Here is a 57,671-nt window from a genome sequence, read left to right on the forward strand (position 1 = left end):
GCCAGCCATCAGTGAGGGTTATTCATGAACCTGTTCCAGCTCCGCGCCTTCGACGCCGTGGCCCGGGAGGGCAGCTTCACCCGTGCCGCCGCACGCCTGTTCATCAGCCAGCCCGCGGTCACCGGGCACATCAAGGCGCTGGAGGAGCATTACCAGATCACCCTGTTGCGACGCACGGCGCGCCGGGTCGAGCTGACGGAAGAGGGCACCAAACTGGCAGCGATCACCCGGGCGATGTTCGGTATGGCCGAGGAAGCCCAGGCGTTGCTCGAGGCCAATCGGCAATTGCTGACCGGACGCCTTGAGGTGGCGGCGGATGGCCCGCACATGGTCATGCCGATGCTCGCCAGCCTGCGGGCGCGCTATCCGGGGATCACCGTGAATCTGCGGTTGGGCAATGCCCAGGAAACCTTGGCGGCGTTGTTGTCCGAGCATGCCGATGTGGCGGTCTTGACCGAGGTCGAACCGCGCAAAGGGCTGCATCTGCAAGCGTTGAGTGAATCGCGGATCTGCGCGCTGGTGCCGGCCGCGCATCCGTGGGCGACACGTGCAGGCGAGGTCAGGCTCAAGGAGCTGGATCAGGTGATCATGGTCTTGCGCGAGCCGAGTTCGATTACCCGGCGCACGTTTGATCAGGCCTGTGCCCAGGCATCGGTCAGCCCACGGGTGTTGCTGGAACTGGACAGTCGCGAGGCGGTGACGGAAGCGGTGGCGGCTGAACTGGGGGTAGGGGTGGTGTCATCGGTGGAGGTCAGTCATGACCCCCGTGTCGTCGCGATTCCCATTGCGGGAGAAGGGCTGGTGAACCGGCACATGATCGGCTGCGTGGAGCGGCGGCGGGAGTTGCGCTTGATTCAGGCGTTTTTCGGGTTGGCCCCGGTCTGAACAAGACTCTCGCGAACCATCTCGAGAAACGTCGCCACCACCCGCCGCGAACTTTGCTCGCGCAGGCACACCAGCGTTTCGGTCAACCTCCGGGTGCAATCGGTGATCGGCAACGCGCAAACCCGTGAGTCCGCACCAAACTCCGCCGCCGACACCACACCCACGCCAATCCCCACCACCACGGCCTCCCGCGCGGCTTCCCGGCCTTCGACCTGGATCGCCGGGCGGATGCGGAAGCCGGCGCGGGCCATTTCTTCTTCCAGGGTCTGGCGAGTCACCGAGCCGTGTTCGCGCAGCACCAGCGGCGTGTCGTCCAGATCTTCCAGACAGATCGATTCACGCTCGGCCCACGGATGATGGCGCGAGACGAACGCCACCATCGGGTCGTTGCGCAGCGGCACACACAGCAGGCGTTCATCGCTGACATCGCGACCGAGCAACGCCAGATCGGCCTGATAGTTGAACAGTCGAAACAGCGATTCATCGGTATTGCCGGTCTCGATTTTCACGCTGATCCCCGGGTAGCGTTCGCAGAACCGGGCGATCTGCGGCAGCACATGCACCGGCGCATCCACTGCCAGTATCAGACTGCCAGTCTGCAAGGCCTGGGATTCCTGCAGCAACTCCTGGGCTTCGGCCTCGACCACGAACAGACGCTGGGTGATTGCCAGCAAGCGTTCGCCCAAATCGGTCAGGCGCACCGAGCGTTTGTTGCGATGGAACAGCAACACGCCGAAGCGTTCTTCCAGCTTGCGCACCTGGTCGGAAATCGCCGGTTGCGTCAGATAAAGCCGCTCGGCGGCCTTGGTGAAGCTTCCGTGCACGGCCACGGCGTGAAAGGCTTTGAGCTGGGCGTGTGAAACCGACATGGCTGATTCCTCGTTTACAGGCGAACTTCAGTAACAAGCTGAGCTTATGTGTGAAATACGATAAATCGATTTTATTTATTAAACAGTAATTGCTTTGATCGGCTCACGCCAACGCTGACTGCCCGGTCGGGCAGCGACGCTGGCCATGAGCCTGTGCGTGCAACACCAGGACTCATCTGACCGGTATCGCCGAAGGGACGGGGTGATATCGCAGTGCTCAACAATAAAAAACACAGGCGTTTACTTATCGATTCTGCCGGCACACTCACACCCTGAGGTCAGAACCACAATGAACAAGCACATCGGCACCCTTGCGCGTTGGCGCATGCAGATCTTCGCTGTCACCTGGCTCGCTTACGCCGCGTTCTATTTCACCCGCAAAGCCTTTTCGGTGGCCAAACTGGGCATCGCCGAAGACCCGAGTTTCACCCTCGACAAAATGGCCATGGCCAACCTCGACGCGATTTACCTGGCGGCCTACGCCATCGGCCAGTTCACCTGGGGCATGCTCGCCGACCGCTTCGGCCCACGGATCGTGGTGCTTGGCGGGTTGCTGATTTCCGCTGCGGCAGCGCTGGTGATGGGCAGTTTTGCGACCTTGCCGATCTTCGCCACCTGCATGTTGATTCAGGGCCTGGCGCAGTCCACCGGTTGGTCGGGGTTGTGCAAGAACCTCGGTAGTTTTTTCCCTTCGGAACAGCGCGGGCGAGTGCTCGGGTTGTGGAGTTCCTGCTACGCCTTCGGTGGATTGGTGGCCTCGCCGTTCGCCGGTTGGTGGGCGTACACGCTGGTCGGCACCTGGCACGCGGCGTTCATTTCCAGTGCGGCGGTGGTCGCGGCGGTGGCGGTGTTGTTCTTCATCTTTCAGCGCAACAAACCGGAAGATGTCGGCCTGCCGGCGGTGGAACCGGAACCGGTCATCAGTGCCGAGGAAGCCGAAGCCAACAGCAAACTCAGCGTGTGGGAACCGCTCAAGGAAATCCTGCGTAACCGCACGGTGCTGGTGTTGGGTCTGGCGTATTTCCTGTTGAAACCGGCGCGTTACGCGATTCTGCTGTGGGGCCCGGTGATCGTGTTCGAACAGATGCCTTCGGTCGGCAAGGTTGGCGCGGCGATCATTCCCACGGCGTTTGAACTGGCCGGTCTGCTGGGTCCGATCATGATCGGCCTGGCCTCGGACAAACTGTTCGGTGCCCGACGCATGCCGGCCTGCGTGTTGAGTCTGCTGGCGCTGACCGTGACCCTTGCGCTGTTCATGGGCGCCTTGCACACCGGCAGCGTGATGCTGGTGGTCGCATTGTTGTTCGTGATGGGCCTGACCCTGTACGGCCCGGACTCAATGATCAGCGGCGCGGCCGCGATCGATTTCGGCAAGGCCAAGGCCGGCGCCACGGCGGCGGGATTCGTCAACGGCTGCGGCTCGGTCGGTGCGGTGCTCGGTGGTTTGCTGCCGGGTTACTTCGACTCGGTGACGGTGTTCATCGTGTTCGCCGGTTGTGCGCTGTTCTCGGCGCTGGTGCTGATTCCACACTGGAACAGCCGCCCGGTCGGCGTCATGGAACCGCGCGCCTACGTGCCCAATCGTGCCCTGACCGTCAAACCCCTGCGTAACTGAAACCCCTTGTCTCGCGGCCTGCTGCGGCACTCGCGGCAGGCTGTGTCGTGGCCGACTGACTGGAGAATTTTCATGAGACCGTTTTGGCTGGAGCAGGCTTTGCAGCTCGACACGTCCGAACCTTGCCCGCCGCTGCAAGTCGATGTGCGCACCGATGTGTGCATCGTCGGCGGCGGTTACACCGGGTTGTGGACGGCGATCATGCTCAAGCAGCAGAACCCTGAACTTGATGTGTTGCTGATCGAAGCCGACATTTGCGGTGCCGGCGCCAGTGGGCGCAACGGCGGTTGTGCGCTGTCGTGGTCGGCGAAGTATTTCACCCTGGAGCGGCTGTTCGGTGTCGAGGAAGCGGTGCGACTGGTCAAGGAATCCGAGCGCAGCATCCACGCCATCGGCGAGTTCTGCGAGCAGTACGGCGTCGATGCCGATTACCGGCTCGACGGCACGCTTTACACCGCTACCAACCGGGCGCAATGCGGCTCGACCGATGCGGTAATTGCGGCGCTAGAGCGCAATGGCATCAACTCGTTTACCCAGCGGCCGGTCGCCGATGTACAGCGCATGGCCGGTTCGGAAAAACATTTGGAGGGCTGGTTCTCGCCGGCCGCCGCCAGCGTGCAGCCGGGCAAACTGGTGCGCGGCTTGCGTCGGGTGGCGTTGCAACTGGGCGTGCGGATTCATGAAGGCACGGCGATGACCGGGCTGGAAGAGGGCCGTCCGGCGCGCCTTCACACGGCGAACGGCCGGGTGACCGCCGACCGCGTGGTGCTGGCGATGAATGCGTGGATGGCCCGCGCTTTCCCGCAGTTCGAGCGCAGCGTGGCGATTGTCTCCAGCGACATGCTGATCACCGAACCGCGTCCGGATCTGTTGCAGGAAATCGGTTTGACCAGCGGCGTCACCGTGCTCGACTCGCGGATTTTCGTGCACTACTACCACAACACCCCGGACGGCCGGATCATGCTCGGCAAGGGCGGCAACACCTTCGCTTACGGCGGGCGGATGCTGCCGGTGTTCGACCAGTCATCGCCCTATACCGGATTGCTCAAACGCAGCCTCGACGACTTCTTCCCGGCATTCGCGGATGTGAAAGTCGATGCAACGTGGAACGGCCCTTCGGATCGCTCGGTCACCGGCCTGCCGTTCTTCGGCCAGATGAGTGCCAGCGGCAACGTGTTCTACGGTTTCGGTTATTCCGGCAGCGGCGTCGGGCCGTGCCACATGGGCGGGCAGATTCTCGCCTCGCTGGTGCAGGGCCTCGACAACCCGTGGACGCGTTCGCCGCTGGTCAACGGGCCGCTGGGTTACTTTCCGCCGGAGCCGATCCGCTACCTCGGCTCGCTGATGGTGCGCAACGCCATTCGCCGCAAGGAACGCGCCGAGGATCACGGTCGGCGGCCCCGGCACCTTGACGTGCGTCTGGCGAAATTCGCAGCGGCGGCGGGCAAGGCCGACAAGGCTTGAGCGTCAGCTTGGCGGGGCGGAACGGTTGAGCAGCCAGTCGAGCAGGAGGTCGTCGTCGGGTTCGTTTTCTGTCGGCGGTGCCTGGCGGAGCCGACAAGCGTCGAGGCAGAGGATCGGCCGTTCGGGATCGCTGTCGAGAAAACTGACCCAGACCTCGCTGCCGGCGCAGGGCAGATTTTCCCGAGGCAGGCCACCGCCGGCATGAGGCATGACCACCGGCAACCACAGCCCTTCGCTTGCGTCGGAGTGTGGCTGATCGGGCCATAACCGGACGACGATCCGGCCCTGAGCGTCCACTTGCGCCGGTTGCCCCGGCACGCCGAGCACTTGCGCCGGCTGATACCCCGGGATGCTCGGACGCTCTTGTTTCGGCGGCGGGCGAAACGGGGTCGACCAGGGCAGCGCGCAGAAGTCGTTGTGATAGCGGCGAACCGTGGGGATCGGGTCGAGTATCGAAGGTTGCTGACCCTGATGACGCAAGTCGGTGATCAGCCACTGCTCGTTGAACGCGCTCACCGGGTGCTCCATGACTTGCAACAGACGCCCACTGAGCAGTCGCGGACAATCGCTGCGGCCCTGAATCGAACGCGACCGGCAGCGTTGGCGTTCCAGCAGGCGACGACTGCGTTGGGCCGCGTGACGTTGCGCAGTCGGCAGAAATCCCGGTGGGGCGACGGCACTGCCCAGCGTGTGATTGGCGGCCTCGTGGCCCGTAATCGATTGCCCTCGCTCACGTACGCCGACTGGCATTTGAGGCAGCACCGCCTCATGGCGCTGGAACAGGCTGCTGAGGCCGGTTGCCGGCGCATCGATCTGCGTGTTGAAAGCCATCGCTGTCGGTTGTTGCGGCAGGCTCAGGCTGTCATCGGCGAACACCACCACATGACCGTCCGGCTGATGTTCGAAGTGATAGTGGATGCCTTCCTCTTCGCAAAGCCGTTGCAAAAAGGCCAGGTCGGTTTCTTCGTATTGAATACAGAACGGGCGCGGAGGGTAATGGCCGACAGTCATCTCGATCCGGTAACTGTGGGCAGGCAGGTGATGTTCGCTGAGCAGTTGTTCAAGGATGGCCGGCACGCTCAGTTGTGTGAAAACCCGGCGAACGGGATGTTGCTCCAGCGCTTGCAGATGCGGCATCAGCACCAGTTGGTAGGCGATCCGGTGCGTCGCGCGGTGTTCGCAACTGGCACTTTGAATGATGCCGTGAATTCCGTGATCGTCATCCAGGTGCAAAAATGCTGCCTGATGCAGCAACGTACCGGGTGACCAGGCGGGCGCCAGGCCCATGACTTCGATCTCGAACCGAAAGGGCTGATTCAGCGCTTCGTGGCCACTGAAGTGCAGGACTGGCAGGCTTATCCCACCCTCGGCCAGGGTCAGCGAAAACGGACTTTCCTTGTCATTGAGCATTCGGACGGGCTCTGTTCAGGCAATACGGGCGACAGAGGGTACGAAAACACGACGTCGAATGGACGTGGCAAACCAGTTTTTCAGAATCGCCCTACAAGGCGCGTAGAAGATGTCGATGCGCATCGGAATTTTTGGTCGATTGCCGACTTTAGGCCGTATAAACTTGGCGCCATGCGTCGGCCAATAGATGTCTCGGCGCCACAGATCAAGAGAGTGAGTAATGGGCGCACAGTGGAAGGTTAAACACAAAGAAGCGGCAGCCAACGCCAAGGGCAAGATCTTCGGCAAACTGGTGAAGGAAATCACCATTGCTGCGCGTAACGGTGCCGATACCGCGACCAACGCACACCTGCGTCTGGTGGTCGAACAGGCCAAGAAGGCCTCGATGCCCAAGGAAACCCTGGACCGCGCCATCAAGAAAGGCGCAGGCCTGCTGGGCGAAACCGTTCAGTACCATCGCGTGACTTACGAAGGTTTCGCACCGCATCAGGTGCCGCTGATCGTCGAGTGCGTGACCGACAACATCAACCGCACCGTGGCGGAAATCCGCGTGGCGTTCCGCAAGGGCCAACTGGGTGCTTCCGGTTCCGTTGCCTGGGACTTCAACCATGTCGGCATGATCGAAGCGTCGCCGGACACCCCGGACGCCGATCCGGAAATGGCCGCAATCGAAGCCGGCGCCCAGGATTTCGAGGCTGGCGAAGAGGGCGCGACCCTGTTCCTGACCGATCCGACCGACCTCGATGCCGTGCAGAAAGCCCTGCCGGAACAAGGCTTCACCGTGCTGTCGGCCAAACTGGGCTATCAGCCGAAGAACCCGGTCAGCGGTCTGAGCGACGAGCAGATGGCTGAAGTCGAGGCGTTCCTCGAAGGCCTGGACAACCATGACGACGTGCAGGATATGTTCGTCGGTCTGGCCGGCTGACAAACCGGAAAATCGCAGCCCTCGGGCTGCGATTTTTTTTCAGGCGTGTTGCAACGCCTGGCTGATCTCGCCAAACCCCGGCCGCGCCAGCACATCCGGCTGACAGCAGCGCTGTTCCAGGGCCTCTAGCACCTGACGCTGTTCATCGCTCAACCCCGAGTCGATACGCGTCAGCAGTTCCCCCAGTAAAATCCCGAACGCACGCACTTCGAGGCGTTGCAGCGCGCGGGTTTCAGGCGTGTCCGCCATGGCATGGAACGACGCCGCGCCAAAGTCCCCCAGCAGACAGTCGCCCTGATCGTTCAACAGAATGTTGTGTCCGTAGAGATCGCCATGGGTGATGCCGCGACGGTGCAGATGCCCGGCGACAGAGGCTATGCCGCGAGCGATACGCAGGGCAACGTCGGCACTGAAACGACAATCGTCGGCATATACGTCCCGTGAACAGGACGCCAGGCTCGGCAGCCCGGCCAGGTTGCGATAGCTCGGATCGATCAACTGCATCACCAGACCTTGCTGGCCATCGGGATGCTGGTCGATGCGGCCTTCGACGCGGATCAGGTTCGGGTGCAGCCCGGCGGTGATGCACGCGTTCATTTCATGCAGCGGCGAGCCGTCGCTGGTCATTTCGCCCTTGTACAACTTGACTGCCACGGACGTGGCCGGCTGATTCGCGGGCTGCCACTGCGCCCGGTAAATGACCCCGGAAGCGCCTTCGCCCAGCGGTTGTTCCAATTGCAGCGCCGACCAGTCGATCAGTGGCGCTTTGTCGAGGGCGGCCGCATCGGCTTCGGTTTCCAGCGGATTGCCGGCGTAGGCCAGCCAGGTCAGGCTCGGCAGGGTCAGCAGCCATTGCGGCAACTCGGTCAACTGGTTGGCGGCGATGCGGATCAGCTCCAGTCGATGGCACTGGCTCAGTGACGGCGGCAGGGTGTTCAGACGATTGCCGGCAAGCATGAGTTTTTGCAGCAGCGGACGTTCGCCCAGTTCGGTGGGGAGGGTTTCGATGGCGTTGTCGGTCAGGATCAGCCAGCGCAGATTTGGCGGCAGCGCCGCGCCGGGCACCTGAGTGATGCGGTTGGCCTTGAAGCCGATCATCGTCAGCGCCTGGCACTGGCCCAGGCACGCCGGCAATTGCGTGAACTGATTGTCGGAGCAGAACAGCACGCGCAGGCGCGTCAGACGGTGCAAGTCGTCCGGCAGGCTGCTCAGGGCGTTACCGCTGAGGTTGAGCACTTCCAGCGTGTCGGCCAGGTTGAAAATCTCCGGCGGAAATTCAGTCAGTCCTTCGGCCAGGTCCAGCCGGGTGATGCGCGACAGTTCGCCGGCGCGCAGTTGTGCAAGGGTGTGCATGAAAAAGGATCGCTATCGAGAAGGCGCAGGGCGCCGGAAATGGACCGCATGATAACGGCAAATCAGCCTGGTTCGTGCACTTCGCGCAATTGCCCGAGCCGGCTGCGGGTGCGGGCCAGATCGATCGCCTGGCCACCGAGGCTTTCGCGCAACGGGAGCTGGCCGAGTAGGGTCAGGTGTTTGTCCTGGTCGTAGAGCACGTCGATCAGGTTGATGAACCGCTGCTGGGCGGCGATCGAACATTCGCCCAGTTCCGGCAGTTCATCGATGATCCAGTGGTCGAAGCGCCGGCACAGTTCCAGATAATCCATCACCGCCGTGGGCTGTTCGCAGAGGTCGTTGAAGGTGAAGCCGACGCGCCGGTCTTCGCACAGCCGCGCCTGCAAATGCCGGCTGCCGACCGCCAAGGGCAACGGCGCGGCATCAAGGGGCGGCAGGTTCAAGGCGAGGCGCTGCGCCGGGCTGGCCGGCCAGACGTAATGGCCCTGGGTGAAGACCTGATGCGCGTGCCGACGCGCCTGGCTGCGGTAATCGTGGGGGCCGCCGACTTCCATGACCTGCATGCGCGCATTGATCAGGTCGATTACCGGTTTGAACCGCGCGTGATACAGCGGATTGGGCAACAAGCCTTCGGGCGGGTAGTTGGAGGTCATCAGCAACAGGATCCCGCGCTTGAACAGTGCCTTGAACAGGCGGGTGATGAGCATCGCATCGCCGATGTCATGCACGTGAAATTCATCGAAACACAGCACCCGACAGTCCATCAACAGCGCATCGAGGGTAACGGCGAGCGCGTCATCGCGATCGCGGTGATCGAACATGCCCTGATGCAACTGGGCGAAAAATCCATGGAAGTGCAGACGGCGCTTTTGCTCGATGGGCAATGCCTGGAAAAATCCGTCCAGCAACCAGCTCTTGCCGCGTCCGACCGCTCCGTGCAGATACAGGCTGGGCGGGGTTTGCGCAGGGGTGCCGAACAACAGACCGGCCTGATGGGCCATGCAGTCGATGACCCGCTGCTGGCTGTGGCTGAGGGTGTAGCCCTGGCCGTGGGCCTTTTGCCGGAAATAGTCACGCACCGATTGCGCGCTGGCAGCGCACTGGCCCGCGTTTGTAACGGAGCGTTTGCCGAAGAAATGGCGCAAGGCTGACCAGCGCTGGATAAGACGCGAACGGTCGGGCGGTCGGGCGGGCACTGCAATCACTCCGTCATCATCGGGCCGGCTCCCCGGAGCGCGGCGGGGTAGTTTAACCAGACGGGTAGTTTTGCTTCCACTGCGCTTTATCGTTTTTCCGTAGAGCAATCTGCGGTGTGTACAGGATTTTTCAACACTTTAAATCGGCGTGTTGCCAATCTTTCGAAACAAATCCCGGCGGGCGACTGGATCCAATCGACTGGCGCAATCGGCGTCCGTTGCTAACCTGAAACACTGTAACGACAGAGACGCTGTCGCCATCAAGGAACGGGCGGTGAATGCAGGGATGGTCTGGGCATTGCTGGGCGGGCTCGCGGTACCGGTCCACGCCGCCGACCTTCAGGTCGAGGTGCGGGTCGATGTGCAGCGCGGTTGCCAGTTGATCGGCCAGCAACGCGAGGCCGGTATCGAGCAACTGGGTGTGCTCGACTTCGGCACCACGGCGCGGCTCGGCGAGCGGGACGGGCCACTCGGCGCGGCGCTGCCCAATTCGCGCCTGCCGCGTCTGGAATGCAACCCGGACACCCCGTATCAGTTGCGCGTCGATGGCGGCCTGCACGGCGGCGTCGGCGAGGTGCGTTATATGGCGGGGGAGGCCGGCAGCAAGCCGATTCCCTATCGCCTGTATCAGGACGCCGCGCGGCGGGTGCCGCTGGTGGTGGATGTGCCGGTCAGTGGCCGGGTGCCGGACAGCGGCACGGTGGACTTGCCGTTATACGGGCGGATCGAGCGTATGGCGGAGGTGCCGCGCGTCAGCCGGTATTCGGATCTGGTGAAGGTGACGGTCACCTGGTGATCGCGGAGTTTTTCAGCCATTCGGTGGAACCGGGTGGCGCAGGGAAGGGCGTTCAATGACGAGCGCAATGGTCGAGTGATCCTGAAGGAGTCGGGGCTCAATGATGGGCAGACACGGGCGAGTAATCGCCACAGCCACGTTGCTGTTGTTCACCGAGATCGCGTCGGCGGCGGTCAGTGGGCATATCCTTGCGCGACTGACGCTGATCGCCGGCTGCGAGGTCACCAACGCCTCCAGCCCCGCCAGCCCGGTGGATGGGCTGGGCTCTCTCGATTTCGGCCAGCAGGGCCCGACCTGGAACGCACCGATCAAGGCCAGCCTCAGCGAAGCGGGCAGCGGCCAACTGAATGTCGCCTGCAACCCTTCGGTCACCGGGTTCACCGTGACCATCGACGGCGGCACCCACGGCGACGGCACCACACGCCGGTTGAGCAACGGGCGCCAGACGCTCCCCTATCAGCTGTTTCTCGATGCCTCCGGCAGCCAGAGCTACAGCATCGGTCAACAACACAATTTCGCTGTCACCAGCGGCGCACAGATACCCATCCCGGTATTTGGCTCGGTGGTGGCGAACACCCGAGCGGTACCGGCTGGTGTCTATACCGACACCCTGACGGTGACGCTCGACTGGTAACCCCGTAGAGGACGAACACCATGCGTACGATTGCATCAAGGATAGGTTTGTCGTTGCTCGGCCTGACGCTCGCTTCCAGCGTCAATGCCGCCACCACGGTCACCGGCCAGATCACTTCCAGCCTGATCCTGATCAGCAGTTGCCAGGTCAACGGTTCCGGCGGTTCGACCGGGCTGAACTTCGGTGCGTTGAACTTCGGCACCGCCAACAGCCTGTTCACCACGGCCACCGGGCAGGTGCTGGGCGGCGGGGGCGGGGCGCTGTCGATCCTGTGCTCGGCCGGCACCACCCCAACGGTCAAGGTTCGGGCCGGCGCCCATGACGGGCTCTCGCCGGGTGGTACTCGCGCACTGTACGACGGGGTCGCCAACTACGTGCCGTATGACCTGTACACCGACGCCGGACACTCGCAGTTGCTGGCCATCGACGGGGTGATCAACCTCGCCGCCAGCACCGGTGTGGCGCAGACCGTGAACATCTACGGTCAGGCGGTGGGCAAGGCCGGGCTGCCGGCGGGCACGTATACCGACACGATTTCCGTCGAACTGACGTTCTAGTGCCATGGCCCGGCATGGCGGTGCGGTGCTGTTTCTGTTGTGTGCGGGCAGCTTGCCGCTGCCGTTGGCGGCGGTGACCAGCCAGAGCTTTCAGGTCAGTGCCACAGTGACACCGGGCTGTCTGGTGGTGGGGGGCGTATCGAACTATGGCGGGCTGAATTTCGGTTCGCGTTCGGCGCTGGCCACCGGCACGGTGCAGGTCGCATTGACCGGTGGTGTCACGCTGCAATGCACGCCGGGGGTGGCGCTGAACATGACGGTCGATGGCGGCCAGTACAACAGCGGCGGGCGACGCATGCAGATCAGCGGAGGCAGCGCGAAGGTGGCGTATGCGCTGTTTCGCGATGCGGCATACAGCCAGAGCCTGGGCATCGGTCAGAGTGTGGCGGTGGCCTACAGCGATGCGAACAACATCAGTCTGCCGATCTACGGACAGGTGCAATTGCCGGGTAATCAGCCCGGGGGGACATACAGCGATGTGTTGCAGGTGCAGCTGTCGTGGTGATGTGAAATGACAAGGAGCAGGTTTATGGGGTTTTTCACGTCACGTTATTGGTCCGTGTGTTGCGCCGTGCTGGCGCTGGTCATGTTCGGGACGCTCAAGGCCCAGGCCGCCAGTTCGGTGCTGATCTGGCCAATCGATCCGGTGTTGGAGGCCGATCAACAGGCGAGTGCGCTGTGGCTGGAAAATCGCGGCACGGAAACCGCCAACCTGCAGATCCGCGTGTTCGGCTGGAGCCAGAGCGGTTTCGAAGAGCAATACCGCAATCAACGCGAGGTGATCGGCAGTCCGCCGGTGGCGAAGATCGAGCCGGGTCAGAAGCAACTGGTGCGCCTGACCCGCACCAAGGATGTGCCGCCAGGCCAGGAACTGGCGTACCGGATCATCATCGATGAAATCCCCTCGGCCCAGCCCCCCGTCGCCGAAGACGGCAAGACCGCTGCGGCGATCCGCTTCCAGATGCGCTACTCGGTGCCACTGTTCGCCTATGGCGCGGGCCTGTGGAGCAAGGAAGACAGCGCCCGTCAGCGTGACCCCAAAGGCATCGGCCTGCCGCAACTGAGCTGGCGCACGGTGGCGGTGGAGGGCCGTCCATATGTGGAAGTTCGCAATCAGGGCGCGGTGCATGCGCGATTGACCGATGTGGCCATCAAGCAGGGCAGCCAAAGCAAACCCTTGGCCGAAGGCCTGCTCGGTTACGTGCTGCCCGGCGCAGTGATGCGCTGGCCGGCACCGGGGCCGGTGACGGGAGAGCTGGCGGGGCGGATCAATGGCGCGGCAAAGGTGCAGAGCATTCCGCCGGCGCGATAGCCGTAGCGAGTCATGTCGAAGCCTGGCTTCGGCGCCAGCGGTTTCAGGAGGAATCAGTCCATTGACGGACGTAACACGCTAATGAGTCCGGGATGGGCTCGCCGTATTCAGCGTCCGTTGTGGCTCATGACCGGCGCGTGGTGCCTGATGTTCATTCATCCATCCGGGGCCGGCGAACTGCCGCCGCCTCCCAGCGGCATGGAGGCCGTCAGCGATGCACAGTTGTTTCTGGAACTGGTGGTCAACCAGATGAATACCGGCCGGGTGGTGGCGGTGGAACAGCGCGGCGGGCGCCTGTTCCTGCCAGCCAGCGTATTGCGCGACACCGGCATGAAGCTGCCGGAAGAGGCGGGTGCCGAAGTCGATCTCGACGGCCTGCCGGGCCTGCACAGCGATTACGACAGTGTCGGCCAGCGCCTGCTGCTCGACGTGCCGCCGGACTGGCTGCCGGAGCAGTTCATCGGTAACCGTGAAGTTTATCCACGCACCCCGGCGCTGAGCAGTTTCGGCGCGTTGTTCAACTATGACCTGTATCTCAATGACACCGACGACGCCGGCACCTATCTGGCGGCGTGGAACGAGGTGCGGGTGTTCGACAGTTGGGGCACTTTGTCGAACACCGGGCAATATCGCCGCACGTTGTCGGGGGATGCGGTCAGCACGCTGGACAACGGTTATCTGCGTTACGACACCACCTGGCGTTACTCCGATGACGAACGGATGCTGACCTACGAGGCCGGGGACGTGGTCAGCGGCGCCTTGCCCTGGAGCAGTTCGGTGCGGCTGGGCGGTGTGCAGTTCTCCAGGGATTTTGCGGTACGCCCGGATCTGGTGACCTATCCGCTGCCGCAATTCGCCGGGGAAGCGGCGGTGCCATCTTCGGTGGATCTGTTCATCAACGGCTACAAATCCAGCAGTACCGACCTGCAACCTGGGCCGTACACCCTGACCAACATTCCGTTTATCAACGGTGCGGGCGAGGCGGTGGTGGTGACCACCGATGCGCTGGGCCGGCAGGTGTCGACCACGGTGCCGTTCTACGTCACCAGCAGCCTGTTGCAAAAAGGCCTGAGCGATTTTTCGGTGGCAGCCGGTACGTTGCGCCGGGATTATGGCCTGAAGGATTTTAGCTATGGGCCGGGCGTGACCTCGGGCAGTCTGCGTTACGGCGTCAGCGACACCTTTACTCTGGAGAGTCATGCCGAAGCGGCGGATACCCTGACCCTCGGCGGGCTGGGCGGTAACTTGCGGCTGGGCAATTTCGGGGTGCTCAACAGCGCGATCAGCCAGAGCCGTTTCGATGGCGACGGTGGTCAGCAACTGAGCCTCGGTTATCAATACAGCGGCCAGCGCTACAGCTTTTCCTATCAGCGTCTGCAACCCCGCGATCGCTATGCCGACCTGACCGTGGTCGACAGCCCTTACACCACACTCAGCAAGCGCAGCGAGCAGGCGACCCTGAGCCTCAACCTCGAGCGCTGGGGCAGTCTCGGCGTCGGTTATTTCGATATTCGCGCGGCAGACGAAACCCGCACGCGGTTGCTCAATCTGAGCTGGAGCAAACCGCTGTGGCGCAACAGCAGTTTCTACCTGTCGGCCAACCGCGAAATCGGTGACAGCAACTGGGCAGTGCAGGCGCAACTGGTGATTCCGTTCGACCTGCGCGGCAGCCTGGCCATCAGCAGCGAACGCAGCAAGACCGGACAGACCCAGCAACGGGTCAATTACAGCCGCGCCGTACCGTCCGAGGGCGGGGTGGGCTTCAATCTCGGCTATGCCAAGGGCGACGGCGCCGATTACCGTCAGGCGGACGTGACCTGGCGCCTGCAATCGGTGCAATTGCAGGCGGGCGTCTACGGCACGTCCGACGCCGAAACCCGTTGGGCCGATGCCAGCGGTTCGCTGGTGTGGATGGATGATCAAGTGTTCGCCGCCAACCGCATCGACGATGCGTTCGTGGTGGTCAGCACCGATGGTTATGCGGACATTCCGGTGCGTTACGAGAACCAGCAGGTCGGCCAGACCGACCGCAACGGCCACCTGCTGGTGCCGTGGAGCAGCGCCTATTACCGCGGCAAATACGAAATCGACCCGCTGAACCTGCCGGCCAACGTGCGCAGCCCCAACGTCGAACAGCGTATTGCCGTACGCCGGGGCAGTGGCTATCTGCTGGAATTTCCGCTGAGCCGGGTGATTGCCGCGAGCATCGTGCTGGTGGATGCGCAACAAAAGGAATTGCCGCTGGGCAGTGGCGTGCTGCACGAGCAGAGCGGCACGCGGACGGTGGTCGGCTGGGACGGGCTGGTCTATCTGGAAAATCTCCAGGCGCAGAATTCGCTGCGAGTGACACTTGCGGACGGCAAGACTTGCCAGGCGCAATTCAGTGTCGATCTGCAGCAGGACGAAGTGCCACTGATCGGCCCGTTGGTGTGCCAATGATCCGGGCGCGATTTGTTCTGTGGCTGTTGTTGCTGCTGCCGGGGCTGGCGCAGGCGCTGTGTTCGGTGGTGACCACCACACCGGCCGGGTTCGGGAACATCAGTTCGATCGCCGTGCGCACTACCTCGCAACCCAGTTCTACCTTGAACGGAGGCTTGAGTTGCACCGGTTCGCTGCTGTCGCTGCTGACCAACAATGACCATTTCTGGGCCACCGTCACCTCAACCCAGAGCGGTTTGCTCGGGCCCACCGGTGACGTCATCGGTTACACGATCTACGCCAACAACAGCACCAGTTACCCGCTGACGCGCGGCACCGCCTATGACTTCGCCCGCAATGGCATCATCGATGCCCTCGGTTTGCTCGGCGGTACGGTGCCGAAAACCGTTCCGCTGTACTTCGGTACCACCATCGGCAGCAACGTGGCGGCCGGCGTGTATACCGAGACACTGAGCATTTTCTGGAACTGGAATTATTGTTCGGGCATCGGTGTCGGCGGGCTTTGCCTGGGCCGCGACATCAACAGCGGCACCACGACGCTGACGGTCAACCTGACGGTGTCCAACGACTGCACCATCACCGCGCCGAACATCGCTTTCGGCAGTGCGCCGGTGGTCAGTGCATTCACCCCGGTGACCGGGCAGACGATCAACCTCGCCTGCACCAAGGGCAGTGCCTACACGGTGGGTCTGAACGACGGGCAAAATGCACTGAGTGTCGGCGGACGGCGGCGGATGATTTCCGGCAGCAACTATCTGGCCTACGACATTTTCAAGAGCGCCGGGACCACCCGTTGGGGCAGTGTCGGCGCGGCTCGTCGGGCCAGCAGCGATGCCGAGGTCAATCCCGGCAACGGGCTGGGCACCGGCAGCCAGATCTTCAACTACAACGCGAAAATCTACACCGACCAGACCACACCGCCCGCCGGAACCTACCTGGACAATGTGGTGCTGGATGTGGGGTTCTGAACCGGCTAGAAACTCACGGATTGCTGGAGCATTTTCGCCGCCGGGGTATCGGCCGGGCTGACCATCGCGTAGTTGTAGCCCTTGCCGGACCAGTACTCGGCCTGCAGATCTCCGTCCTGGCGGCTGCCCCGGGGCAGGAAGGTATTTTTCGGTCCTGGTGGGCGCACGTAGAAGCTGACCTTGTGCCCGCTCTGGTCTTCATACATCACCATCGCCGCCGGGCCTTCATCGGTGCTCAGCAGACGGCCGCTGACCGGTGCGAAACCGGCCGACGTCAGGTCCGGCAGGCGATTGGCCTGAGTGAAATAACGGTCGAGCCAGCGCTGGATATCGCCGTCACCATCGACCTTGTAGTCCGCCGGCAGAAGCCCTTGCTGGGCGATCAAACGGTACGCCTGCAAGGCATCCGTCATCGGTGCCGGGGGATGAAACACGGTCATGTCCCGGGCCTTCCAGCCTCCGACACCGCCGAGGCTGACGGCAATCAGCAGCACCGCCGCGCTGGCCCATTGACGGCGCGACTGGCGCTTGAGCCGCTGACGGATCAGCGACGGATCGAGGTCCGGATTGGCCGGTTGTTGCAGGGCACCGCCGAGGGCGGCGCGCAGGTGCTGGGCGTCCTGTTGCCAGGCGCGAACCTGCGCCGCCTCGTCGGGATGGCTGGCGAGCCAGGTTTCCATTACATGTCGGTCGGCCTCGCTGAGCTGGTGGTCGACGTAGGCGTGCAGGTCACGTTCGTTGGGGGGCAGACTGATCATTTGAGTATCCGCAAGGAAGGGCTGCTGATTTCCCCGTCGCTGAGCTGGCGCAGGGCCTGGCGAGCACGGGACAGGCGCGACATCACGGTGCCGGTGGGGACGTCGAGAATCTCGGCGACCTCCTTATAAGTCAGGCCTTCCACCGACACCATCAGCAGCAGGGCGCGCTGTTCGGTGGGCAGTCGGTCGAAGGCCTTCAAAGTCGATTGGGCAATGACGGTGCGTTCCACCGAGGGCTCGGCGTCATCACGGCCGGTGAAGAATTCGAGCATCCGCGCATAACGCCGCGAACGCCGATGCGCATCGAGAAACTGCCGGTACAGGATCGAAAACAACCAGGCGCGCAGATCGCCGTCGGCGCGTTTGTCGCCCCAACCCGACAGCGCGCGCTCCAGACTGGCCTGTACCAGATCGTCGGCGCTGCTGCTGTTGCGAGTCAACGACACGGCAAAACGCCGCAATCTGGGGATTATTTCTCGCAGTTGTTCGTCGAATTCGCTCATGAAGTTGTACTAGTCGCTACGCTGTGGACTAGGAAGACGCCCGGCATTGGAGGTTATTCCACGTTCTGAAAAATAAATACCGGGCCGTGGAATAAATCCCGATGACGTGCGTCTTGCTGATTCTTCCTACTTGTGGCCGATGGCCCTGGAGTGCTTCATGGTTGATCGCAGCTCATCGCCCGGCGGGCCACAACGCCCGCCACTGAGTGCCGCGAGCCTGGTGTTGCGTCTTGGCGGAATCGCCGTGGTCGTCGCAGCCCTGGCCGGGGCCTTTGCCTACGTTCATGGTTCATTTGACCCACAACGTCTGACGCCTAAAGCGTTGGTCGATGTGCTGGAAAAGAACAACGGCGTGCATCCCGGCTTTCGCCGCAATCACGCCAAAGGTGTGTGCGTGATCGGACATTTCGAGAGCAGCGGCGAGGCTCGCTCGTATTCTGTCGCGCAAGTGTTCAACGAGCCGCGCACCCCGGTGGTCGGGCGCTTTGCGTTGCCGGCCGGCAGTCCGTATGCGCCGGACAGCGCCGTACCGATCCGCAGTCTGGCGCTGCGTTTCACTCAGGCCAACGGCCAGCAGTGGCGCACCGGGATGAACAGCATGCCGGTGTTCCCGGTTGGCACGCCCGAGGCGTTCTATCAATTGCAGCAGGCGCAATCGCCGGATCCCGCCACCGGTAAACCGGACCCGACCAAGGTGCCGGCATTTTTTGCCGCACACCCGGAAGCCGTGCCGTTTCTGACCTGGATTAAAACCGCCAAACCTTCGGCCAGTTACGCGACGGAAACCTACAACAGTGTCAACGCGTTCTATCTGGTGGATGCCAGCGGCAAGAAGCAGGCGGTGCGCTGGAGCATGACGCCTCTGGCTCAGGACGCTGCCGGTGCGACCGCGCCTGAAGGTAGCGATTTCCTTGAAAAAGACCTGGTGCAGCGCCTGGCCGAAGGGCCGCTGCGCTTTCAGTTGAACATCACCTTGGCCAACGCCGACGATCCGGTGAACGATGCGAGCAAGACCTGGCCTGCCGGTCGCAAGGTGTTGAACGCCGGCACCCTGGTACTGGAAAAGACCCAGCCGCAGCTCAGCGGCGAATGCCGTGACATCAACTACGATCCGCTGGTGCTGCCGGCCGGCATTCAGGGTTCCGACGATCCGTTGCTGGCCGCACGCTCGGCCGGTTATGCCGATTCCTACCTGCGTCGCACCAGCGAAGTCAGCCAACTGCCAACCGGCAAAAAGGAGGCTCGCCCATGAGCACGCAACCAACTCATTTCAATCCGCTGGCGCGGTTGCTGCACTGGCTGATGGCGTTGATGATCATCGCAATGTTGTTCATCGGCGCCGGTATGGTGACCTCGGTGTCGGCGCGGCATGAATGGCTGATCAATCTGCACAAACCGTTGGGTATCGCGATACTCGCTTTGGTGATCGTGCGCATTCTGGTGCGACTGGGCACCCGTCAGCCGCCGCTGCCAGCGGATCTGCCGGGTTGGCAAGTGATGGCGGCCAAGGCCTCTCATCTGTTGCTGTACGCGCTGATGCTGGTGTTGCCGCTGTTGGGCTGGGCGATGATCAGCGCGGCGGGGGACCCGGTGATGCTCGGCACGTCCCTGCAATTGCCGTCGATCGTGCCAGCCGATGCGCAGGTGTTTGCGTTACTGCGCAAGGCTCACGGGTATCTGGCGTATCTGTTGTTCCTGACCGTGCTGTTGCACCTGGCGGCGGCGCTGTTCCATGGTTGGGTGCGCCGCGATGAAGTGCTCGACAGCATGCTGCGGGGACGCAATCGCGGTTGATCGTGTGTCAGTCCGACGTGGCGAGGGCGCAAGCAGCCTCGTCACGTTTCGGTGTGGCCAGCGTTCGCCACCAGTACAGCAAAGCGACCATGTTGATTGCGGCACCCAGCCAGCAGACGCCCGGCCATCCTGCCCAGGCGTACATCGCCGTCGAGGCGATTGAGCCCAAGGCGCTGCCAATTGAGTAAAACAGCATGTAGCCGGCGGTCAGTCGGCTTTGTGCCTCTGGGCGGACGCTATAGATCAGGCTCTGGCTGGTGACGTGCACGGCCTGCAAGCCCAGATCCAGGGTGATGACGCCAAGCAGCAACGCCCACAACGAAGACTGGGTCAGTGCGATCGGCAACCACGAACCGAGCATCAGCAGCAGCGACAGACCGCTTACCCATTGCCCCAATCCTCGATCCGCCAGGTGTCCGGCTCTGGCGGCGGCGAGTGCACCCGCCGCGCCGGCGAGTCCGAACAATCCGATTTCACTGTGGGAAAGCGACAGCGGCGGGGCGGCCAGCGGTAACACCATCGGCGTCCACAGCACCATGGCGCTGGCGAAGGTGAGCAGGGCGAGGATCGCACGTTGGCGCAGCACCGGTTCTTCACGAAACAGGCTGAACACTGAGGCAATCAATGCCACGTAATGCGTGGATGGTCGTGCTTCTTCATCCTTGGGTAACACCCGAAACAGCAACACAGCCATCACCAGCGTCAATCCCGCTGACAGCAGATAGATCGAGCGCCAGCCGGCCAGATCAGCCATACCGCCGGCCACCGTGCGCGCCAGCAGAATGCCGATGACGATGCCGCTGGTGATCACGCCCACAACCTTTCCGCGTTGCGCCGGGACGGCCAGGGTTGCGGCGTAGGCGACCAACACCTGGGTGACCACGGCCAGCAGGCCGGTCAGGGTGACGCCGATCAGTAGCCAGACGCTGTTCGAGGCCAAGGCGATCATCAGCAAGGCAGCGGCGGACAACAGCGTTTGCGTGACGATCAGCCGCCGGCGGTTGAGCAGGTCGCCAAGGGGCACGAGCAACAACAGCCCGAGGCCGTAGCCGACCTGAGTCAACGTCATGACGATGCCGATGCTGCCCGGCGACAGGTCAAAGGCCTCGGCCATCGCATCCAGCAGCGGCTGGGCGTAATACACGTTGCTCACCGCGAGACCGCATGCGATGGCGAAAAGCAGCACGACACCTTTATCGAATGTTGCAGTTTTCATGTCCCGGATCCTTTCAGGTTTCAATTTGAAACTTGATCGACGGTAAGGAATCCGGTTTTGATTTGCAACCTGATTGGGTAAAAGTCGGCGCAAAAAAAAGATCGCAGACAGGCTGCGATCTTTCGTGAAGCGAAAATCAGGGGACGATCAGCGCACGGTGTCGACCATGTCCGCGATGGTGGTCAGCACGTCCTTGCCCAGTTGCTTCGAGCGCTTGCCCGACCAACCGGTGAGCGGGTTCGGCGCGTCATCGTGATCCTTGAATGGCATTTCCAGGGTCAGCGACAGGCAGTCGAACTTCTGGCCGACGCTGTTGCAGGCCAGAGTCATGTTGGCCTGACCCGGTTCGTCGCGGGTGTAGCCGTACTTGGTCTGGAAGTCTTTGGTGGTGTGCTTCAGGTGGCTGCGGAAGTGCTCTTCGAGCTTCTCCAGGCGCGGGGTGTAGCCCGGATTGCCTTCGCAACCGGCAGTGAACACGTGGGGAATTTCTTCGTCGCCGTGTACGTCGAGGAACAGATCGACGCCGTACTTTTCCATCTGCTGCTGTACGAAAAGCACTTCCGGGCTGACTTCCTGACTGGCGTTCTGCCAGGCGCGGTTCAGGTCCTGGCCCATGGCGTTGGTGCGCAGGTGACCGTGGAAGGCGCCGTCCGGGTTCATGTTCGGCACCAGGTACAGATCAGCGCTGGCCAGCAGTTTGTTCAATACCGGATCGTCATGATGCTCCAGGCGTTCGATCACGCCTTCCATGAACCATTCGGCCATGTGCTCGCCGGGATGTTGCTGGGCAATGATCCAGATCTTGCGGCGACCTTCGGCGCCGGTGCCTTTGCGCAGCAGCTGAATGTCGCGGCCTTCGACGCTTTTACCGGCGGCCAGCAGTTCGGTGCCGGCCTTGGTCAGCGCTTGCTCGATCAGCCAGTCATGACGGCCGCGGCTGTAAGGCTCGAAGTAGGCGAACCAGGCGTGGGTCTGCTCGGCTTCAAGGCAGAAGCGCAGGCTGTCGCCTTCGAATTGGGTCGGAATGCGGAACCAGTTGACGTGGTCGTAGGAAGCGACTGCCTGATAACCGGTCCAGGCTTTGTTGTACGAGGATTGGCTGGCGTTGACCAAGCGAAACCAGTGTTCCTGATGAACGTGCAGGCCGCTGGCCTTGAAGTGGAACCACTGGAAATGGCCGCTGCGAGTATCTGGCCGAATTGCCAGAACCGGGTTGAGCGGGTTGCTGATGTCGATGACTTGGATGTTGCCGCTGTCGAAGTTGGCGCTGATGTCGAACGAAGATTTGGCCACGGTCATAATCGGTTCCTGAATATGATTTTTATGGCGGCTACTTTACACGCAAGACAGGGGTGAAACCGAGGGAAATTGCGGGTTGCGGCGGGGGGCGTCTTCCATGACGCGCTGGCAGCTTAGTGGCTGTGCGATTGATTCTCAAGTGCTAATTGGCATTACTTTGCCCCAATGTGGCCGGGGTTCGCTTGCCAAGCAATATCCTTTTGATATTATCCGCGCCATTGAATTTGCGGCACCCAAAGACTTCATTAGCCTGAAGCCACAAGCCAGATAACTGGCAAAAAAAAGACCCGGCAAAAAGCCGGGTCAAAAACCGTGATTAGCCTGATGAGGAGATAGTCCAGAAGACCGACCTAAGGTCTCTGGTCCATCGACTGATCTCGCGACCAGTTGCTTGCAATAATAATCATTATCATTTGCAAGTCAAATGTTTTTATCTGCGCGATAGGAAAGTTCTTTCCTGTCCGTCCGAACTCCCGTCTTCAGCGCACTGCGCCATCAAGCGAGTGATCAACCATCGCCCGCGCCATGTCCACCATGTGCACGACCGAAAACGCCAGATCCCGATTGACGCCCTGCAAGCTGTCCGCAGCCTTGAACGCCGTCGCTGCTGCACAACGGAGCAGGTCGGAGGCGTGGACCAGGGATTCTTCGCCACTCAGGTTGCTGTTCACGCCGAAAAAGCGCTCATCCACTTCCGGTTCTGACACAGCTGGTTTCAAGTAATAGTCCAACGCCCGTTGCGCAGCGGCGCACCCTTGCGGAGACGTAAAGGTGGTGTCCATTTGCAGGTCGGGCAAGTCTTTGCTGGGGATATTCATGGTGAAAGGTCACTCCTTGGTCGATTCAAATCCGTGACCCAAGAATAGTACCAATAGTATTTGTGACCAGAATTTAAATACTACAATATGTGTTTTGTCGGCCGAAGGCGTCCACGTATGGTGCCGCACATGGATAAATGGATTGAGTTGGTCAAGGCCAAAATGAGTGAACTCAACGTCACTCAAGTCGAGCTCGGCGAGCGTGTCGGCATGTCTCAGGGTGGCATCGGCCATTGGCTGAACAAGCGTCGCGAGCCCGGAATCACGCAGATGAACCGCGTGCTGAAAGCGCTGGGCATGGAGTATCTCGAAGTCGCAGTGGTGATTCGTGAACCGCAGATCGATGCGGATGACGAAATGCCTCTGGCGCAGAAGTACAACCCTTACTTTCGCTACCCGGTCAGCGAGTGGAATGCGCCGATCGAGGCCCGTGAAAGCCAGCCAGCGTATTCGAGTGCCAAGGACAAGCGACGTTTCGAACTGACGGACTATCACGCCCGTGGCCCGGCGTTCTGGCTCACCGTGATGGGGAATGCGATGACCGCGCCCACTGGGCAGAGCATCGGCGAGGGGATGATGATTCTGGTGGATCCGGCGCTGGAAGCCGAGCCCGGAAAATTGGTGATCGCCCAGTGGCCGGACAGCGACGAGGCCATTTTCCGCAAACTGATCGAAGAGGGCGGCCAGCGTTACCTGGCGCCGCTCAATCCGACCTGGCCGAAAGCCTTGTTGACCGACGAGTGCCGAATTATCGGTGTCGTGGTTCAGGCAACCGCCAAATACTAGTCAGATCGATCCTCGCCAAGCGTAGGATCGATCCACCTTTCAAGCTTCTTCCAGTTCGACCAGTGCACTGCCTTCGCTGACCATTTCGCCTTCCTGGCAATACAGCACCTTGATCACGCCGGCATGGGGCGCGCGGATGCTGTGCTCCATCTTCATCGCTTCCAGCACCACCAATTGCGCCCCGGCTTCAACCGATTGCCCGGCCTCCACCAGCACCCGCACGATGCTGCCGTTCATCGGCGCCGTCAGACCGCCTTGATGGCTGTGACTAGCTTCGACAGCGCTGATCGGGTCGTACGTTTCAACGCGTCGCAGCTCGCCGTCCCATTGCAGAAACAGAGCCTCTCCACGACGAATCGCACGCAGTTGTCGGCGCAGCCCATCGTGCTCGAGCACCAGTTGTTCGCCGATCAGTTTTGCTTTGCCGCCAGCGCCGAGCGTCAACGCCCGATCCTGCCCCTCGCAACTCAAATGCAGAGTGATTTCCCGTGGCAACCCAGCGCGCAGACCGCTCTGAAGCGCCCAAGGCGAAGCGGGATCATCCGCCCTAGCCATCTCCGGCAGGCTCTGCGCAAAAGCCTGCGCCGCCGCCTCCCAGAATTCATCGCTCAGCGCAGCAGGCGCTGGTAACAGTTGTTCCTGATAACGCGGAATGAACCCGGTATCCAGCTCGGCCGCCGCAAACGCCGGATGCCCGATGATCCGCCGCAAGAAGTTGATGTTGGTCTTCAGCCCGCCAATCGCAAACTCGTCGAGCATGCTCAGCAGCCGTAAACGCGCCTGCTCACGATCTTCGCCCCAGGCAATCAGCTTGCCGAGCATCGGGTCATAGAACGGTGAAATCTCGTCGCCTTCTTCAACGCCGCTGTCCACACGGCGCCCCGGCCCTGCGGCGGATTCGCGATACAGATCCAGACGCCCGGTCGCCGGCAGAAAATCATTCGACGGATCTTCCGCATACAACCGCACTTCAATTGCATGCCCGTTCAGCGGCACTTGATCCTGAGTGATCGGCAACGCTTCGCCACGGGCGACGCGAATCTGCCAGGCCACCAGATCGAGCCCGGTAATGGCTTCGGTGACCGGGTGTTCGACCTGTAGCCGCGTGTTCATCTCCATGAAGAAAAACTCGCCGCGCGCGTCCAGCAGAAATTCCACCGTGCCGGCGCCGACGTAGCCGATGGCCTGCGCCGAACGCACCGCCGCTTCGCCCATCGCCCGACGCAGTTCCGGACTGAGGCCCGGTGCCGGCGCCTCTTCGACGACCTTCTGGTGCCGACGCTGAATCGAGCAGTCGCGCTCATTCAGGTACAGGCAATTGCCATGCTGATCGGCGAACACCTGGATTTCCACGTGACGCGGCTTGAGCAGGTATTTCTCCACCAGCATCCGCGAGTCACCGAACGACGACTGCGCTTCACGCTGAGCCGAGGCCAGCGCTTCACCCAATTGGCTGACGTCCTCGACAACTTTCATACCTTTACCGCCACCGCCGGCTGTGGCTTTGAGCAGCACCGGATAACCGATGCGTTCGCAAGCATCGCGGAAGGTATCAAGATCCTGAGCCTCGCCGTGATAACCCGGCACCAGCGGCACGCCAGCAGTTTCCATCAATGCCTTGGCGGCGGATTTGCTGCCCATCGCATCGATGGCCGAGGCGGGCGGGCCGAGGAAAATCAGGCCGGCGGCTTCGATGGCGCGGGCAAAACCGGCGTTCTCCGACAGAAAGCCATACCCCGGATGAATCGCCTGAGCGCCGCTGGCCTTGGCCGCCGCGATCAGTTTGTCGATTTGCAGATAGCTGTCGGCCGCTTTGTTGCCGCCCAGATCGACGCGGATATCCGCTTCACGGCTGTGCCGCGCTTCGCGGTCGGTGGCGCTGTGCACGGCGACGGTGGTCAGGCCCAGCGCCTTGGCGGTACGCATGACCCGGCAAGCGATTTCGCCACGGTTGGCCACCAGCAGGGTGGTGAGAACAGGTGCGCTCATCAACGCGGCTCCTTGGTGGTGATTGCGGCTTGCCAGCTCGGCGGACGCTTCTGCAGAAAGGCCCGCAGACCTTCCTGGCCTTCCGGGCTGACGCGGATGCGGGCGATGGCATTTTCGGTGTAGCGACGCAGTGCCGGGGTCAGCGCGCCGTTGCCGACTTCACGCAGCAGATCCTTGCTGGCGCGCATGGCGGCGGGGCTGTTGAGCAGCAGGTTGTCGATCCATTGCTCGACTTTCTGTTCAAGCTCGGTCGCTGGATAGCTCTCGGACAACAAACCGATTTCCCGCGCCCGCTGTCCGCCGAATCGCTCGGCCGTCAGCGCATAACGCCGCGCCGCCCGTTCGCCGATGGCTTGCACCACGAACGGACTGATCACCGCCGGCGCCAGGCCAATGCGCACTTCCGACAGGCAGAACTGCGCGTCATCGGCGCCAATCGCCATGTCGCAGCAACTGATCAGGCCCAGCGCGCCACCGAACGCCGCGCCTTGAACCACGGCCACGGTCGGGATTTTCAGTTTGGCGAGGTTGTACATCAGCTCCGCCAGTTCCCGGGCGTCGTCGAGGTTGGTGTGGTAATCGAGTTCGGCCGATTGCTGCATCCAGGCCAGATCGGCGCCGGCGCTGAAGTGTTTGCCGCGTCCGCGCACCAGTAGGAAACGCAGGCTGGCGTCGCTGGCGACCTTGTCCAAAGCCAGGATCAGTTCGCGGATCATCTCGGCGTTGAACGCGTTGTTTTTTTCTTCGCGGCTCAGCCACAGGGTCGCGAAACCCCGTGGGTCGCTGTGCAATTCGAGGGTGTTGAAGTCGCTCATGAGGTTCTCCCGATCACATCCGGAACACGCCGAAGCGGCTCGGTTCGATAGGCGCGTTCAACGACGCGGACAAGGCCAGGGCCAATACATCGCGGGTCTGCGCCGGGTCGATGACGCCGTCGTCCCACAGCCGTGCGCTGGAGTAGTAGGGGTGACCCTGTTCTTCGTACTGGTCGAGAATCGGTTGCTTGATCTCGCTTTCCTGCTCGGCGCTGAAGGCTTGGCCGCTGCGTTCGGCCTGCTCGCGCTTGACCTGAACCAGCACGCCGGCCGCCTGTTCGGCGCCCATCACGCCGATCCGCGCGTTCGGCCACATCCACAGGAAGCGCGGATCGTAGGCCCGCCCGCACATGCCGTAGTTACCGGCACCGAAGCTGCCGCCGATGATCACGGTGAATTTCGGCACCTTGGCGCACGCCACGGCGGTCACCAGTTTGGCGCCGTGTTTGGCGATGCCGCCGGCCTCGTATTTCTGGCCGACCATAAACCCTGTGATGTTCTGCAGGAACAGCAGCGGAATGCCGCGCTGGCAGGCCAGTTCGATGAAGTGCGCGCCTTTTTGCGCGGCTTCGGCGAACAGGATGCCGTTGTTGGCGAGGATCGCGATCGGGTAGCCATGCAGATGAGCGAAACCACACACCAACGTCGTACCGAACAGTGCCTTGAATTCATCGAACACCGAACCGTCGACCAGTCGCGCAATCACTTCACGCACATCGAACGGCTGCTTGGCGTCCGCCGACACCACGCCGTACAACTCTTCGCTGGCGTACAGCGGCGCAATCGGCGCGCGCTGCTGCACTTCGCCGAGCTTGCGCCAGTTGAGGTTGGCGACGCTGCGGCGGGCGAGGGCGAGGGCGTGCTCATCGCTTTCTGCGTAATGGTCGGCGACCCCGGAAGTCTTGCAGTGCACATCGGCCCCGCCGAGGTCTTCGGCGCTGACCACTTCACCGGTCGCGGCTTTCACCAGCGGCGGGCCGGCGAGGAAAATCGTCGCCTGATTGCGCACCATGATCGCTTCGTCGGCCATCGCCGGCACGTAAGCGCCGCCGGCGGTGCAGGAACCCATGACCACCGCAATCTGCGGAATGCCCATGGCGCTCATGTTGGCCTGATTGAAGAAGATCCGCCCGAAGTGCTCGCGATCCGGAAACACTTCGTCCTGACGCGGCAGGTTGGCGCCGCCCGAGTCCACCAGATAAATGCATGGCAGACGGTTTTGCTGAGCGATGGTCTGGGCACGCAGGTGTTTCTTCACGGTCAGCGGGTAGTACGAGCCGCCTTTCACGGTCGCGTCGTTGGCGACGATCATGCACTCGACGCCTTCCACGCGGCCAATCCCGGCAATCACGCCAGCGGCCGGCACTTCTTCGCCATACACGGCGTGAGCGGCCAACTGGCTGATTTCCAGAAACGGCGAGCCCGGATCGAGCAAGCGGTTGATCCGCTCACGGGGCAGCAGTTTGCCGCGTGAGGTGTGACGTTCCTGAGCTTTCGCGCCGCCACCCTGGGCCACTTGGGCGAGCAGGGTGTGCAGGACGTCGACCTGTTTGAGCATCGCCGCGCTGTTGGCGGCGAACTCCGCTGAACGAGGGTTGAGCTGGGTATGCAGGATAGCCATGGACAGCTCCGTTTAGCGGGTTTCGTTGAACAGTTCGCGGCCGATCAGCATGCGACGGATCTCACTGGTGCCAGCGCCGATTTCGTACAGTTTGGCGTCACGCAGCAGACGGCCGGCCGGGAATTCGTTGATGTAGCCGTTGCCGCCGAGAATCTGGATCGCGTCCAGAGCCATTTGCGTGGCGCGTTCGGCGGTATAGAGGATCACGCCGGCGGCATCCTTGCGGGTGGTTTCGTTGCGCTCGCAGGCCTGGGCCACAGCGTAGAGGTAGGCGCGGCTGGCATTGAGCTGGGTGTACATGTCGGCGACCTTGCCCTGGATCAGCTGGAATTCACCGATGCTCTGGCCGAACTGCTTGCGGTCGTGGATGTACGGCACGATCAGGTCCATGCACGCCTGCATGATCCCGGTCGGGCCACCGGACAGGACAACGCGCTCGTAGTCGAGGCCGCTCATCAGCACTTTCACGCCGCCGTTGAGCACGCCGAGGATGTTTTCTTCCGGCACTTCGACGTCATCGAAGAACAGCTCGCAAGTGTTGGAGCCGCGCATGCCGAGCTTGTCGAACTTGTTGCTGCGGCTGAAGCCTTTCCAGTCACGTTCGACGATGAACGCGGTGATGCCGTGCGGGCCTTTTTCCAGGTCGGTCTTGGCGTAGATCACGTAGGTGTTGGCGTCGGGGCCGTTAGTGATCCAGGTCTTGCTGCCGTTGAGCACGAAACGGTCGCCGCGTTTATCGGCCCGCAGTTTCATCGAAACCACGTCGGAACCGGCGTTCGGCTCGCTCATGGCGAGGGCACCGACGTGTTCGCCGCTGATCAGTTTTGGCAGGTATTTGGCTTTCTGTTCGTGGTTGCCATTGCGGTTGATCTGGTTCACGCAGAGGTTGGAGTGGGCGCCGTAGGACAACGCCACCGAGGCCGAGCCACGGCTGATTTCTTCCATCGCCACCACGTGCGCCAGGTAACCCAGACCAGCGCCGCCGTACTCTTCCGGTACGGTGATGCCGAGCAGGCCCATGTCACCGAACTTGCGCCACAGATCAGCGGGGAACAGGTTGTCGCTGTCGATCTGCGCGGCACGCGGCGCGATCTCCTTGGCAACGAAGGACTGAACCTGATCGCGCAGCATGTCGATGGTTTCGCCGAGGGCAAAGTTCAGGGATGGGTAGCTCATGGGTCACCTTTTGGCTTTTTTGTAGGGTGGGGAGAAGGGCGTTTCAGTTCTCACCTTTACGTTAACGTAAGCCTGTGACGAATGGCTGTCAATCACCCTTTACGTTAACGTCAACTTGAGCGAGAGTAGAGCCAGTTCTGAGTGGCCGGAGCTGCCGTGGCTCCGTTCCAACACCCACTAATAAAGACAATAGGGGTCGTCATGGATCAACCCAGTGCAAACCCACAGCGCAGCTACACCCGTGGTTCCCAGGACAAAGCCTTGCTGGCGATGACCATCGGGCAGAAGTTCGACGAGACCGTCGCGCAGTACCCGGACGGCGAGGCGCTGGTGGTGCGCCACCAGCAGCTGCGTTACACCTGGCGGCAACTGGCCGACGCGGTGGACGTGCATGCCAGAGCGCTGCTGGCGTTGGGTTTGCAGGCCGGTGATCGGCTCGGCATCTGGGCGCCGAATTGCGCGCAGTGGTGCATCACTCAGTTTGCCACCGCGAAGCTCGGCGTGATTCTGGTCAACATCAACCCGGCCTACCGCAGCTCTGAACTCGAATACGTGCTCAAACAATCCGGTTGCCAATGGTTGGTCTGCGCCGGCGCCTTCAAATCTTCGAACTATCACGGCATGCTGCAAGGCTTGCTGCCGGAACTGGCCGAGCAATCCATCGGCGAACTGCGCAGCGAGCGCCTGCCGGAGCTGCGCGGGTTGATCAGCCTTGATCCCCAGCCGCCTTCGGGTTTTCTCCCGTGGTCGCAACTGGCAGATCTGGCCGCCAGTGTCTCTCCAGAACAATTGCGTGAACGCAGCGACAGCCTGCACTTCGATCAGCCCGTCAACATTCAGTACACCTCCGGCACCACCGGCTTCCCCAAGGGCGCGACCCTCAGTCACTACAACATCCTCAACAACGGTTACATGGTCGGCGAAAGCCTCGGCCTGACCGCCGCTGATCGGCTGGTGATCCCGGTGCCGTTGTATCACTGCTTCGGTATGGTCATGGGCAACCTCGGCTGTATCACCCACGGCAGCACGATGATTTATCCCAACGATGCCTTCGATCCGCTGCTGACCCTGAGCACGGTCGCCGAAGAAAAGGCCACCGCGCTGTACGGCGTGCCGACCATGTTCATCGCCATGCTCGATCAGCCGCAGCGCGCCGAGTTCGACCTGTCGACCCTGCGCACCGGGATCATGGCCGGCGCCACCTGCCCGATCGAAGTGATGCGACGGGTCATCAACGAAATGCACATGAGCGAAGTGCAGATCGCCTACGGCATGACCGAAACCAGCCCGGTGTCGCTGCAGACCGGCCCATCCGACGAACTGGAACTGCGCGTCACCACCGTCGGCCGCACCCAGCCGCAACTCGAAAGCAAAATCATCGACGAGGCCGGCAATCCGGTACCACGCGGCACCATCGGCGAGCTGTGCACCCGTGGTTACAGCGTGATGCTTGGCTACTGGAACAACCCGAATGCCACCGCCGAAGCCATCGACGCGGCGGGCTGGATGCACACCGGCGACCTAGCGAGCATGAACGACGAGGGTTACGTGTGCATCGCCGGGCGTAACAAGGACATGATCATCCGTGGCGGCGAAAACATTTACCCGCGTGAACTGGAGGAGTTCTTCTTCACCCACCCAGCGGTGGCGGACGTGCAGGTGATCGGCATTCCCTGCTCACGTTACGGCGAAGAAATCGTCGCCTGGATCAAATTCCATCCCGGCCACAGCGCCACCGAGCAAGAACTGCAAGCGTGGTGCAAGGAGCGTATCGCCCACTTCAAGACGCCGAGGTACTTCAAGTTTGTGGAGGAGTTTCCGATGACGGTGACCGGCAAGATCCAGAAGTTCCGGATGCGCGAGATCAGTATTGAGGAGTTGCGCAGTAACGAGGGTTGAGGAGCGAATCTGTGGGGGCTTTGCTCCCACAGTTTTCTGCAGGATTTCAGAACGCCAGACAGCACAAAGGGGAGCCGAAGCTCCCCTTTAATTTTGTCGTCGCGTGCTCTTTTTATTATTGAGGGGCGGTCTGTTGTTGTTTTTGGCAACCGTGGCCCTTTACCGCTGTTTTTTGGCGACCCCCATCCGGGGTCAAGAGCAAACGTATTTTTTTGAGCGCTGATCTGCTTTCTCGTCTAGCGATCCAACCGATTCGGGAGCTACCTGAAGGTAGTTTTATTGTTCTCTGCCCGGTTGCGGGTCATTCCGAGGAACACCCTGAAAAGCACACCTTCTCCAAAAAAATCTGTTAGCTGCGTCTCTGCCGTGTTGTTTTTGTTATGTCAGAGTCGGTACGTCTTATTTTTATTGGTTTGCTGCTTTTTATTCTTGTTATGCCATAGAGATAGCAGAAGCCGTGCCAACTTTTAAAAACCCTTTTAAATCAATGGCTTGAGATTTTTGAAGGATTTTTCCTTCAGGCAAAACCAGACAATTTGTTTCCGTGTTACTCGCTTGTGCCCACGTTTCGCGCTCGGCGGTAACACCATCCCTCACTGTGCGCTGCGAGCCTTGGCCACGCGCGAACCGGTCGGGCGGCCCAGCACGGAGCTGATCTGCTGGCCGGCGGCAATCAAGGCGTCGAGGTCGATACCGGTCTCGATGCCCAGGCCGTTGAGCAGGTACACCACGTCTTCGGTGGCGACGTTACCGCTGGCGCCCTTGGCGTACGGGCAGCCGCCGAGGCCGGCGATCGAGCTGTCGAACACCGCGATGCCTTCCAGCAGGCTTGCATAGATGTTGGCCATGGCCTGGCCGTAGGTGTCGTGGAAGTGGCCGGCGAGTTTCTCGCGTGGCACCTGTTTCGAGACCACTTCGAACAGCCGGCGGGTCGCGCCCGCGGTGCCGGTACCGATGGTGTCACCCAGCGACACTTCATAGCAGCCCATCGCGTACAGCTCGCGGGCCACCATCGCCACTTGCTCCGGGGCGACTTCACCTTCATAAGGACAGCCCAACACGCAGGACACGTAACCGCGCACGGTAACGCCGTGCTGTTTCGCCGATTCCATGATCGGCGCGAACCGCGCCAGGCTTTCGCTGATCGAGCAATTGATGTTGCGCTGCGAAAACGCTTCGGACGCAGCGGCAAACACCGCGACTTCCTTCACTCCCGCCGCAAGTGCATCTTCAAAACCGCGCAGGTTCGGCGCCAATGCACCATAGGTTACGCCGGGCTTGCGCTGGATCTGCGCGAACACCTCGGCGGAACCGGCCATCTGCGGCACCCACTTGGGCGAGACGAAACTGCCGACTTCTATATAGCCGAGACCGGCGGCGCTCAGCGCGTCGACCAGTTGCACCTTGTCGGCGACGCTGATGGGCTGGGCTTCGTTCTGCAGGCCGTCACGCGGGCCGACTTCGATCAGGCGTACTTGGGAGGGGAGGGACATGGTGTTGACCTGCTCTTTGAATTCCTGCGGAACCCCGTGTGGGATTTATTTAGGTTACTGAACTGATTGCTGACTCTTGAGCGTCTGCTCCAGCGCCTGCACGCAGCGTTCTTCGGCGGTGTCGAGTTCCAGCTTCATCTGTTCGATGTCCAGCAGTTGCTGTTCAAGCTGTGCCCGGCGCTCGCTGATTTTCGCCAGCATGCTGTTGAGTTGTTTGGTGTTACCGCTGGAGGGGTCGTAGAGCTCGATCAGTTCACGGCACTCGGCCAGGGAAAAACCGATGCGCTTGCCCCGCAGGATCAGCTTCAGGCTGACCTTGTCGCGTGGCGAATAGATGCGTTCCTGGCCTCGGCGCTCGGGGCTGAGCAGGCCTTGTTCTTCATAGAAGCGGATCGCCCGGGTGGTGATGTCCAGCTCGCGGGCGAGGTCGGAAATGCTGTAGGTCTGGCTGCTCATGAAAGCGCTCGAAGAAGGGTCTTGGCGCTAAGCTAATGGCAGGTTGACGTTTACGTCAAGTGGCGGGCGCCTGCAGCTTGTCGAGCTTCTTCTCGTGGGCTGTCACTTGCTGGCACAACTCGATCATCTGCTCGCGCATCCAGCGGTTGGCCGGGTCCTGATCGGTGCTTTCGTGCCAGTACAAATGGGTTTCCACCGGCGGCACATCGTTGACCGGCAGATTGAACGCATGCAGGTCATGCCGACGGGCGAAGCGCTCCGGCACGGTCATTACCATATCAGTCTGCTGCAACACCTGAGACGCCATCAAATAGTGCTGCGAGCGCAGGGCGATCTTGCGCTGGATGCCCATTTTGCCCAGCGCCAGATCGACATGGCCCAGACCACTGCGCCGGCTGGAAATATGAATGTGGGTCAGCGACAGGTAATCGTCGAGGGTGAATTTTTCCTTGGTCGCCAGCGGATGACCCTTGCGCATCGCGCAGACGTAACGGTCTTCCATCAGCTTGACGTGGCGCACCTGCGGGTCGGTGTTGAGCGGCGCATCCACGGCAAAGTCGAGACGCCCGGCAGCCAGCTCCTTGGTGGTTTCCCGGCGTTTGGACAGAAAGCTTTCGATGATCACAGTCGGCGCCAGACGACGCAGACGCTGGAACAGCGGCGGCAGAATCACCGCTTCGGTCAGGTCAGTCATGCTGATGCGGTAGGTCTTGACCGCTTGCGAAGGGTTGAAAATGCGGCTTTCCTGAACCGACACCCGCAGCAGCGACAGCGCGTTGCGCACCGGACCGATGATGTTCTGCGCCATGGGCGTCGGCACCATGCCCTGAGCGGTGCGGACGAAGAGCGGGTCGTTGAAGGTCTCGCGCAACCGCGCCAATGCGTTGGACACCGCAGGCTGGGTAATGCCGACAATCTGCCCGGCGCGTGTCAGGTTGGCTTCGGTATAGATCGCGTCGAAGACGATGAAAAGGTTGAGGTCGACCTTGCTCAGATTCATTACGCGGCTCTCTTGTTATAGGTGCTTGTTATAGATGGATGGCGCGGGTCAGGGCGGCCAGGAAAATCAACCGATCATATATCGGTGATGAATGTTTATACACGCCGAGAATAGGCTAGGTAAATTATCAACGCTGTTCTAGCATCGATTGCATGACTTAAACAACCTGCCGAAAAAAGGTAATTGCTCATGGATTTCGCTTATTCGCCCAAGGTGCAAGAACTGCGTGAGCGCGTGACCGCGTTCATGGACACTTACGTTTACCCGGCCGAAGCCGTGTTCGAGCGCCAGGTCGCCGAAGGCGATCGTTGGCAGCCCACGGCGATCATGGAAGAACTCAAAGCCAAGGCGAAAGCCGAAGGTCTGTGGAATTTGTTTCTGCCTGAGTCGGAGCTTGGTGCTGGCCTGACCAACCTCGAATACGCGCCGTTGGCGGAAATCATGGGCCGTTCGCTGCTCGGGCCCGAGCCGTTCAACTGCTCGGCGCCCGACACCGGCAACATGGAAGTGCTGGTGCGTTACGCCAACGAAGAACAGAAACAGCGCTGGCTCGAACCGCTGCTGCGCGGCGAGATCCGCTCGGCGTTCGCCATGACCGAACCGGACGTTGCGTCCTCCGACGCCACCAACATGGCCGCCCGCGCCGTGCGCGATGGCGACGAGTGGGTCATCAACGGCAAGAAATGGTGGACCTCCGGCGCTTGCGATCCGCGCTGCAAGATCCTGATCTTCATGGGCCTGAGCAACCCCGACGCCCCGCGTCATGCCCAACACTCGATGATCCTCGTGCCGGTCGACACCCCCGGCGTGAAGATCATCCGCCCGCTGCCGGTGTTCGGTTACGACGACGCACCGCACGGTCACGCCGAAGTGCTGTTCGACAACGTGCGGGTGCCGTACGAAAACGTCCTGCTCGGTGAAGGACGCGGCTTCGAAATTGCACAAGGTCGCCTCGGCCCGGGCCGCATTCACCACTGCATGCGTTCGATCGGCATGGCCGAGCGCGCACTGGAACTGATGTGCAAACGTTCGGTAAGCCGCACCGCGTTCGGCAAACCGCTGGCGCGTCTGGGCGGTAACGTCGACAAGATCGCCGACTCGCGGATGGAAATCGACATGGCGCGTCTGCTGACCCTGAAAGCGGCGTACATGATGGACACCGTGGGTAACAAGGTCGCCAAGAGCGAAATCGCGCAGATCAAGGTCGTGGCACCGAACGTTGCGTTGCGGGTGATTGACCGGGCGATCCAGATTCATGGCGGGGCAGGGGTGTCGAACGATTTCCCGCTGGCCTACATGTACGCCATGCAACGTACCCTGCGCCTGGCCGACGGCCCGGACGAAGTGCACCGCGCGGCGATCGGCAAGTTCGAGATCGGCAAGTATGTGCCGAAGGAAATGCTGCGTAGCGAGCGCTGATTACAGACATTCCGCGTCAGCCCTGATCGTTCCCACGCTCTGCGTGGTAACGCAGCCATGGACGCTCTGCGTCCACTGTGACGCGGAGCGTCACTGTATGCATTCCCACGCAGAGCGTGGGAACGATCAGCGTACTGCGTGGGAGCGATCACGGCTCTGCGTGGGAGCGATCGGGGAGGTTCAGTAAACCCAAACCTCAACCCGCCGATTCTTGATCCTGCCTTCATCACCGCTGTTGGTTGCCACCGGCATCAGCGCGCCAAACCCCCGCACTTCGCGCAATACCACGCCGTTTTTCACCAACTCTCGGCGTACCGCCATCGCCCGCAGCTTCGACAGTAAATCAGCCCGTGCCGGGTCGTCTTTGGCGTCGCCGAAGCCCACCAGTGTTACCGCGCGGTCGGTCTTGTCGTGGTGCTTTATATAGTCGAACACCCGGGCCAGATCCTGACGGGCCTTGTTGTCGAGGCTGGCGCTACCTTCTTCGAAGCGGAAGTTCACCGTCAGACGCTGGGCGTGGCGGCTGAGGGATTGATAACCCTCGGGCATCAGCGCATTCGGCGTGACGGCGATAGCCTGCACGGTCTGGGCGATAAAACCGTTGGCCGCGACAATCGCCTGACCCTGGCGGCTCTGCGCAAACTCCACCAACGCCCTGGCCCAGGGATTGTTGCTGTCGGGCGGCAGATAGAAGAACAGCCGCCGCGACAGTGGATAGTCTTCGGTGGCGATCAGGCTGGCGAGCGGCAGCATTGCCTGGGACTGCCCGTCGACAATCGCCACGGCTTTGGCCTGACGCACATAGGGCAGGCCGATGAAACCGATGGCCTGCGGATCGGCACTGACTGCGTCGGACAACTGCTCGCTGGATTCAAACCGTTTCGCGGCATTGCTCAGGGATTTCCCACGACGACTGAGGACAAGTTCCTTGAACGTGTCGTACGTACCGGACTGATCATCCCGCGCATATAAATGAATCGTCCCACCCTTGCCGCCGACGTCTTCCCACGTCTTCGCCTCGCCGCTGAAGATTCGCGCCAGTTGTTCGGTGTTCAGTTGATTCAGCGAATTGTCGGGGTGAAGGATGATCGCCAGACCATCAATGGCGATGACTTGCTCGGCACCGGGGCTTTTCAGATCGCCCCGGGCTTGCAGGTTCAGCAGTTCGCTGTCCTTGATCGGGCGCGAGGAGGCAGCCAGATCAGCGCTGGCGTTCTTGAGTGCAGTGAAACCGGTGCTCGAACCGTGGGCGGCGATCTCCACCACGACCCTTTGGCCTTGGGCTGTCAGGCCGACGATCCGTTGTTCGTTGGCGGTGTCCGGGGTTTCGCTGTGGACTTTCAACAGCCCCTGGTTGTGAAGCAGGCCTTCCACCAACGCCGGGCCGAGCGCCGCGCCAATGGTGTTGGAACCCTGGATGCGCAATACCGGGCCGTTCTCGGGAATGGGCAACGCCGCAACCGCAACCTGCAGCCAGGCGCTCAGGAGAAAGACGAACAGAACACGCAGGGTCATGCCGGCACCGATTGCAGCCAAGGGGATTGCCGGGGAGATTAAGTCAGTGAGGTTGCTGAAAGATGACAGGGCAGAAGATCACAACCGCTGGCTGTGATCTTCTGCTTCAAGCGGGTCAGCTCAATTCCAGCCAGATCGGCGCATGGTCCGAAGGCTTTTCCATTGCGCGCAGTTCATAGTCGACACCGGCGGCTTTCACCCGTGGCAGCAAACCGTGGGACGCCAGAATCACATCGATGCGCAGACCACGCTTCGGCTCGTCTTCAAAACCGCGGCTGCGGTAGTCGAACCAGCTGAACATGTCGGTCACGTCCGGGTTCAGGTGGCGGAAACTGTCGGTCAGGCCCCAGTTTTTCAGGCGGGCCATCCACTCGCGCTCTTCCGGCAGGAAGCTGCATTTGCCGGTTTTCAGCCAGCGTTTCATGTTGTCCGGGCCGATGCCGATGTCGCAGTCTTCGGGGGAGATGTTGACGTCGCCCATCACCACCAGCGGCTGTTCGTTGTGGAACTGGCTTTCCAGCAGCGCTTGCAGATCGCTGTAGAAACGCTGCTTGGCCGGGAATTTGGTCGGGTGGTCGCGGCTTTCACCCTGTGGGAAATAGCCGTTCATGATCGTCACCGGCACGCCGTTGGCGTCGGCGAATGTGCCCCAGATGAAGCGCCGCTGCGCGTCTTCTTCATCGGTGGCGAAGCCTTTGTGTACGGCAATCGGTTCCTGACGCGAGAGCAGGGCGACACCGTAATGGCCTTTCTGGCCGTGGAAATACACGTGATAACCCAGGGCCCGCACTTCATCCAGCGGGAACTGGTCGTCGTGGACCTTGGTTTCCTGCAGGCCGATGACGTCCGGCTGATGCTTCTCGATCAGCGCCGCCAGCTGATGCGTACGGGCCCGCAGTCCGTTGATGTTGAAGGAAACGATCTTCATGGTCGGCAGTCCTGGCAAAAGGGCGATGCTAGCTGACATGTAGGATCTGGGCCAGCGTGGCGGTAGTCCATATGCGCTGCTAATGTCTTTCGGGTGTGGGAACGATCCCTTCAGCCCAAGGCTCGTATAACAAGAACGGGGCCTCTTGAGTCCCGTCCAGGGAGAATCACCGTCATGCCTGAAACCCAAACCGCCATTGCCGACATTCATATGCTCGACCGCGGCTATTCCCGTGAAGCGCGATCCCTTCTTTATCAGGCCTATCGTCACGAGCCGACCTTCGCCTACCTGTTCGAAGCAGAGCGTCCGGGTTATGAACAAAGGGTACGGGCCACGGTGCGGGAGTTGGTCAAACAGCATTTCCTGCAGGATCTGCCGGCCATCGGCCTGTTGGTCAACGATCGCCTGATCGGTATCGCCCTGATTGCACCGCCGCAACGGCGTCTGGGTGTTACCGAGAGTTGGGCCTGGCGTTTGCGCATGGTGTTGAGCACCGGTTTCCGGTGCACCCGGCGTTATCTGGAATACCACGCCGCCGTTGAAGCCTGCGTGCCGACTGACTCGGTGCACATGCTGCCGCTGCTCGGTGTGCATCCGCAATTTCAGGGCAAACACTTCGGCGAACAGCTGCTGCAAGCGGTGCATAACTGGTGCGCGGTGGACGAAACCTCCCAAGGCGTGATCCTCGACACCGGCAACCCGCGTTACCTGGAGTTCTACAAGCGTCAGGGTTACGAGGAAATCGGTGAAGTGGCCGTCGGCCCAGTGCGCGAGCACGTATTTTTCCACGCCAACCCGCAGGTGTTACAAACAGCAACGGGATGACCATCGAACTTTTGGGAGAACTTCCTGTTCTATCACCCTCCCAAGCCCGTGATAGCATCCGCGCCTATGAAGTTTCCAGGAAGATTTACCAGTGGCGTGCTCATGCTGTTAAGCAGCTGCGCGGCGCTGGCGCAAAGTGAATTGGATGTGCGGATCAAACCGTCCAACGATGAACTGAAAGCCAATATAGAAGGCTATATCGGCAGCCTCGGCGATCGTGACGAAGAAGCCTTGCAGCGCTTCAGTCGCGGCGCCGAAGAACAGGCGCGCAAGGCCGCCCAGGCCTTGGGTTATTACCAGCCGCAGATCGAAAGTGACGTCAAGGGCGGTGAAAAACCGCGTCTGGTGCTGAACATCGATCCCGGCGAGCCGATCCGCCTGCGCAACGTAACCGTGCGGGTCGACGGCCCGGCGGCCTCTCTCAAATCCTTTCGAGTCCCGAAAAGTGACGTGCTCAAGCCCGGCGCGGTGCTCAACCATGGGCGTTATGAAGACGCCAAGCGCCTGATCCAGAACCAGGCTTCGCGCTATGGGTTCTTCAGTGGCCGCTTCACCAGCCAGAAATTGATGGTCGATCCACGCGCCGGGGTCGCCGACGTCGAATTGATCTACGAAAGCGGTCCGCGTTATGCGCTGGGCAAAGTCAGTTTCGAGGGCGACACACCGTTCGACGAAGACCTGCTGCAACGCATGGTGCCGTTCAAGGCCGGCGAGCCGTATGACTCCGAGCTGATCGCCGAACTCAACCGCGACCTGCAATCGAGCGGCTATTTCGAGGGCGTGCGGGTCGACGCCGCACCGACCGCCGCAAATAACGACGTGATCCCGGTGGACGTCAAACTCGACACCCGCAAGCCGCGCACCATGGGCCTGGGTCTGGGTTATTCCACCGACGTCGGCCCGCGCATCAAGGCCAACTGGACCCGTCACTGGGTCAACCCGCAGGGCGACAGTTATGGCTGGGAGGCCGAACTGTCGGCGCCACGGCAGAACGTCGGTCTGTTCTACGACATCCCGCTGGACCCGCCGCTGACCGACAAACTGCGCTGGGCCGGCGGTTATCAATACGAGGACATCGACGGTTCCGACACCTTGAGCAAGCTGTTGACCTTCGGCCCGGAATGGCACAGCAAATTGCCCAGCGGCTGGCAGCGGGTGATCTCGCTGAAATGGCAGCGCGAGGAATACCAGCTCGGCGACGACTCCGGTCTGAGCACCTTGCTGATGCCCGGCGTCAGCTATTCCTACCTCAAGAGTGACAACCGCATCGACCCGCACAATGGCTATCGCCTGACCTTCGAAAGCAAAGTGGCGAAAGAAGGCCTCGGCTCGGACAACAACCTGCTTTATGGCACGGCGCTGATCAAGGGCCTGACCACCGTGTTCGACAAGCACCGTTTGCTCGGTCGGGTCCAGGTCGGCGGCAGCGCCACCAACGGCTACAAATCGGTGCCGCCGTCGCTGCGTTTCTTCGCCGGTGGCGATCAGAGCGTGCGCGGCTATGACTATCAGAGCCTGTCCCCGGAGAACTCCGAGGGCGACCGCATCGGCGGGCGCTACATGGTGGCCGGCAGCGTCGAGTATCAATACTCGATTGCCGAGAAGTGGCGCGTGGCGACTTTCGTCGATCAGGGCAACTCCTTCAACAAACTCGAACTGCCGAACCTCAAGACCGGGGTCGGTATCGGTGTGCGCTGGGTCTCACCGGTGGGGCCGATCCGCCTCGACGTGGCCCACGCGCTGGACGACGATGGCGGCATCCGGCTGCACTTTTCCATGGGGCCTGAGCTGTGAAGCGTGGTTTGAAAATATCGGCGCTGGCGTTGTTGTCGCTGGTGCTGCTGATTGTATTGAGCATTACCGCTGTGCTCGGAACTCAGGCCGGCAGCCGTTGGGTGCTGGGTCTGGTACCGGGCCTGAGCGTCGACAATTTCCAGGGTCGCCTCGGCGGGCAGTGGAGCGCCGATCATCTGCTGTGGCAGCAGGACAGCAGCCGCGTCGAACTGAGCAAACCGATCTTCGAGTGGTCGCCGCTGTTCCTGACGCGCATGACGTTGTGCATCGAACAGCTCAAGGCCGATACCGTCAGCCTGCAATTTCCGCCGAGCGAGGACGTCACCGAAAGCGGTCCGATCACACTTCCTGATCTGCAATTGCCCGTGGCCATCGAGCTGGGCGACGTTCAGGTCGGCAACCTGTTGTTCAACGGCAGTGAAGAGTTGAAAGGCCTGCAACTGGCGGCGCATTGGACCGCCAAGGGCCTGCAGATCGACAGTGTGAAACTGCAGCGCGACGAGTTGAGCCTGAACCTGTCCGGCCTGTTGCAACCGACCGGCAACTGGCCGCTGAACATCGCCGGTGATCTGACCTTGCCGTCGCCCGCTCCCGAACCGTGGACGCTGGCGCTGAAAATCGACGGCGACCTGCTGAAAACCCTCAACCTGCACGCCGACAGCCGTGGCTACCTCGACGGCCAGCTGAGCGGCGAGCTGCAACCGCTGGTGGAAAACCTGCCGGCCAAGGTGCGGATAACCTCGGAAGCGTTCAAGCCGAGCGCCGATCTGCCGGACACCCTGCAATTCAATCAACTGGTATTGACCGGCGAAGGCGACCTGAAAAACGGTTACCAATTGCTCGGCAATGCCACGTTGCCTGCCGATAAAGGCCCGGTGGCGCTGTTGCTTAAAGGCAAGGTCGACGCCAAAGGCGCGCAGATTGCCGGCCTCGATCTGACGGCCAACGACAAGCAAAGCCTCAAGCTCACCGGCAATGTCGACTGGAGCAAAGGCCTCAGTGCCCAGGCCAATATCAACTGGCTGGATTTTCCGTGGCACCGGCTCTATCCGGAGATCGACGAGCCGCAGATCACGTTGCGTACCTTCACCGGCGAAGTCTCCTACACCGACGGTCAGTACATCGGTAATTTCGCCGCCGCTGCAGATGGTCCGGCGGGGGCGTTCACCCTGAGCAGTCCGTTCAGCGGCAATCTCAAGCAGATCTTCCTGCCACAACTGAAACTCGAAGCCGGGCAGGGCAAGGCCGAAGGCCATGTGAACGTGCAGTTCGCCGATGGCATCGCCTGGGACACCGCGCTGGAATTGTCGGCGCTCAACCCGGCGTATTGGGTCGCGGAGCTGCCGGGCACCCTGGCCGGTCCGTTAAAGAGCAAAGGCGAAATGAAAAACGAGCGCCTGAGCCTGAACGCCGACCTCGATCTGAAGGGCAAATTGCGCGGGCAACCGGCGATCCTGCAAGCCAAGGCCGACGGCGCGGGCGAGCAGTGGAATCTGAATGCCCTGCAAATCCGCCTCGGCGACAACAGCATCAACGGCAAGGGCAGCCTGCAACAGAAACTCACGGGACAGATCGACATCAAACTGGCGCGTCTGGCCCAGCTTTGGCCGCAACTGCGCGGGCAGATCAATGGTCGGGTCGATGTCGCCGGCACGCTCAAGGCGCCGCAAGGCAAGCTCGGCCTGCAAGGTTCGCAACTGGCGTTCCAGGACAATCGCCTGCAAAGCCTCAACCTCGACGCCACCCTCGACAGCGCGCAACGGGCGAAAATCGACCTCAAGGGCAGTGGCATCCAGGCTGGCGATACGTCGCTGGGCACCCTGACCGCCAGCGCTCAGGGCGATATCAAAAACCAGAAACTCAACCTCGACCTGCTCGGGCCGAAGCTGAAACTGGCGCTGGGCCTGGACGGCAATCTGGACAAAGGCAACTGGCGCGGGCGTCTGGCCAGTGGTGATATTCAGGCCGGCGGCCAGGACTGGAAACTGCAGAACCCGGCCAAGCTCGAGCGTCTGGCCGACGGCAAGATCAACTTCGGCGCCCATTGCTGGATGTCCGGCAATGCCAGCCTGTGTGGCGAAGACCAGCGCCTGATGCCGGAGCCGAAGCTGCGTTATCACCTCAAGCAATTCCCGATCGAAAGCCTGGCGCAATGGCTGCCGAAGGATTTCGCCTGGCAGGGCAAGCTCAACGCCGACCTGCAACTGGATCTGCCGGCCAGCGGCCCGAACGGCGTGGTCAGCATCGATGCCAGCGGCGGCACCTTGCGCATGAAGGAAAAGGATCAGTGGGTCGACTTCCCGTACCAGACCCTCAAGCTCACCAGCAAACTCACGCCCAAGCGCATCGACACCGACCTCAACTTCGTCGGTGGCAAGCTCGGTGAATTGATGGTGCAGGCGCAGCTCAACCCGCTGCCGAAGAACAAGCCACTCAGCGGTACATTCCGCCTCAGCGGACTGGATCTGTCGGTGGCGCGGCCGTTTGTGCCGATGGTCGAGAAACTCACCGGGCGGCTGAACGGCAGCGGTACGATTTCCGGTGGTCTGCTCGCGCCGCTGGTCAACGGTACGGTGCAACTCAGCGACGGCGAAGTGTCCGGGCCAGAGTTGCCGATCGAACTGCAAGCGTTGCAACTGCAAGCGGTGATCGCCGGTGAAGCCGTGCAATTGAACGGCGCCTGGAAAAGCGGCAAGAGCGGGCAGGGCAGCCTGAACGGCAACATCGCCTGGGGCCAGGCGCTGGTGGTGGATCTGGCGCTCAAGGGCACGCAATTGCCAGTGACGGTCGAACCCTACGCCAAACTGGAAGTGGCGCCGGACCTGAAGATTTCCATGGCCGGCGATGAGCTGGCGATTGCCGGCAAGGTGCTGGTGCCGACAGGCGAAATCACAGTGCGCGAACTGCCGCCATCGACGGTGAAAGTCTCCGATGACACGATCATCGTCGGCGCGCAGACCGAAGAGGGCAAGCCGCCGCTGGCGATGAAAATGGACATCGACGTGGTGGTCGGCCAGGACAAGTTGAGCTTCGCCGGATTCGGCCTGACCGCCAACCTGCAAGGCCACGTGCACATCGGCGACAACATGGACACCCGTGGCGAACTGTGGCTCAACGACGGGCGTTATCGCGCCTACGGCCAGCGCCTGACGGTGCGTCGCGCGCGTCTGCTGTTTGCCGGGCCGATCGATCAGCCGTATCTGGACATCGAAGCGATTCGCCAGACCGATGACGTGATCGCCGGCATTCGCTTGAGCGGCAGCGCCGAGCAGCCGACCACGCAGATCTTCTCGGAGCCGGCGATGAGTCAGGAACAGGCGCTGTCCTATCTGGTGCTGGGGCGTCCGCTGAGCACTACCGGCGAAGACAACAACATGCTCGCGCAGGCGGCGCTCGGTCTGGGCCTGATGGGCAGTTCCGGGGTCACCAGCAGTTTGGCTAGTAATTTGGGCATTCAGGACTTCCAGCTCGACACCCAGGGCAGCGGCAACACCACCAGCGTGGTGGCCAGCGGCAACATCTCGGAAAAACTCAGCCTGCGTTACGGCGTCGGCGTGTTTGAACCGGCCAACACCATCGCCTTGCGTTACAAACTGAGCAAGAAGGTCTACCTCGAAGCCGCCAGCGGCGTGGCCAGTTCGCTGGACATCTTCTACAAGCGGGATTTCTAGCCCGCTTTTCCCTTCCTTTATTACCAGGTTGGTGCAATCGCCAGCAGACTGACTCCCACAGGGTTTTGTGAAGTTCACAACGCTTGTGGGAGCGAGCCTGCTCGCGATGGCGTCTGCATGGACGACAGAAAACCCAGTCCGCTGGTCAACTAATTACAAAGCAACCTAACTATTACGTTGACATTCGCTGCCTAGGCAGTAACATCTCGACATACATTCACTGCCTAGGCAGTTATTAGGTGAGCACATGAAGCATTTCACCCCAGACGAATTCCAGCATTGCCATCTCGGCCTGTTGCTCGGCCGTGCGGCCTTGCTCAAGGACAAGATCATCGACACCCACATGGAACCCCACGGCATCACCGCCGCGCAGTTCAAGGTGTTGATCATCATGGCCCAGTTCGGCGTCGACACCCCGGCCGAGCTGTGCCGGCACCTGTCGCTGGACAGCGGTTCGATGACTCGCATGCTCGATCGTCTGGAACAGAAAGGCTTTCTGGTTCGCCAACGCAGCGAAGGCGATCGCCGTCAGGTGCAACTGAAACTCACCGAGCAGGGCCAGCAACTGGCCGATCGCCTGCCGCACATCGGCGCCGACGCCATGAATGAGCTGGCCGGCGCCGTGACCCCGGACGAGTTGAAAACCCTGGAATACATCCTCAAGAAAATTTTGCTGGCAGCCGGTGACCCCATCACCATCCAGCGGTTAGGTGAACACAATGAGCGGTAAAATCTTGCGCAGCAGCCTGACACTGGTGCTGTCGGCGATGATTCTCGCCGGTTGCGCCAACTACAGCGGCCTCGATACCCAGGGCGCGAGCCTCGATGCGAAAACCCTGCAGACCGGGCAATCGCTCAACGGCGTGACCCTTTCCCAGGCCGCGTGGCCGAAGAGCGACTGGTGGACCAGCCTCGGCGATCCGCAGCTCGACGGTCTGATCCGCGAAGCGCTGAAAGACAGCCCGGACATGCAGATCGCCGACGCCCGCGCCCATCAGGCCAGCGCCGCCGCGTACGCCGCCGATGCCGAGCGCTATCCGACCCTCGACGCCAGCGCCGGCATCAGCCGTTCGCGTCTGGCCCGGGATCAGGATCCGTTGGGGCAGGGTGGGGCTTACTCCACCGTGCGCAACATCAGCGCCGGCTTCAATTACAACTTCGACCTGTGGGGCGGTCAGCGTGACGCCTGGGAAGCCGCACTCGGTCAGGCCCGCGCCGCCGAGGTCGACCGTCAGGCCGCACAGTTGACCCTGGCTGCTGACGTGGCCCGGGCCTACAGCGATCTGGGTCAGGCGCACATCGTTTATGACCTGGCCAACGAAGACCTCAAGCGCACCAAACAGATGCTCGACCTGAGCCAGCGCCGCCTGAGTTCCGGGATCGACAGCCAGTATCAGTTCCAGCAGACCCAAAGTCTGGAAGCCAGCTCCGAAGCCAGCCTGATCGACGCTGAAAAGCGCCTGAACAGCGCGAAAATCGCCCTGGCCGTATTGCTCGGCAAAGGCCCGGATCGCGGTAACGAAATCGCTCGGCCGAAAGTCCTGCAAGCCAGCGCTGTCGCACTGCCATCGGTGCTTCCCGCCGAACTGCTGGGCCGTCGTCCGGATCTGGTCGCCGCGCGCTGGCGTGTCGAGGCGGCGAGCAAGGACATCGACTCGGCCAAGACCCGCTTCTATCCCAACCTGAACCTGTCGGCTTCCGCTGGTGCCGAATCCTTGTTGGGGGACGCGATGTTCGGTTCCGCCAGTCGCTTCTTCAACATTGCCCCGACGATTTCGGTGCCGATCTTCGATGGCGGACGCCTGCGCGCCAACCTCGATGCCCGCGACGCCGATTACGACCTCGCCGTGGCGCAGTACAACAAAAGTCTGGTGAAAGCCCTGGGCGATGTCAGCGACACCATTAACCAGCTGCGTGACATCGGCCGGCAGATCGGCGCCCAGCAGCACGCAACCGAGATTGCCCAGGATTCTTACAACACCGTCGTTCAGCGTTACGGTTCCGGCATCGGCAACTACCTGGACGTGCTCAGCATCGAGCAGCAATTGCTGCAGGCCCAGCGTCAGCTGGCCAACCTGAATGCCGAGCAGATCGACCTGTCGATTCAACTGATGCAAGCGCTGGGCGGCGGCTTCCAGGGGCAAACCCTGACCGCAGCCAACGCCACCCCAGCCACGCCGCACAACTAATTCAAGGTACTTGTCATGGCCACTGCCGAAAACACACAAGCTCAAGACAACGCCCAGGACACTGGCAATCCGCGCAAACGCAAGGTGATGCTGCTGGTGCTGGCCGTTGTGGTTGCCCTCGCCGGTGCCGGCGTCTGGGCGTATCACGAATTCATCGGGCGCTGGAGCGAAAGCACCGACGACGCCTACGTCAACGGCAACGTGGTGGAAATCACCCCGCTGGTGACCGGCACCGTGGTCAGCATCGGTGCTGACGATGGCGATCTGGTGCATGAAGGCCAGGTGCTGATCAACTTCGACCCGAACGACGCCGAAGTCGGCCTGCAAAGTGCCAAGGCCAATCTGGCCCGCACCGTGCGTCAGGTGCGCGGCCTGTACAGCAACGTCGACGGCATGAAAGCCCAGGTCAATGCGCAACAGGCCGAAGTGCAGAAAGCCCAGGACAACTTCAACCGCCGGAAAAACCTCGCGGCCGGCGGGGCGATTTCCCAGGAAGAACTGTCCCACGCCCGCGATGACCTGACCTCGGCGCAGAACGCCCTGGCCAACGCCAAACAGCAACTGAAAACCACCAGCGCGCTGGTCGATGACACCGTGGTGTCCTCGCACCCGGACGTGATGGCCGCCGCCGCGCAACTGCGTCAGGCCTACCTGACCAACGCTCGCAGCACCTTGATTGCGCCGGTCACCGGTTATGTCGCCAAACGCACCGTGCAACTTGGCCAGCGTGTGCAGCCGGGCACCGCGCTGATGGCGGTGATTCCGCTGGATCAGCTGTGGATCGACGCCAACTTCAAGGAAACCCAGCTGCGTGACATGCGCATTGGCCAACCGGTGGAGATCGAGTCGGACATCTACGGCAGTGACGTCAAGTTCAACGGCACCGTCGACAGCCTCGGCGCGGGCACCGGCAGCGCGTTCGCCCTGTTGCCGGCGCAGAACGCCACCGGTAACTGGATCAAGATCGTGCAGCGTGTGCCGGTACGGATTCACGTCAACGCCGAAGAGCTGGCCAAACACCCGCTGCGCGTCGGCCTGTCGACCAATGTCGAGGTCAATCTGCACGACCAGAGCGGCCCGGTACTGGCCCAGCAACCGCCGCAAAAGGCCTCGTTCAGCACCAACGTCTACGATCGCCAACTGGCCGAAGCCGACGCGATGATCACCCAGTTGATCCACGACAACAGCGCGGCGGTCAGCAAGACTGCGCAACGCTGATCTCTTTCCCCCTGTGGGAGCGGGCTTGCTCCCACAAAGGGCAGCTGTGTCCGTAACAGACACGGCGCCAACCCGGCTTCATAGGATTCGCGATGAGCAATAACGCCTCTTTCACGCCGCCCAGCCTGTTGCTCAGCACCATCGGCCTGTCGCTGGCGACCTTCATGCAGGTGCTCGACACCACGATCGCCAACGTGGCGCTGCCAACCATTTCCGGCAACCTCGGCGTGAGTTCGGAGCAGGGCACCTGGGTCATCACCTCGTTCGCCGTGAGCAACGCCATTGCGCTGCCGCTCACCGGCTGGCTGAGCCGTCGCTTCGGCGAGGTGAAGCTGTTTCTGTGGGCGACCATCCTGTTTGTGCTGGCTTCGTTCCTCTGCGGTATTTCCACATCGATGCCGGAACTGATCGGCTTCCGCGTGCTGCAAGGCCTGGTGGCCGGGCCGTTGTACCCGATGACCCAGACGCTGCTGATCGCGGTCTATCCACCGGCGAGGAGGGGCATGGCCCTGGCGTTGCTGGCGATGGTCACGGTGGTGGCGCCGATTGCCGGGCCGATCCTCGGCGGCTGGATCACCGACAGTTACAGCTGGCCGTGGATCTTCTTCATCAACGTGCCGATCGGGATTTTTGCGGTGATGGTGGTGCGCCAGCAGCTGGCCAAACGCCCGGTGGTCACCAGCCGTCAGCCGATGGATTACGTCGGGCTGATCACGCTGATCATCGGCGTGGGTGCGTTGCAGGTGATCCTCGACAAGGGCAATGACCTGGACTGGTTCGAGTCAAACTTCATCATCATCGGCGCGGCGATTTCGGTGATCGCGCTGGCGGTGTTCGTGATATGGGAAATGACCGACCAGCATCCGGTAGTCAATTTGCGCCTGTTCGCCTATCGCAACTTCCGCATCGGTACGCTGGTGCTGGTATTGGGTTACGCCGGGTTCTTCGGCATCAACCTGATCCTGCCGCAATGGTTGCAGACCCAGATGGGCTACACCGCGACCTGGGCCGGACTGGCGGTGGCACCGATCGGCATTCTGCCGGTGCTGCTGTCGCCGTTTGTCGGCAAGTATGCGCACAAGTTCGACCTACGTCTGTTGGCCGGTCTGGCGTTCCTGGCGATCGGCCTGAGCTGCTTCATGCGTGCGGAGTTCACCAACGAGGTGGACTTCCAGCACATCGCTCTGGTGCAGTTGTTCATGGGGATTGGCGTGGCGCTGTTCTTCATGCCGACCCTGAGCATTCTGATGTCGGACTTGCCGCCGAACCAGATTGCCGATGGTGCGGGTCTGGCGACGTTCCTGCGGACATTGGGTGGCAGTTTTGCGGCGTCGTTGACCACGTGGATCTGGATTCGCCGGGCGGATCAGCATCATGCCTACATGAGCGAGAGTATCAGCACCTTCGAACCAGCGACTCGCGAGACCTTGCATTCGCTGGGTGGCGCGAGCCAATCGGCCTATGCGCAGATGGATCAGATCCTCACCAGTCAGGCGTACATGCTCTCCACCGTGGATTACTTCACGCTGCTGGGCTGGGGGTTCATGGGGTTGATTCTGATTGTGTGGCTGGCCAAGCCGCCATTCGCAGCCAAGGCAGGGCCGGCGGCTTCCGGGCACTAAGATCAAGAGCTTTCCCTCACCCTAACCCTCTCCCGGAGGGAGAGGGGACTGACCGAGGTGGATATTCGGGTTACACCGACCTGAAAGTCCGAGTTGAACTCAGGCCTTGAAGTGCAGACTTGCGAAACAGAGTCGAGCTCAGATTCTGAAAACTACGAATATCGGCTCCCTTTCCCCCTCGCCCCCTTGGGGGAGAGGGCTGGGGTGAGGGGGTAGCGATCTTCAGCCGTGCGGCAATGCCAACGGTGGCGCAAAATCAAACGGCGCTAACGCAAACCCGTTCTCATCCACCTGCAACGCCCAACCCTGACGATCCCAATCCCCCAGCACAATCCGCTTCGCCGCCTGATCGCCGATCTGCAACTTGTGGATCGCCGGGCGATGGGTGTGCCCGTGAACCAGGGTTTTCACCCCGTATTCCTGCATGATCCGCGGAATTTCCTCCGGCGTGACATCGACGATGTCATTGGCCTTCATCCGCGTCTGCGCCCGGCTTTCGCTGCGCAACTTGCGCGCGAGCTTGTGCCGGGTGCGCAAGGGCAGGTTGCGCAGGATGAACAGGCTGAGCGGGTTGCGCAGATAGCGGCGCAGCTTCATGTAGGATTCGTCGCGGGTGCACAGGCTGTCGCCGTGCATCAGCAATACCGGTTCGCCGTAAAACTGCACGACACTCGGATCCTTCAACAGCGTGCAGCCGGCCTGCTTGCAGAAGGCCTTGCCGAGCATGAAGTCGCGATTGCCGTGCATCAGAAAAATGGCCGTGCCGCTGTCGCTCAAGTCGCGCAGGGCCTGGCAGATGGAACGCTGGAAGGGGGTCATGGCGTCGTCGCCAATCCACGCCTCGAAAAAGTCGCCCAGAATGTACAACGCACTCGCCGAGCGGGCGCGTCCGGCGAGCAAATCCAGAAACGCCCGGGTAATGTCCGGGCGCTCCTCTTCCAGATGCAAGTCTGAAATCAGCAATATCACGCTTCGATGATCTCGGCTTTCTCGATGATCACGTCGTCTGCGGGTACGTCCTGGTGGCCTGCCTTGGACGTGGTGGAAACGCCTTCGATCTTGTCGACAACGTCGGTGCCCGCAACCACTTTACCGAACACGGCATAACCCCAGCCCTGGGCGGTCTTGGCGGTGTGGTTCAGGAAGCTGTTGTCGGAGGCGTTGATGAAGAACTGCGCCGAAGCCGAATGCGGGTCCATGGTACGGGCCATGGCGATGGTGTACTTGTCGTTCTTCAGACCGTTGTCGGCTTCGTTCTGGATGCTCGGGCTCTTGTCTTTCTTTTCTTTCATGCCTGGCTCGAAACCGCCGCCCTGGATCATGAAGCCTTTGATGACGCGGTGGAACACGACGTTCTCGTAGTGACCTTTCTTGACGTATTCGATGAAGTTGGCGGTGGTGAGAGGCGCCTTTTCAGCGTTCAGTTCGATGACGATGTCACCGAAGTTGGTGGTCAATTTAACTTGAGTCATGATCGATGCTCTTTATAAGGAATTCGTGGGTATTGGGACATTTGGGCCCCGTACCGGTTCAGCCCGTGAGGGCCAAGGTGCGCAGTTTAGCGTGACAGGCGCGAATTTCGAGGCTGTTTTTCAAAACCCGGCGATTAAATGCATTCCTTTTAAGCCCTGCTCTGTCAGGGGCTTGACAGCATCGGCTATGATAGCGGCTTTGTTTTGTCAGGCCCGTGTCCCGGCCGCGCACTGTACGTTCAAGGATCCTATGAGCAAGCCCACTGTCGACCCTACCTCGAATTCCAAGACCGGCCCCGTTACGCCGGTCAATTTCCTGCGCCCGATCATCCAGGCGGACCTGGACTCGGGTAAGCACACGCAGATCGTCACCCGTTTCCCGCCTGAGCCCAACGGCTACCTGCACATCGGCCACGCCAAGTCGATCTGTGTGAACTTCGGCCTGGCCCAGGAGTTCGGCGGCGTTACCCACCTGCGTTTCGACGACACCAACCCGGCCAAGGAAGACCAGGAATACATCGACGCGATCGAAAGCGACGTCAAATGGCTGGGCTTCGAATGGTCCGGCGAAGTGCGCTACGCCTCTCAATATTTCGACCAGTTGCACGACTGGGCCGTCGAGCTGATCAAGGCCGGCAAGGCCTACGTCGACGACCTGACGCCCGAGCAAGCCAGGGAATACCGCGGCAGCCTGACCGAGCCGGGCAAGAACAGCCCGTTCCGCGACCGTTCGGTGGAAGAGAACCTGGACTGGTTCGCCCGCATGCGCGCCGGCGAATTCCCGGACGGTGCCCGCGTGCTGCGCGCCAAGATCGACATGGCCTCGCCGAACATGAACCTGCGCGACCCGATCATGTACCGCATCCGCCACGCTCATCACCACCAGACCGGTGACAAGTGGTGCATCTACCCGAACTACGATTTCACCCACGGTCAGTCGGACGCCATCGAAGGCATCACCCACTCGATCTGCACCCTGGAGTTCGAAAGCCATCGTCCGCTGTACGAGTGGTTCCTCGACGCACTGCCGGTGCCGGCGCACCCGCGTCAGTACGAATTCAGCCGTCTGAACCTCAACTACACCATCACCAGCAAGCGCAAGCTCAAGCAACTGGTTGACGAGAAACACGTCAATGGCTGGGACGATCCGCGCATGTCCACGCTGTCGGGCTTCCGCCGTCGTGGCTACACCCCGGCGTCGATCCGCAACTTCTGCGAGATGATCGGCACCAACCGTTCCGACGGCGTGGTCGACTTCGGCATGCTCGAGTTCAGCATCCGTCAGGACCTGGACGCCAACGCCCCGCGCGCCATGTGCGTGCTGCGTCCGTTGAAAGTCGTGATCACCAACTACCCGGAAGATCAGGTCGAGAACCTCGAACTGCCGCGTCATCCGCAGAAAGAAGAACTCGGCGTGCGCCAGCTGCCGTTCGCCCGTGAAATCTACATCGACCGCGATGACTTCATGGAAGAGCCGCCGAAGGGCTACAAGCGCCTGGAGCCGAACGGCGAAGTGCGTCTGCGCGGCAGCTACGTGATCCGTGCCGACGAAGCGATCAAGGACGCCGACGGCAACATTGTCGAGCTGCGTTGCTCGTACGATCCGGACACCCTGGGCAAGAACCCTGAAGGCCGCAAGGTCAAGGGCGTGATCCACTGGGTGCCGGCCGCTGCCAGCATCGAGTGCGAAGTGCGTCTGTACGATCGCCTGTTCCGTTCTCCGAACCCGGAGAAGGCCGAAGACAGCGCGAGTTTCCTGGACAACATCAACCCTGACTCACTGCAAGTGCTGACCGGTTGTCGTGCCGAGCCTTCGCTGGGCAATGCACAGCCGGAAGACCGTTTCCAGTTCGAGCGCGAAGGCTACTTCGTCGCGGATATCAAGGACTCGAAACCAGGTCAGCCGGTATTCAACCGTACCGTGACCCTGCGCGATTCGTGGGGCCAGTGATCAAGTCTTAAGGAAACACCGTGCTTACGATCTACAACACGCTCACCAAGAGCAAAGAAGTCTTCAAGCCGCTGGATGGCAACAAGGTGCGCATGTACGTCTGCGGGATGACCGTGTACGACTACTGCCACCTGGGCCACGGCCGCAGCATGGTCGCGTTCGACCTGGTGACCCGCTGGTTGCGGTTCAGCGGTTATGACCTGACCTACGTGCGCAACATCACCGACATCGACGACAAGATCATCAACCGGGCCAACGAGAACGGCGAGTCGTTCGAAGCGTTGACCGAGCGCATGATCGCGGCGATGCACGAAGACGAAGCGCGCCTGAACATCAAGAAGCCGGACATGGAGCCGCGCGCCACGGATCACATCCCTGGCATGCACGCGATGATCCAGACCCTGATCGACAAGGGTTACGCCTACGCCCCGGGCAATGGCGACGTGTACTACCGCGTCGGCAAGTTCATGGGCTACGGCAAGTTGTCGCGCAAGAAGATCGAAGACCTGCGCATCGGTGCGCGGATCGAGGTCGACGAAGCCAAGGAAGATCCGCTGGACTTCGTGCTGTGGAAAGGCGTCAAGCCGGGCGAGCCGAGCTGGGAATCGCCGTGGGGCGCCGGGCGTCCGGGCTGGCACATCGAGTGCTCGGTGATGTCGACCTGCTGCCTCGGTGAGACCTTCGACATTCATGGCGGCGGCAGCGATCTCGAGTTCCCGCACCACGAAAACGAAATCGCCCAGAGCGAAGCGGCCACCGGCAAGACCTACGCCAACGCGTGGATGCATTGCGGCATGATTCGTATCAATGGCGAGAAGATGTCCAAGTCCTTGAACAACTTCTTCACCATTCGCGACGTGCTCGACAAGTACCACCCGGAAGTCGTGCGGTACCTGCTGGTGTCGAGCCACTACCGCAGCGCGATCAACTACTCGGAAGACAACCTCAAGGACGCCAAGGGCGCCCTGGAGCGTTTCTACCACGCGTTGAAAGGCTTGCCGAAAGTGGCACCGGCGGGTGGCGAAGCCTTCGTCGAGCGTTTCACCCAGGTGATGAACGACGACTTCGGCACGCCGGAAGCCTGTGCGGTGCTGTTCGAGATGGTCCGCGAGATCAACCGTCTGCGCGAGAGCGATCTGGATGCGGCGGCCGGTCTGGCGGCGCGCTTGAAGGAACTGGCCAGCGTGCTAGGTGTGTTGCAGCTTGAAGCCGATGACTTCCTGCAGGCCGGTGCCGAAGGGCGGGTCGATGCGGCTGAGGTTGATGCACTGATCCAGGCGCGCCTGACTGCCCGTGCCAACAAGGACTGGGCCGAATCCGACCGCATCCGCGACCAGCTCACCGCCATGGGCGTGGTGCTGGAAGACGGCAAGGGCGGCACGACCTGGCGTCTGGCTGACTGATTGCTGCGCCTGTTACAAACAAAACCCGCCTTGTGCGGGTTTTTGTTTTTCTGTCCGATTGATCGATCTCACGCAGACAGTTGATCGCTCCCACGCTCCGCGTGGGAATGCAGCCCGGGACGCTCCGCGTCCCATGCCGAAGCGGACGCGGAGCGCCCATTGAGGCGTTCCCACGCAGACGGTTCGACGCCTCGACGTGGGAACGATCCAGACAATGTGTGATTGCTTTTGGTATTCGCATAGGTCTTGATAGCGCACGCGGCAGGATGCTCATCAGCGGCGAATCCGGAAGGGAGGAATCATGGCTAATCACTATCGCGAACTGGTATCGACACCCGGCGCCACCGGGCTGATCCTCGCGAGCTCCATCGCCCGACTGCCCCAGGCAATGATCGGTATCGGCATCATCACCATGCTGGTGCAGCAGACTGGCGTTTACTGGCTGGCGGGCGCAGTCGCCGGTACGTTTACCCTGGCTAATGCGCTGCTCGGTCCGCGCATCTCGAAACAGGTTGATCGGCGTGGCCAGAGTCGTGTGCTGCCCGTCGTTACGGCCTTCAGTATCGTCATGCTGCTGGCGCTGATTGTTGCCGTGCACCTGAGGGCTCCGGCCGCGTTGTTTTTTGTGCTGGCGGCTCTGGCGGGGACGATGCCGAGCATGCCGTCCATGATCCGCGCACGCTGGACGCAGCTGTTTCGTGGCAAGCCGCAACTGCACACCGCGTTCTCGCTGGACACAGTCCTCACTGAACTGGCTTACATCATCGGCCCGCCACTGGCGATCGGTTTGAGTGTGAGTTTCTTCGCAGAAGCCGGGCCGCTGGTGGCGGTAGGGTTGCTCGCTGTCGGCGTGACGGCGTTTCTCATGCAGCGGCAGACCGAACCGAAAGTGGTGGCGGGCAACCGGAAAAACAGCGGTTCGACCCTGCTGATTCCCGGCGTTCGCACCATTGTCCTGGCGTTGCTGGCGATGGGGGTTATTGGCGGAGCGATCGATGTTGCCGTTGTGGCCTTCGCCAATGCGCAAGGCTGGCCATCGGCTGCCACCTTCATTCTTGCCGCCTATGCATTCGGCTCGCTGGTGGCGGGTCTGACCTTCGGCGCGCTGCGGGTTTCGCTGGCGATTGAAAAACAGTTCTTTATCGGGATCCTGGTCACGGCAGTAACCGGCGTATTGCCGGTTTTCTCACCGGACGTTTATGTCCTTACCGCGATGCTGTTTATCGCCGGCATCTCGTTTGCGCCGACCATGGTGGTGGTGATGAAGCTGGGGACGATCATTATCCCGGCGGCGAGGATGACCGAAGGACTGACGTGGATGACCACCGGGATCAGCATCGGCGTGGCGCTCGGCGGCATGCTGGCGGGGCTGGTGATTGATGCCTGGGGCGCACGGGCAGGGTTCGGCGTTGCGATAGCCGCAGGTCTGATGATGATGGTTGTGGTGTCGATGGGCCTGCGGACGTTGGCGGCGGCATCGGCGGCGCCTGTTGAGCCAGCCGTTTCGGTCTGATCCGCTATGGAGGCGCTCAGTTTTCAATCTGCCGCAATCGCTTGTACAGCGTATTGCGGCTCACCCCCAACCGCCGCGCCAGGTGGGAAATATTGCCCCCGGCCAGCTGCAACTCCCGATTCAACGCCTCGGCATCGTTCAGGTCGATGCCCAACGGCTCGGCCATTTCCACGGGCTCCATCTCCAGATCGACAAAAAAATCCTCCGGCAAATGCTCGGGTCGAATCGGTTGTTCCTCGGCCATCGCCAGTGCCACCTGCATCACGCTGCTGACCTGACGCAGATTGCCTGGCCACGGATGCCGTTCGAACAAGTCCAGCACCTCGCGACTCAAACCCGCCCATTGCGACGGCTCGCGATGTTGTTCCCACAACCGCTTGAACAGCGCCTGCTTGTCGCTGCGCTCGCGTAGCGGTGGCAATTCCAGGGTCAGACCGCCGATGCGGTAGTACAGATCTTCGCGGAAGCGCCCCAGTTGCACCTGTTCCCTGAGCGAGCGGTTGGTGGCGGAGATGATCCGCAGATCCACCGGAAACAGCTCGCTGCTGCCCACCGGTTGCACGCAGCGCTCCTGCAACACCCGCAACAGCCGGGCCTGAGTCGGCAGCGGCATGTCGCCGATTTCATCGAGGAACAGCGTGCCTTTGTCGGCCTTGCGGATCAGGCCGATGCTGCCTTTCTGGTTGGCGCCGGTGAATGCGCCTTTCTCATAGCCGAACAGTTCGGACTCAACCAGTTCGGCTGGGATCGCCGCGCAGTTGACGGCGATGAACGCCTGTTTACTGCGGGAGCTGGCCTGGTGCAGGGCCTTGACGAAGACTTCCTTGCCGACCCCGGTTTCCCCGTGAATCAGCAGCGGGATGTCCTTTTCCAGCAAGCGTTCGGCCTGGCGCACGGCTTTTTCCACGCGGCTGTCACCGAAGTGCAACGTGCTCAGGCTGATGGCCGTGGGTACGGCGACTTTCGGTTCGGTGGGTCTGGCTTCAGTGAAGACCCGCGCCTGAATCTGTGCTTGTTTAGGTCGTTTCAACAAACACTGGAAACGATTGCGCCCGGAAGTCTGCAAGGCAAACGGCAACCCATCCGGCTGATTGATCAACTCCAGCAACGACACCTTGAACAGGCTCTCAACGCTGACCCGCGACAAGCGCACACCCAGCAAATTGTCGGCCCGGCGGTTGGCCGACAACACCTGACCGCTCTCATCAAAGATCAGCAGCCCGGCCCACTGGCTGTCGAGGTTGTTCAACCCGGTGTTGAAGGTCAGTTGAAAGTGCTGGCCATGGAACAGGTTGAGGATCAGCCGGTTTTCCACGGTCTGACTCATCATCTTGACCATGCCGAGGGTGTGCGAGGGCGGCAGATAGCTGTCGCTGGACACATCAAGTACGGCGATGACCTTGCGCTCGGCATCGAAAATCGGCGCGGCGGAACCGGTCATGAAGCGGTTGGCCTTGAGAAAGTGTTCATCGTGTTCGATGTGCACCGCCTGCTCGCAGGCCAGCGCCGTGCCGATGGCGTTGGTGCCGCTGGCGCGTTCGACCCAACTGGCGCCGGCCTGAAAACCGCGCGCCAGATTCGGCTCGATAAAGCGCTGGGTGCCCCAGGACGTCAGCACCTGGCCCTGATTGTCGGCCAGCATGATCAGGCAATTGGAATTGCTCAGGATGTTCTCGTAATACGGCAGCACTTCCTGGTGAGTGGTCTGCACCAGCGAATGATGGCGGTCGAGCAACTGCGCAATGCCGGCGGCGGGCAACTGATCGAAGGCCGGGGCGCTTTGATGATTGAGACCGAAGGCGCGGCAACGGGACCAGGAGTCCTGGACGATCGCATCGTGGGAAAGCGGCGGGGCAGGTGCGGCCATGATTGGCAGTCTCTGAAAGGTGCTTTGTTGTTTTTGTTATGGCTCGTTCGACGAGCAAAAAGCATCCATAGAGTGTTGTTCACTATTGTTCATTGTCAATCGCCCGACTGTTCAATTGTTCAGTAGCAACTGTTCACTTGTGTTCAGCTACGAACCCCGGTTTGCCTGGCCTCCAGCGAATTTTTCGGGAAATCAACAGCTTGCCGTTTCTGGCACGAATGTCGCTCTACAGGAAAGG

Annotated in this window: 48 protein-coding genes; 27 read left to right on the top strand and 21 right to left on the bottom strand. The window is 61.5% G+C overall.

The window, feature by feature from the left end; all coding sequences use genetic code 11:
- Window positions 1–24 precede the first annotated feature (24 nt).
- Window positions 25–885, top strand: a complete 861-nt coding sequence (locus JKA62_RS25505; protein ID WP_011335025.1) for a LysR substrate-binding domain-containing protein — start codon at window positions 25–27, stop codon at window positions 883–885.
- Here JKA62_RS25505 and JKA62_RS25510 read toward each other — a convergent pair.
- Entirely contained in the window at window positions 855–1,754 is a 900-nt protein-coding gene (locus JKA62_RS25510) for a LysR family transcriptional regulator (RefSeq protein WP_007951543.1), read from the bottom strand. The genes JKA62_RS25505 and JKA62_RS25510 overlap by 31 nt on opposite strands.
- A 289-nt stretch (window positions 1,755–2,043) precedes the next feature.
- On the opposite strand from JKA62_RS25510, the gene JKA62_RS25515 reads away from it, so the two are divergent.
- Both JKA62_RS25515 and JKA62_RS25520 read left to right on the top strand, forming a co-directional pair.
- Window positions 2,044–3,369 carry an MFS transporter gene (locus JKA62_RS25515; RefSeq protein WP_011335024.1) on the top strand — a complete coding sequence of 442 codons (1,326 nt, stop codon included), beginning with the start codon at window positions 2,044–2,046 and terminating at the stop codon, window positions 3,367–3,369.
- 66 nt (window positions 3,370–3,435) lie between these two features.
- The gene (locus JKA62_RS25520; RefSeq protein ID WP_181457898.1) at window positions 3,436–4,833 is read left to right on the top strand and encodes an FAD-dependent oxidoreductase; all 1,398 of its coding nucleotides are present in this window, start codon (window positions 3,436–3,438) and stop codon (window positions 4,831–4,833) included.
- Between the two features lie 3 nt (window positions 4,834–4,836).
- On the opposite strand, the gene JKA62_RS25525 is transcribed toward JKA62_RS25520, so the two are convergent.
- Window positions 4,837–6,243 (bottom strand): type VI secretion system Vgr family protein, encoded by a 1,407-nt coding sequence (locus JKA62_RS25525; RefSeq protein WP_011335022.1) that lies wholly within the window; start codon window positions 6,241–6,243, stop codon window positions 4,837–4,839.
- A 220-nt stretch (window positions 6,244–6,463) separates the two neighbouring features.
- On the opposite strand from JKA62_RS25525, the gene JKA62_RS25530 reads away from it, so the two are divergent.
- A complete protein-coding gene (locus tag JKA62_RS25530) occupies window positions 6,464–7,168 on the top strand; it encodes a YebC/PmpR family DNA-binding transcriptional regulator (RefSeq protein ID WP_011335021.1) in 705 nt (234 codons plus the stop codon).
- 39 nt (window positions 7,169–7,207) lie between these two features.
- Here JKA62_RS25530 and JKA62_RS25535 read toward each other — a convergent pair whose 3' ends face one another.
- Both JKA62_RS25535 and zapE read right to left on the bottom strand, forming a co-directional pair.
- Window positions 7,208–8,521, bottom strand: a complete 1,314-nt coding sequence (locus tag JKA62_RS25535; protein ID WP_011335020.1) for a leucine-rich repeat-containing protein kinase family protein — start codon at window positions 8,519–8,521, stop codon at window positions 7,208–7,210.
- Between the two features lie 62 nt (window positions 8,522–8,583).
- Window positions 8,584–9,717, bottom strand: a complete 1,134-nt coding sequence (zapE, locus tag JKA62_RS25540; protein ID WP_011335019.1) for a cell division protein ZapE — start codon at window positions 9,715–9,717, stop codon at window positions 8,584–8,586.
- 286 nt (window positions 9,718–10,003) lie between these two features.
- Between zapE and JKA62_RS25545 the strand changes: the two genes are divergently transcribed.
- The 7 genes from JKA62_RS25545 to JKA62_RS25575 all read left to right on the top strand — a co-directional run bounded on the left by JKA62_RS25545 (window position 10,004) and on the right by JKA62_RS25575 (window position 16,423).
- Window positions 10,004–10,513 (top strand): Csu type fimbrial protein, encoded by a 510-nt coding sequence (locus JKA62_RS25545; RefSeq protein ID WP_011335018.1) that lies wholly within the window; start codon window positions 10,004–10,006, stop codon window positions 10,511–10,513.
- Between the two features lie 100 nt (window positions 10,514–10,613).
- Window positions 10,614–11,147, top strand: coding sequence for a Csu type fimbrial protein (locus JKA62_RS25550; RefSeq protein ID WP_011335017.1), 534 nt, complete (start codon window positions 10,614–10,616; stop codon window positions 11,145–11,147).
- A 20-nt stretch (window positions 11,148–11,167) separates the two neighbouring features.
- Window positions 11,168–11,704: a Csu type fimbrial protein gene (locus tag JKA62_RS25555; RefSeq protein WP_007951533.1), complete on the top strand. Its 537-nt coding sequence runs from the start codon at window positions 11,168–11,170 to the stop codon at window positions 11,702–11,704.
- Window positions 11,705–11,708: 4 nt separating this feature from the next.
- Window positions 11,709–12,209 carry a Csu type fimbrial protein gene (locus tag JKA62_RS25560; protein WP_011335016.1) on the top strand — a complete coding sequence of 167 codons (501 nt, stop codon included), beginning with the start codon at window positions 11,709–11,711 and terminating at the stop codon, window positions 12,207–12,209.
- A 24-nt stretch (window positions 12,210–12,233) separates the two neighbouring features.
- Window positions 12,234–13,016, top strand: a complete 783-nt coding sequence (locus JKA62_RS25565; protein ID WP_011335015.1) for a fimbrial biogenesis chaperone — start codon at window positions 12,234–12,236, stop codon at window positions 13,014–13,016.
- Window positions 13,017–13,097: 81 nt separating this feature from the next.
- On the top strand, window positions 13,098–15,455 hold the full coding sequence (locus tag JKA62_RS25570) for a fimbria/pilus outer membrane usher protein (RefSeq protein ID WP_201820059.1): 2,358 nt from the start codon (window positions 13,098–13,100) through the stop codon (window positions 15,453–15,455).
- Window positions 15,452–16,423: a Csu type fimbrial protein gene (locus tag JKA62_RS25575; protein WP_011335013.1), complete on the top strand. Its 972-nt coding sequence runs from the start codon at window positions 15,452–15,454 to the stop codon at window positions 16,421–16,423. The genes JKA62_RS25570 and JKA62_RS25575 overlap by 4 nt, the downstream gene beginning before the upstream one ends.
- 5 nt (window positions 16,424–16,428) lie before the next feature.
- Here JKA62_RS25575 and JKA62_RS25580 read toward each other — a convergent pair whose 3' ends face one another.
- Window positions 16,429–17,181, bottom strand: a complete 753-nt coding sequence (locus JKA62_RS25580; RefSeq protein WP_011335012.1) for an anti-sigma factor family protein — start codon at window positions 17,179–17,181, stop codon at window positions 16,429–16,431.
- The gene (locus JKA62_RS25585; protein WP_011335011.1) at window positions 17,178–17,684 is read right to left on the bottom strand and encodes an RNA polymerase sigma factor; all 507 of its coding nucleotides are present in this window, start codon (window positions 17,682–17,684) and stop codon (window positions 17,178–17,180) included. Before JKA62_RS25585 ends, JKA62_RS25580 begins: the two co-directional genes overlap by 4 nt.
- 157 nt (window positions 17,685–17,841) lie before the next feature.
- Here JKA62_RS25585 and JKA62_RS25590 point away from each other — a divergent pair, with 157 nt between their 5' ends.
- Together JKA62_RS25590 and JKA62_RS25595 are read left to right on the top strand one after the other, a co-directional pair.
- Window positions 17,842–18,936 carry a catalase family peroxidase gene (locus JKA62_RS25590; protein WP_039767523.1) on the top strand — a complete coding sequence of 365 codons (1,095 nt, stop codon included), beginning with the start codon at window positions 17,842–17,844 and terminating at the stop codon, window positions 18,934–18,936.
- Complete coding sequence (locus JKA62_RS25595) at window positions 18,933–19,478, top strand: cytochrome b (protein WP_011335009.1); 546 nt, start codon at window positions 18,933–18,935, stop codon at window positions 19,476–19,478. Before JKA62_RS25590 ends, JKA62_RS25595 begins: the two co-directional genes overlap by 4 nt.
- Window positions 19,479–19,485: 7 nt before the next feature.
- Here the strand turns inward: JKA62_RS25595 and JKA62_RS25600 are convergent, their stop codons facing one another.
- On the bottom strand, window positions 19,486–20,694 hold the full coding sequence (locus tag JKA62_RS25600; RefSeq protein WP_201820062.1) for an MFS transporter: 1,209 nt from the start codon (window positions 20,692–20,694) through the stop codon (window positions 19,486–19,488).
- Window positions 20,695–20,841: 147 nt separating this feature from the next.
- The gene (locus JKA62_RS25605) at window positions 20,842–21,993 is read right to left on the bottom strand and encodes a M14 family metallopeptidase (protein WP_011335007.1); all 1,152 of its coding nucleotides are present in this window, start codon (window positions 21,991–21,993) and stop codon (window positions 20,842–20,844) included.
- Between the two features lie 97 nt (window positions 21,994–22,090).
- Here JKA62_RS25605 and JKA62_RS25610 point away from each other — a divergent pair, with 97 nt between their 5' ends.
- Window positions 22,091–22,264, top strand: a complete 174-nt coding sequence (locus JKA62_RS25610) for a hypothetical protein (protein WP_181457896.1) — start codon at window positions 22,091–22,093, stop codon at window positions 22,262–22,264.
- Between the two features lie 208 nt (window positions 22,265–22,472).
- Here JKA62_RS25610 and JKA62_RS25615 read toward each other — a convergent pair whose 3' ends face one another.
- Window positions 22,473–22,811 (bottom strand): DUF6124 family protein, encoded by a 339-nt coding sequence (locus JKA62_RS25615; protein WP_011335006.1) that lies wholly within the window; start codon window positions 22,809–22,811, stop codon window positions 22,473–22,475.
- Between the two features lie 129 nt (window positions 22,812–22,940).
- On the opposite strand from JKA62_RS25615, the gene JKA62_RS25620 reads away from it, so the two are divergent.
- On the top strand, window positions 22,941–23,597 hold the full coding sequence (locus JKA62_RS25620) for a LexA family protein (RefSeq protein ID WP_041475588.1): 657 nt from the start codon (window positions 22,941–22,943) through the stop codon (window positions 23,595–23,597).
- A gap of 39 nt (window positions 23,598–23,636) precedes the next feature.
- On the opposite strand, the gene JKA62_RS25625 is transcribed toward JKA62_RS25620, so the two are convergent.
- From JKA62_RS25625 to JKA62_RS25640, 4 genes are read right to left on the bottom strand one after another with little or no spacing between them, the layout of a single operon-like run.
- Complete coding sequence (locus tag JKA62_RS25625; RefSeq protein WP_201820063.1) at window positions 23,637–25,586, bottom strand: acetyl/propionyl/methylcrotonyl-CoA carboxylase subunit alpha; 1,950 nt, start codon at window positions 25,584–25,586, stop codon at window positions 23,637–23,639.
- Window positions 25,586–26,401: a gamma-carboxygeranoyl-CoA hydratase gene (locus JKA62_RS25630; RefSeq protein ID WP_011335003.1), complete on the bottom strand. Its 816-nt coding sequence runs from the start codon at window positions 26,399–26,401 to the stop codon at window positions 25,586–25,588. Before JKA62_RS25630 ends, JKA62_RS25625 begins: the two co-directional genes overlap by 1 nt.
- 13 nt (window positions 26,402–26,414) lie before the next feature.
- On the bottom strand, window positions 26,415–28,022 hold the full coding sequence (locus JKA62_RS25635) for a carboxyl transferase domain-containing protein (protein ID WP_011335002.1): 1,608 nt from the start codon (window positions 28,020–28,022) through the stop codon (window positions 26,415–26,417).
- Between the two features lie 12 nt (window positions 28,023–28,034).
- Window positions 28,035–29,198: an isovaleryl-CoA dehydrogenase gene (locus tag JKA62_RS25640; protein ID WP_011335001.1), complete on the bottom strand. Its 1,164-nt coding sequence runs from the start codon at window positions 29,196–29,198 to the stop codon at window positions 28,035–28,037.
- Window positions 29,199–29,399: 201 nt separating this feature from the next.
- Between JKA62_RS25640 and JKA62_RS25645 the strand changes: the two genes are divergently transcribed.
- Complete coding sequence (locus JKA62_RS25645; protein WP_011335000.1) at window positions 29,400–31,097, top strand: AMP-binding protein; 1,698 nt, start codon at window positions 29,400–29,402, stop codon at window positions 31,095–31,097.
- Window positions 31,098–31,690: 593 nt separating this feature from the next.
- Here JKA62_RS25645 and JKA62_RS25650 read toward each other — a convergent pair.
- From JKA62_RS25650 to JKA62_RS25660, 3 genes are read right to left on the bottom strand one after another with little or no spacing between them, the layout of a single operon-like run.
- Window positions 31,691–32,590, bottom strand: a complete 900-nt coding sequence (locus JKA62_RS25650) for a hydroxymethylglutaryl-CoA lyase (RefSeq protein WP_011334999.1) — start codon at window positions 32,588–32,590, stop codon at window positions 31,691–31,693.
- 54 nt (window positions 32,591–32,644) lie between these two features.
- Window positions 32,645–33,046: a MerR family transcriptional regulator gene (locus JKA62_RS25655; RefSeq protein WP_011334998.1), complete on the bottom strand. Its 402-nt coding sequence runs from the start codon at window positions 33,044–33,046 to the stop codon at window positions 32,645–32,647.
- Window positions 33,047–33,101: 55 nt separating this feature from the next.
- Window positions 33,102–34,046: a LysR family transcriptional regulator gene (locus JKA62_RS25660; RefSeq protein WP_011334997.1), complete on the bottom strand. Its 945-nt coding sequence runs from the start codon at window positions 34,044–34,046 to the stop codon at window positions 33,102–33,104.
- A gap of 189 nt (window positions 34,047–34,235) precedes the next feature.
- On the opposite strand from JKA62_RS25660, the gene JKA62_RS25665 reads away from it, so the two are divergent.
- Window positions 34,236–35,465, top strand: coding sequence for an acyl-CoA dehydrogenase (locus JKA62_RS25665; RefSeq protein WP_011334996.1), 1,230 nt, complete (start codon window positions 34,236–34,238; stop codon window positions 35,463–35,465).
- A 180-nt stretch (window positions 35,466–35,645) separates the two neighbouring features.
- Here JKA62_RS25665 and JKA62_RS25670 read toward each other — a convergent pair whose 3' ends face one another.
- On the bottom strand, window positions 35,646–36,980 hold the full coding sequence (locus tag JKA62_RS25670) for a substrate-binding domain-containing protein (protein ID WP_201820116.1): 1,335 nt from the start codon (window positions 36,978–36,980) through the stop codon (window positions 35,646–35,648).
- 115 nt (window positions 36,981–37,095) lie between these two features.
- A complete protein-coding gene (xthA, locus tag JKA62_RS25675) occupies window positions 37,096–37,908 on the bottom strand; it encodes an exodeoxyribonuclease III (protein WP_201820064.1) in 813 nt (270 codons plus the stop codon).
- Between the two features lie 174 nt (window positions 37,909–38,082).
- Between xthA and JKA62_RS25680 the strand changes: the two genes are divergently transcribed.
- The 7 genes from JKA62_RS25680 to JKA62_RS25710 all read left to right on the top strand — a co-directional run bounded on the left by JKA62_RS25680 (window position 38,083) and on the right by JKA62_RS25710 (window position 49,227).
- Window positions 38,083–38,733, top strand: coding sequence for a GNAT family N-acetyltransferase (locus JKA62_RS25680; protein ID WP_064380744.1), 651 nt, complete (start codon window positions 38,083–38,085; stop codon window positions 38,731–38,733).
- A 66-nt stretch (window positions 38,734–38,799) separates the two neighbouring features.
- Complete coding sequence (locus tag JKA62_RS25685) at window positions 38,800–40,527, top strand: autotransporter assembly complex protein TamA (protein ID WP_201820065.1); 1,728 nt, start codon at window positions 38,800–38,802, stop codon at window positions 40,525–40,527.
- Window positions 40,524–44,198 carry a translocation/assembly module TamB domain-containing protein gene (locus JKA62_RS25690; protein WP_201820066.1) on the top strand — a complete coding sequence of 1,225 codons (3,675 nt, stop codon included), beginning with the start codon at window positions 40,524–40,526 and terminating at the stop codon, window positions 44,196–44,198. The genes JKA62_RS25685 and JKA62_RS25690 overlap by 4 nt, the downstream gene beginning before the upstream one ends.
- Before the next feature lie 247 nt (window positions 44,199–44,445).
- On the top strand, window positions 44,446–44,928 hold the full coding sequence (locus tag JKA62_RS25695; protein ID WP_011334990.1) for a MarR family winged helix-turn-helix transcriptional regulator: 483 nt from the start codon (window positions 44,446–44,448) through the stop codon (window positions 44,926–44,928).
- Window positions 44,918–46,387: an efflux transporter outer membrane subunit gene (locus tag JKA62_RS25700; RefSeq protein WP_201820067.1), complete on the top strand. Its 1,470-nt coding sequence runs from the start codon at window positions 44,918–44,920 to the stop codon at window positions 46,385–46,387. Before JKA62_RS25695 ends, JKA62_RS25700 begins: the two co-directional genes overlap by 11 nt.
- Window positions 46,388–46,402: 15 nt before the next feature.
- Window positions 46,403–47,605 carry an HlyD family secretion protein gene (locus JKA62_RS25705; protein WP_201820069.1) on the top strand — a complete coding sequence of 401 codons (1,203 nt, stop codon included), beginning with the start codon at window positions 46,403–46,405 and terminating at the stop codon, window positions 47,603–47,605.
- Between the two features lie 92 nt (window positions 47,606–47,697).
- The gene (locus JKA62_RS25710) at window positions 47,698–49,227 is read left to right on the top strand and encodes a DHA2 family efflux MFS transporter permease subunit (protein WP_011334987.1); all 1,530 of its coding nucleotides are present in this window, start codon (window positions 47,698–47,700) and stop codon (window positions 49,225–49,227) included.
- A 222-nt stretch (window positions 49,228–49,449) separates the two neighbouring features.
- Here JKA62_RS25710 and lpxH read toward each other — a convergent pair whose 3' ends face one another.
- Together lpxH and JKA62_RS25720 are read right to left on the bottom strand one after the other, a co-directional pair.
- Window positions 49,450–50,196, bottom strand: coding sequence for a UDP-2,3-diacylglucosamine diphosphatase (lpxH, locus tag JKA62_RS25715; RefSeq protein WP_201820073.1), 747 nt, complete (start codon window positions 50,194–50,196; stop codon window positions 49,450–49,452).
- Window positions 50,193–50,699, bottom strand: a complete 507-nt coding sequence (locus JKA62_RS25720; RefSeq protein WP_011334985.1) for a peptidylprolyl isomerase — start codon at window positions 50,697–50,699, stop codon at window positions 50,193–50,195. Before JKA62_RS25720 ends, lpxH begins: the two co-directional genes overlap by 4 nt.
- Before the next feature lie 250 nt (window positions 50,700–50,949).
- Here JKA62_RS25720 and JKA62_RS25725 point away from each other — a divergent pair, with 250 nt between their 5' ends.
- The 3 genes from JKA62_RS25725 (at window position 50,950) to JKA62_RS25735 (ending at window position 55,566) form a co-directional block, all read left to right on the top strand.
- Window positions 50,950–52,650 carry a glutamine--tRNA ligase/YqeY domain fusion protein gene (locus JKA62_RS25725; RefSeq protein WP_039767474.1) on the top strand — a complete coding sequence of 567 codons (1,701 nt, stop codon included), beginning with the start codon at window positions 50,950–50,952 and terminating at the stop codon, window positions 52,648–52,650.
- Between the two features lie 20 nt (window positions 52,651–52,670).
- Window positions 52,671–54,053 (top strand): cysteine--tRNA ligase, encoded by a 1,383-nt coding sequence (cysS, locus tag JKA62_RS25730; RefSeq protein WP_011334983.1) that lies wholly within the window; start codon window positions 52,671–52,673, stop codon window positions 54,051–54,053.
- Between the two features lie 301 nt (window positions 54,054–54,354).
- A complete protein-coding gene (locus JKA62_RS25735) occupies window positions 54,355–55,566 on the top strand; it encodes an MFS transporter (protein ID WP_201820076.1) in 1,212 nt (403 codons plus the stop codon).
- A 16-nt stretch (window positions 55,567–55,582) separates the two neighbouring features.
- Here JKA62_RS25735 and JKA62_RS25740 read toward each other — a convergent pair whose 3' ends face one another.
- Window positions 55,583–57,433 (bottom strand): sigma-54-dependent Fis family transcriptional regulator, encoded by a 1,851-nt coding sequence (locus tag JKA62_RS25740; protein WP_201820079.1) that lies wholly within the window; start codon window positions 57,431–57,433, stop codon window positions 55,583–55,585.
- Between the last annotated feature and the right edge of the window lie 238 nt (window positions 57,434–57,671).

The sequence above is a fragment of the Pseudomonas sp. B7 genome (assembly GCF_016735645.1).
Lineage (GTDB): Bacteria > Pseudomonadota > Gammaproteobacteria > Pseudomonadales > Pseudomonadaceae > Aquipseudomonas > Aquipseudomonas glycinae.

Coding starts and splice junctions, on each gene's coding strand:
- JKA62_RS25505 (WP_011335025.1), top strand. CDS start 25: ATGAACCTGTTCCAGCTCCGCGCCTTCGACGCCGTGGCCCGGGAGGGC.
- JKA62_RS25510 (WP_007951543.1), bottom strand. CDS start 1,754: ATGTCGGTTTCACACGCCCAGCTCAAAGCCTTTCACGCCGTGGCCGTG.
- JKA62_RS25515 (WP_011335024.1), top strand. CDS start 2,044: ATGAACAAGCACATCGGCACCCTTGCGCGTTGGCGCATGCAGATCTTC.
- JKA62_RS25525 (WP_011335022.1), bottom strand. CDS start 6,243: ATGCTCAATGACAAGGAAAGTCCGTTTTCGCTGACCCTGGCCGAGGGT.
- JKA62_RS25530 (WP_011335021.1), top strand. CDS start 6,464: ATGGGCGCACAGTGGAAGGTTAAACACAAAGAAGCGGCAGCCAACGCC.
- JKA62_RS25535 (WP_011335020.1), bottom strand. CDS start 8,521: ATGCACACCCTTGCACAACTGCGCGCCGGCGAACTGTCGCGCATCACC.
- JKA62_RS25545 (WP_011335018.1), top strand. CDS start 10,004: ATGGTCTGGGCATTGCTGGGCGGGCTCGCGGTACCGGTCCACGCCGCC.
- JKA62_RS25550 (WP_011335017.1), top strand. CDS start 10,614: ATGATGGGCAGACACGGGCGAGTAATCGCCACAGCCACGTTGCTGTTG.
- JKA62_RS25555 (WP_007951533.1), top strand. CDS start 11,168: ATGCGTACGATTGCATCAAGGATAGGTTTGTCGTTGCTCGGCCTGACG.
- JKA62_RS25560 (WP_011335016.1), top strand. CDS start 11,709: ATGGCCCGGCATGGCGGTGCGGTGCTGTTTCTGTTGTGTGCGGGCAGC.
- JKA62_RS25565 (WP_011335015.1), top strand. CDS start 12,234: ATGGGGTTTTTCACGTCACGTTATTGGTCCGTGTGTTGCGCCGTGCTG.
- JKA62_RS25570 (WP_201820059.1), top strand. CDS start 13,098: ATGAGTCCGGGATGGGCTCGCCGTATTCAGCGTCCGTTGTGGCTCATG.
- JKA62_RS25575 (WP_011335013.1), top strand. CDS start 15,452: ATGATCCGGGCGCGATTTGTTCTGTGGCTGTTGTTGCTGCTGCCGGGG.
- JKA62_RS25580 (WP_011335012.1), bottom strand. CDS start 17,181: ATGATCAGTCTGCCCCCCAACGAACGTGACCTGCACGCCTACGTCGAC.
- JKA62_RS25585 (WP_011335011.1), bottom strand. CDS start 17,684: ATGAGCGAATTCGACGAACAACTGCGAGAAATAATCCCCAGATTGCGG.
- JKA62_RS25590 (WP_039767523.1), top strand. CDS start 17,842: ATGGTTGATCGCAGCTCATCGCCCGGCGGGCCACAACGCCCGCCACTG.
- JKA62_RS25595 (WP_011335009.1), top strand. CDS start 18,933: ATGAGCACGCAACCAACTCATTTCAATCCGCTGGCGCGGTTGCTGCAC.
- JKA62_RS25600 (WP_201820062.1), bottom strand. CDS start 20,694: ATGAAAACTGCAACATTCGATAAAGGTGTCGTGCTGCTTTTCGCCATC.
- JKA62_RS25605 (WP_011335007.1), bottom strand. CDS start 21,993: ATGACCGTGGCCAAATCTTCGTTCGACATCAGCGCCAACTTCGACAGC.
- JKA62_RS25610 (WP_181457896.1), top strand. CDS start 22,091: ATGACGCGCTGGCAGCTTAGTGGCTGTGCGATTGATTCTCAAGTGCTA.
- JKA62_RS25615 (WP_011335006.1), bottom strand. CDS start 22,811: ATGAATATCCCCAGCAAAGACTTGCCCGACCTGCAAATGGACACCACC.
- JKA62_RS25620 (WP_041475588.1), top strand. CDS start 22,941: ATGGATAAATGGATTGAGTTGGTCAAGGCCAAAATGAGTGAACTCAAC.
- JKA62_RS25625 (WP_201820063.1), bottom strand. CDS start 25,586: ATGAGCGCACCTGTTCTCACCACCCTGCTGGTGGCCAACCGTGGCGAA.
- JKA62_RS25630 (WP_011335003.1), bottom strand. CDS start 26,401: ATGAGCGACTTCAACACCCTCGAATTGCACAGCGACCCACGGGGTTTC.
- JKA62_RS25635 (WP_011335002.1), bottom strand. CDS start 28,022: ATGGCTATCCTGCATACCCAGCTCAACCCTCGTTCAGCGGAGTTCGCC.
- JKA62_RS25640 (WP_011335001.1), bottom strand. CDS start 29,198: ATGAGCTACCCATCCCTGAACTTTGCCCTCGGCGAAACCATCGACATG.
- JKA62_RS25645 (WP_011335000.1), top strand. CDS start 29,400: ATGGATCAACCCAGTGCAAACCCACAGCGCAGCTACACCCGTGGTTCC.
- JKA62_RS25650 (WP_011334999.1), bottom strand. CDS start 32,590: ATGTCCCTCCCCTCCCAAGTACGCCTGATCGAAGTCGGCCCGCGTGAC.
- JKA62_RS25655 (WP_011334998.1), bottom strand. CDS start 33,046: ATGAGCAGCCAGACCTACAGCATTTCCGACCTCGCCCGCGAGCTGGAC.
- JKA62_RS25660 (WP_011334997.1), bottom strand. CDS start 34,046: ATGAATCTGAGCAAGGTCGACCTCAACCTTTTCATCGTCTTCGACGCG.
- JKA62_RS25665 (WP_011334996.1), top strand. CDS start 34,236: ATGGATTTCGCTTATTCGCCCAAGGTGCAAGAACTGCGTGAGCGCGTG.
- JKA62_RS25670 (WP_201820116.1), bottom strand. CDS start 36,980: ATGACCCTGCGTGTTCTGTTCGTCTTTCTCCTGAGCGCCTGGCTGCAG.
- xthA (WP_201820064.1), bottom strand. CDS start 37,908: ATGAAGATCGTTTCCTTCAACATCAACGGACTGCGGGCCCGTACGCAT.
- JKA62_RS25680 (WP_064380744.1), top strand. CDS start 38,083: ATGCCTGAAACCCAAACCGCCATTGCCGACATTCATATGCTCGACCGC.
- JKA62_RS25685 (WP_201820065.1), top strand. CDS start 38,800: ATGAAGTTTCCAGGAAGATTTACCAGTGGCGTGCTCATGCTGTTAAGC.
- JKA62_RS25695 (WP_011334990.1), top strand. CDS start 44,446: ATGAAGCATTTCACCCCAGACGAATTCCAGCATTGCCATCTCGGCCTG.
- JKA62_RS25700 (WP_201820067.1), top strand. CDS start 44,918: ATGAGCGGTAAAATCTTGCGCAGCAGCCTGACACTGGTGCTGTCGGCG.
- JKA62_RS25705 (WP_201820069.1), top strand. CDS start 46,403: ATGGCCACTGCCGAAAACACACAAGCTCAAGACAACGCCCAGGACACT.
- JKA62_RS25710 (WP_011334987.1), top strand. CDS start 47,698: ATGAGCAATAACGCCTCTTTCACGCCGCCCAGCCTGTTGCTCAGCACC.
- JKA62_RS25720 (WP_011334985.1), bottom strand. CDS start 50,699: ATGACTCAAGTTAAATTGACCACCAACTTCGGTGACATCGTCATCGAA.
- JKA62_RS25725 (WP_039767474.1), top strand. CDS start 50,950: ATGAGCAAGCCCACTGTCGACCCTACCTCGAATTCCAAGACCGGCCCC.
- JKA62_RS25735 (WP_201820076.1), top strand. CDS start 54,355: ATGGCTAATCACTATCGCGAACTGGTATCGACACCCGGCGCCACCGGG.
- JKA62_RS25740 (WP_201820079.1), bottom strand. CDS start 57,433: ATGGCCGCACCTGCCCCGCCGCTTTCCCACGATGCGATCGTCCAGGAC.